The following is a 52,927-nucleotide window of genomic DNA, read 5'->3' as shown; positions in this document are numbered from 1 at the left end:
TGGGGCCGTTGGGTTAAAAGAAGTAACGGGCCTCCATCCATTACAGGAATGGGGAGTTTGGTTTGTTTGAAATAAAGCTCCGTTAATGCTTGGTTGGCGTCACCATAGATTCACGCATTTTTATTCAAATGGCTCATGACGATGAAATTCCTTGATCAAGAAGTAATTTTGACCAAGGAAAGACTTTAAAAATTCTGATTGTCGGCACTTGGACCGTAACTTACAGGGATAGGAATGTCCAATAGTCTTAAATAAATACCAAGTTGTGCCCTGTGGTGGGCGGTTTGGCTAAAGGAATGGCGAATCGTTTCATATTTCGTATAATCTGCTAAAATCTTTTCGTCATTACGCAATATCCATTTACCTTCTAAGTCTTTATCGGTTGCTTTTTCTAGCGCTTCTTTCCCGTCTTCATAACTCTTTTGCAAAAGCTTTACCAAGTCATCTGCGTTATTTACATGGACTGGTTGGTAAGGGGTGGTTGCAAAATCTAGCCCATCAGTAGTTAACGCTATACTTACCCAACTTGGCAATTCAGCAATGTGGGTGGCAAGTGCTTTCATTTTCATGCTTTTTTGGTGCGGTGCCCAATCAAATTTATCAACGGGTACAATTGCCATAAATTTTTTAGTGGTCTTAAATTCGGCCTCTAATTCTTTTAGTAATAATTTGATGATGTCCATATTTTTTCGTTTTAATGTTTCTTTTAAGCTTAATTCAAATAGTATTAACCCAGCTAAACCCATAGGTTTTAGGTGTTGTTTACACAAAGTAAACAGCAATGAGTGACAACCTTATGGCAGTGTAAAAAAAATAAAATTATTTTATTAAAAAAAAATTCTGGACAGCTCTTATCTATTATAACTGTTTGAGTGTGATACACCCGGGGTTGAACGTCCATTCTTTAAGGCCTTAAAGGCATGGACTGAAATTGCCTTAATCTAAAGGTAGCAAATCTCGAAGAAAAAAAATTAGAAATTAACAGGTAGCAAGTTCATATAGTCGCTCATAGGCATGTGACTCGGTTTTTCGAAGGGTTTGTTAAGGGGTCTTAAATAGATAATTCTTGTCAGGTTGAAATCTCGGTATTGAATACGGAGGTGACACCATGCGATTAAGTGCCAACTAAAAGCATAAAATATTAAGCCAATAGGTTCAACGGTACGTTTACTAATTTCGTCTTTTGCATTTTTATACTCCAATTCAACTATAGTTTTTTCCGATATCGAGTTTTGAAGGAGGGAAAGGTATTCAAAATTGAAATTTAACCGCTGTGGAATTTGAAGTTTTATATGTTGATTTAAGGTTTGTAACTTTTCTTTCTGTGGTGCCCTTAAAACTGCTTTAACTTTTGTAAGCGCTGTTGAATAATGTGAACGGATAGAATTATCAGCGAAACCCTTTACTAAACTTTCGACAAGTAAAAGGGCGTTTGCCTCATCCATACTAAAGGAAACAGGTGGAAGAAAAAATCCCTGAACCAAAAAATAGCCTTTATGTTGTTCGAAACTTAGGGGGATTCCTTGCTCTTGTAAAGCTTTAACATCTCTATAAACGGTTCTGGTGCTGATATTAAATTGCTCGGAGATGTTTTCCGCAGAAATATATTTGCGCGATTGCATTAAGGTTATGATTCCGAAAAGACGATCGATGCGATTCATAGTCAAATATCAGGTTAAAATTAAGAAACATCTATTGTTTTGTGCATCTAGATAGCGTTTTTTACAAAGAGGAATAGATAGTTTTAATGGAGAGAAGAAAATCCTATTCAGATCAATGGTTGGCTTTGCTGGTAAAGTTGTCTTTTCATCTTATACCAGCGGTTATGTATTTATGAAAAAACGCGCTTGGTACGTTATTTGTCAAACTGGGCACACATGTTTTTTTCTAATAAAATTCGTGAGGTTTAAAGCGGTAATATGAGTTTAATGAGTAGAGGTCTTCAAAGAAAAATTTTTAAATCGGTAAAGGGAAAAGTTATTTTAGGTTTCATCTGTGCATTTTTTGCACTCTTGTTGGCCGGGTATGTCAGTAAATTTGCATTTGGTAAGATGTTATCTGTGGTAGAAGAAATTTCTCAGCCAAACGCAAGATTGAGGATTGTTAACGATTTAACCCATAAAATAGCTCGATTAGACCAATTACAGAGAAAGGAAGCCTTTGATAACGATGGCAACGATAATTTCTTAACCGAATCAAAAAGATTAAGGTTGAGCTTGGATACGCTTAGAAGTTTGTACGCTAATGATTCTGCACAACTGGAAAGAATTAAATCTTTGAAAAAGCTACTTAGAGACCGGGATAAGCAATTTTTGGCTTATCTAAAGGTTAGAGAGAATCTGGTAAATACCAAGTCGTTTTCAGAAGATGTTAGTAAAATTAGTGGGTTGGTAAGTAAGCAATCGAGGCAAGCAGATAGTGCAGTATTAATTACGCAGACCACTACTAGCACTACCACCGTTGGGCCAGACGATGAAAAGAAATCTAGAGGATTTTTAAGCAAGTTGTTCGGTAAGAAAAAAGCCGATGCTTACAAAATTATTAACGAAGAGTTTAAGGTAAAGAGAGATACGGTAAACCCGAAAGCTGAAGATAGCCTTCTTAATAGCATGGAAAGTGCATTAAGAAGTATCGCCAAAACACAACGGTTAAAAGGGCAGAAATTTTTGCAACAAGAATCTGAACTTGCTGTAGCTAGCAATACATTAACCAGGCAAATGCTCAAAATTTTAAAGGAAGTTGAGGCGCAAGCTGTGCAGCAAATGGATTTAAACGGGCGGCAGGCTAAACAAGTGGTAAATGCTAGTGTTGCTCAAATAACAGCCATTCTGGTGGTCTTCTTTTTTTTAACTATTGTGTTGATGTACCTCATTTTGTCTGACATTACTAAAAGTAACCGTTACAGGAAGGCTTTGGAACTGGCAAGGGACGAGGCCGAATATCATGGCAAGGCTAAGCAGCGCTTTCTTTCGAACATGAGCCATGAAATTAGAACCCCTTTACAGGCTATTTTAGGTTATTCAGAATTAATCTCGCTCCAAGATATTCCACGAAAGAAAGATATTAATGCCATTTACCAATCCTCAGTACATCTTTTGCAAATTGTGAACGAAATTTTAGATTACAACAGAATAATTTCTGGGGAGTTTACCTTTAATAACCACATTTTTAGAATGCAAGATCTTCTTGATGAAGTGGTTTCGGTTATTCTTCCACTTGCAGAGCAGAAATCGTTAAAGCTTAGCACGCATGTAGATACTCCTGGAGTTGAATTTGTAAAAGGTGATGCATTTCGTTTAAAGCAGGTATTGTATAACATTATTGGAAATGCTGTTAAATTTACCTTTGATGGAGAAATAAAGCTCTCTGTTTCCGCAAAAAAGCAGAACGAACACGTACATCTCAATTTCATTATAGAAGATACGGGTATTGGATTTGCAGAAACTGAAATTGATACAATATTTAATGAGTTTGAGCAAGTCGAATCGCCAGAGAAGTATGTCGTTAATCAAACAGGTACGGGATTGGGATTAAGTATTGTAAAATCGCTTGTAGAAAATCAAGGTGGAAGAATCCATGTTAAGAGTAAGCCTGGGATTGGCACTATTTTTAGTGTTTTTCTGAAGTTTGAAAGTGCCGAGGAGGAGATACCCGACTCTTTGGAATTAAAGAACTATAAGATTTCTACCAAACAAACTGTCTGGGTAATAGACGACGACAAGTTGATACTGGATCTTTGTGGTTTAATTTTCGAAAGGAACAAAATTCCGTACAAATGTTTTAATGAAATAACTGAAATTCTTAACGAACAACCTGTAGATAGTTTGGCATTTGTTCTTGTAGATATGCGCTTACCAGAAATGACAGGCTTAGAACTTTGCAAAATTCTTAAGAAAAAACTGCCTCCTCACGTCCGGTTCTATGCAATAACCGCCCAAGTGTTACCAGATGAAAGGGATTTGGTTTTGAAAGAAGGCTTTGAAGGATTGATAATGAAGCCCTTTAGAGCGGTCGATCTGCTTTCCATATTCGATAATGTAGATATGGATGATTTGAAACCTGAGCTTGATTTTTCTAACATTGAAAAGATGACTTTTGGCGACCAGCAAATGTTAAAAAAAATTCTTACAACTTGTAGGTTGGATTCTCTAGCAGATGCTAAGCAACTAACAATATTTTTAGAAGAGAACAATCAAGCCGATGCCCGACTAATTGTGCACAGGCTAGCAGGGAGGATGGCTCAGATTGGGTCTAAAACTTTGGCGACTTCTTTTAGATTATTGGAAATTGATATAGCCGAGATAGGCCTTACTATCTCGATAAAGAATGAAGTGGTAAATCAGTTGGCAAAGTTAGATGAAGTGTTGGCCCTTTTGGACGGCATGGAACGTGCGCCAGCAGATGAATGATGCCTTGGAAATAAAGTCCCAATAACACCTTTTTTCATCAAACATTATGGCCAATCCTGCAAGAAAGTAAGTAAGTTGCTATCAGGGTCGAGCACCGAGAATTCTTTTTGTCCCCAAGGTTTAATTTGGAGACTTCCGTTTGGATGTATTTCAGTTCCTGCTTGTTGAAGTGTTCGATATAAACCATCTATATCGTCTGTTCTGATGTAAACCTGTCCGTAATTCTCTTTTGGGTCTAAATCTTTAAATTCAAAAAAATGAATTTGAACACGGTCTTTTTCCACCATAAGGTAACCATCAAAATCGGCTGTGCCAACGGCTTCAAAACCTAATTTTTTCAAATAAAAATCTTTGGTAACTGTTTTATTGCGCATGGGCAATTTTGGGTGGATGGCTGTTAGCATTTCATTTAATTTCTGAGTTCAATTATCCTAATTATTGCAGTATATAGGGCTGATTCACAACTTCTAAAAAGATGTTAATCAATACCATACCGTTCCATTTTGGTGTAGAGTGTTTTCCTATCTATGTTTAACATTTTAGCAGCTTTAGATTTATTGTGTTTTGCCTTAATAAGCGTTTCAGAGATTAACATTTTCTCGTTTTGCTCATTTGTCGCCTTTAAATCAGAAGAATAATTAGGACTGTGCTGGTGTTTTACCGCAATGGTCATTTCATCTGGCAAAGCAGTTATTTCAGCAACATCGCCAGGGGTTAACAATACCATCCGTTTAATAACATTGCTCAATTCCCGTAAATTTCCAGGCCAATCATAGTTCAATAAGAGTGTTTTCGCTTCTTTTGAGATGCTCTTCACATTCCTGTCTAAATCTCTATTTGATAATTTGACGAAATGATTTATAAACAAGTCTAAATCACCGTCTCTATCTCTTAATGCAGGTATTTGGATTTTAAATTCATTTAGTCTGTGGTATAAATCTTCTCTAAAATCGGCCTGCTGAATCATGCTCGTCAAATCCTCGTTTGTTGCAGTAATTATGCGAACATCCACAGGTACCTGTTTTATGCTGCCAAGCGGCTGAATGGTTTTTTCTTGTACCGCCCTGAGTAATTTAACTTGAACCTCATAACTTAGGTTTCCAACTTCATCTAGAAATAGGGTTCCCCCATCTGCAAATTCAAACTGACCTTTTTTGTCATTTAACGCACCCGTAAATGCACCTTTTATATGCCCGAATAATTCGCTTGCGGCCAGATTTTTAGAAAGCGCGCCACAATCTATGGCCACAAAAGGCTTATTTGCTCGTTTGCTTTGTTGGTGAAGGGTTCTGGCTGCAAACTCTTTTCCCGTGCCACTTTCACCTTGAATAATGACCGACATTTCTGTAGGAGCAACCAACGCAATAAAGCCGTAGAGTTTGTTTGCAACAGCACTTTCTCCTTTTATAAAATCACCGTCAGTTGGGTTTACAACATCAATTATAAGGCTTTTCTTCTCCAATGAGTTTTTAATAACCATTAAAAGCTCATCTGGATTTACAGGTTTTGTGATGTAATCAAAAGCACCTAATTGCATAGACTTTACCGCTGTGCGAACATCGTTAAAGCTAGTCATTACAATAATTGGGGTAGATAAGCCTAAGTTTCTAGAGTGCGTAATTACTTCTAATCCAATTCCATCGGGAAGTCTGTAATCAACTAAAAATAAATCAAATTCTTGCTTATCGATTAATTTAATGGCCTGTTTAATCTGCGTTACAAGCGTAACTTCATGCTTGTGTCTGGTAAGAAAACCATCAAGGAGTTGGGCAAATGTAGTATCGTCTTCTAAAATAAGTATTTTCGCCATGCAGCAAAAATAAGAAAAGCCAGACAAAGTCTGGCCTTTCTATATAAATGTTAATTATGGGTGTTTATTCTACAGGTTTTCCGTCTTTGTCAATTTTTAAAGCACCTGTTTGCTCTTCTTTTTTAACATTGATAAGGAAATACTCTTTTTCGCCATCTTTAACTGCCCAAGCTTCCGTTGGCGTCCAATCTTTGTAAGCGTCTGTTTTTAACGTTGCCGTTACAGCCGCCGGTAGCGAGTCTAATTTAACAGGTGTTTTTACAACACTATCTTGAACCATCACAATTGTATTTGTATTGGTCTTTACTGTATTTATTTCGTTTGCGTTTACTACTGTTAATCCTCCGATAGCTAAAAATGCAGCTGATAAAATTAATTTTTTCATGGTTCTAAATCTTTAATGTATTAATTATTCTAATTACTTATTGTTGTTATGCCAAGTAGTGTAACACAATGATGCCAATTAATTATTAATTTTTAAATTGTTGATTATCAGTTACTTAATTTTTTTCTAAAACTTTTAAGTGTGGAAAAACTCCACACTCTGTAGTTAAATGGGTCAAGTATTGACGGTGAAAAATCTTGAATTAAAAAATGGCGGTATAGTTTAGCTAAATGGTGGCCTGTTTAATCTGCGTTACAAGTGTAACTTCATGTGTCTGGTAAGAAAACCATCAAGCAGTTGGGCAAATGGTATCGTCTTCTAAAATAACCATTTTCGCTATACAGCAAAAACAAGAAAAGCCAGATAAAATCTGGCTTTTCTATATAGATGTTAATTTTGGGTGTTTATTCTACAGGTTTTCCGTCTTTGTCAATTTTTAAAGCACCTGTTTGCTCTTCTTTCTTAACATTGATAAGGAAATACTCTTTTTCGCCATCTTTAACTGCCCAAGCTTCCGTTGGCGTCCAATGTTTATAAGCATCTGTTTTTAACGTTGCCGTTACAGCCGCCGGTAGCGAGTCTAATTTAACAGGTGTTTTTACAACACTATCTTGAACCATCACAATTGTATTTGGATTGGTCTTTACTGTATTTATTTCGTTTGCGTTTACTACTGTTAATCCTCCGATAGCTAAAAATGCAGCTGATAAAATTAATTTTTTCATGGTTCTAAATTTTTAATGTATTAATTATTCTAATTATTTGTTCTTGTTATGCCAAGTAGTGTAACACAATGATGCCAACTAATTATTTATTTTTAAATTATTGATTACTAGGTGCTTAATTTTTTTATTAAAACTTTTAAGTGTAGAATTTTTCCACACTCTGTGGTTATATGGGTCAGGTGTTGGCGTTAAAAAATCTTGAATTAAAAAATGGCGGTAAGGTTTAGCTAAATGATGGCCTTAATTAGCAATTTTCTAATTCATCAAAATAGACTTCGTTATTCTAATTCGTAGATAAGAGCATCTCAAAGGACTTGTTACCCGGTCGAAATGTTTTTTGGATTGTTACATAAAATATACTTTGCCATAAAATTTGGTTATATTTGTTTTTAAAAAATTATAGAAATAACAGATGAGTTTTTTTGCAGATAAGAGACGGGAAGTAATGGTGCATGTAGAGAAATATATGCTAGAGATGATGGACACATACTTAAAGCCCATAGATACCAATTGGCAGCCTTCCGATTTTTTGCCAGATTCTACCGGAGAAAGTTTTTATGAAGATGTGAGGGCATTAAGAGAAACAGCAAAAGATTTATCTTATGATCTAGTTGCGGTGCTTATTGGCGATACCATAACAGAAGAAGCTTTGCCAACGTACGAATCTTGGTTAACGATGGTTGATGGGCAAAGTAAAGATGAAGAAGGTGGTTGGATGAAATGGGTGCGGTTCTGGACTGCAGAAGAAAATAGGCATGGCGATGTGCTGAATAAATACCTATACCTATCTGGGCGCGTAGATATGCGCCAAATGGAAATTTCTACCCAATATTTAATTGCCGATGGTTTTGACATTGGTACCGGCCACGATCCTTATAGAAACTTTATTTATACGAGTTTTCAAGAAATGGCCACAAACGTATCGCACAGGCGCGTAGCTTCCATGGCAAAAAAAGAGGGCGACACACTGCTTTCTAAAATGTGTGGCGTAATCGCATCCGATGAGGCCAGACACGCAAAAGCCTACAAAGATTTTATGAACAAGATTTTTGAAGTAGATCCGAACGAAGCCATACTTGCATTCGAAGATATGATGCGGAAAAAGATTGTAATGCCAGCTCACTTTCTTCGCGAAGTTGGATTGAAAATTGGCCAAACTTTTGGTCATTTTACAGATGCTGCACAACGCTTAGGCGTTTATACTGGTGTAGATTATGTAGAAATTATGCAACAGCTTCTAGAAGATTGGCAAATAGAAAGCCTGAGAGATTTAGATGCCGCCGGAGAGAAAGCCAGAGATTATTTATTGGCCTTACCAGATCGCCTGTTACGCGTAGCGGATCGAATGAAAAATCCAACAATGGATTATAAGTTTAGCTGGATAGTTGGGTAAATCCTATTAAAAATATAAAATTAAAAAGCCTGCTTCTTTTATAAAGAGCAGGCTTTTTTAATATAGCAATTGTTTTAGAGTCACTCAAATTAGAATAATTTGGGCGCTTTACAACGTTCGTTAGCGCAGAACACCCGCTAAATATTCAGCGCTTTTTTTCAAATTCAACTACCTTACATATTTCTTCTATATTGTCCACCAACCTCATAAAGTGCATTACTAATTTGCCCTAAAGAGCATGTTTTGCATACTTCCATCAATTCTGTGAAAATATTTTCACCGGCAGTTGCTGCAGCCCTAAGTTTTAGCAATTTATCCCCAGCAACTTTCTTGTTTCTAACCTGAAATACTTTTAGAGAAGCAATCTGATCTTGTTTTTCTTTTTCTGTTGCTCTAATTACTTCTGTAGGTACAATAGTTGGCGAACCGTTCTTATTTAGAAACGTATTTACCCCAACAATTGGAAACTCTCCACTGTGTTTTAACGTTTCATAATAAAGGCTTTCTTCCTGTATTTTGCCGCGTTGATACATCGTTTCCATTGCACCCAACACGCCGCCACGATCATTTATTCGTTTAAATTCTGTTAACACCGCTTGTTCAACCAAATCCGTTAATTCTTCAATAATGAATGCACCTTGCAAGGGGTTTTCATTTTTTGCCAGCCCCAGTTCTCTATTAATAATCAATTGAATGGCCATCGCCCGACGAACAGATTCTTCTGTGGGCGTGGTAATCGCTTCGTCATAAGCGTTGGTATGTAGTGAGTTACAGTTATCGTAAATGGCATAAAGCGCTTGGAGTGTGGTTCTTATGTCGTTAAAATCAATCTCTTGAGCGTGTAAAGATCTTCCCGAGGTTTGAATGTGGTATTTTAGCTTTTGCGACCTTTCATTGCCTTTGTATTTGTTTTTAATTGCTTTTGCCCAAATTCTACGGGCAACTCTTCCAATAACTGCATATTCTGGGTCTATTCCGTTAGAGAAAAAGAAAGATAGATTGGGTGCAAAATCATCAATATGCATGCCACGGTTTAGGTAATATTCTACGAATGTAAAACCATTGCTTAAAGTGAATGCGAGTTGAGAGATTGGATTTGCTCCTGCTTCTGCAATGTGGTAGCCAGAAACAGAAACTGAATAAAAGTTTTTAATGTTCTCGTCGATAAAATATTTCTGAATGTCGCCCATCATCCGCAAGGCAAACTCGGTAGAAAATATACACGTATTCTGCGCTTGATCTTCTTTTAAAATATCTGCTTGCACTGTACCTCTAACCGCGCTTAGCGCACCTGCTTTTATGCTTTCATAAACATCTATTGGAAGCACCTCATCGCCTGTTACGCCCAAAAGCATTAAGCCAAGCCCGTTATTTCCCTCTGGTAATTTTCCATTATAAACGGGGCGGCTTTGTTTTTTTGAGCTATAAATTTTGTTTATTTTTTCCTCTACTTCTGTTTGAATATTGTTTTCGACGATGTATTTCTCACACTGTTGATCTATGGCAACATTCATAAAAAAACCAAGCAGCATGGGTGCTGGGCCATTAATCGTCAAAGAAACCGACGTGCTTGGCGCGCAAAGGTCAAAACCCGAATAGAGTTTTTTGGCATCATCTAGCGTGGCAATGCTCACCCCAGAATTTCCAATTTTTCCGTAAATGTCTGGCCTAATGTGCGGATCTTCTCCATAGAGCGTCACCGAATCGAATGCCGTAGATAGGCGGTTAAATTTTTGTCCGAGAGATACATAATGAAAGCGCTTGTTTGTCCGCTCTGGGCCGCCTTCTCCCGCAAACATTCTAGTTGGGTCTTCTCCCTCTCGCTTTAAAGGAAAAACCCCAGCGGCATAAGGAAATTCGCCCGGGAGGTTTTCTGTGAGTAGCCATTTTAGTAAATCGCCCCAATCGTTATACCTTGGCAAAGCAACCTTTGGAATTTTTAACTGAGATAACGATGTATAAAACAGCGGTAATTTAATCTCTTTATTTCTAACCTTGTAGACAAAATTCGCCTGAGTATATGTGTCTTTTACGGCGGGCCAATTGCGTAAAAGTTTTTTTGCCTGCCCGTCTATCATTTCTTCAAATTCGGCCAAAACTCCTTTTAAATCGGCTATCGTTTCCTCTTGTGCAGGTTTTTTTTCTTTCATTTGATCCAGTAAAGAAATAACGCCATCTAGCTGATACATTTTTCTTGCAATGGCCGATTGCGCTTCTACCCACTGATTATAATGATTGCTTGCTTCGGTAATTTCTGCTAGATATCTAATCCTATCTGGAGGAATGATGTATGCTTTCTCTGTGTTAGTGGCTATTTCTGTTGCATCTATTGCAAAATCGACACTGGTTTTTTCTTTAATCTGATTGAACAGTGCTAAAAAAAGTTCGTTCATTCCCGGGTCGTTAAATTGCGATGCCATGGTGCCATATACCGGAATTTCGTCATCAGGCACATCAAATTTTAGGTGGTTTCGCTTATACTGTTTCCGCACATCGCGAACAGCATCTAATGCGCCGCGCTTATCGAATTTGTTAATAGCCACCAGATCTGCAAAATCGAGCATGTCTATTTTTTCCAATTGGGTGGCTGCGCCAAATTCTGGGGTCATCACATATAATGAAACATCGCAATGATCTGTTATCTCTGTGTCTGATTGACCAATACCAGAAGTCTCAACAATGATCAAATCGTATCCAGCTGCTTTGCAAATGTCTAAGCTTTCTTGCACATTTTTCGATAATGCAAGGTTTGCCTGCCGCGTAGCTAAAGAGCGCATATAGACCCGCGGATTGTTTATGGCATTCATTCTAATTCTATCGCCTAAAAGTGCGCCTCCGGTTTTTCTTTTTGATGGATCTACCGAGATAATTGCAATCGTTTTTTCTTTTGTATAAAGCAAAAACCGTCGCAACAACTCATCAACCAAAGAAGATTTACCCGCACCACCCGTGCCAGTAATTCCAAGCACTATACTTTTTTGTGTTTTCGGCAATTTTGCTTTTGCCATCTCCACATAAAACTTGTCTGGATTGTTTTCTGCAAAAGATATAAGCCGGGCAATGTTATTGGTATTTTTTTGGGTAATGTTTTTAAACTCGTCTTTTATTTCGTTTATGGTCACAAAATCGGTTTTTCGCAGCATGTCGTTTATCATGCCTTGTAAACCCATCTTTCTGCCGTCATCTGGCGAGTAGATTTTTGTTATGCCGTACAGTTGTAGTTCATCAATTTCTGTAGGTAAAAACACACCACCACCACCGGCAAAAATTTTAATGTGGCTAGCTCCTTTCTCCAACAACAGATTAAACATGTATTTAAAATATTCTATATGTCCGCCTTGGTAGGAGGTCATGGCAATGCCCTGCACGTCTTCTTGTATGGCACAGTTTACCACTTCATCTACCGATCTGTTATGCCCTAAATGTATTACCTCTGCGCCCGATGATTGTAAAATCCTACGCATAATGTTAATGGTTGCATCGTGGCCATCAAAAAGTGATGCGGCTGTAACAAACCGAATTTTATTTTTAGGAATATATTTTTCTTCTGCTTGCATGATAAAAAATAGAATAATCTCAATAGATTCAACAGAAATATCTGGTTATTCCAAAGATAAGAAATCTGAGCGAGGGGTTTCTCATATTTCCCCAAACGGTTTAGAAATAAAAAAAGCCGACATTTCTGCCGGCTTAATACCTATTACTGCTTTGATTTATTTCGAAAGTAGTTCTACTATCGGTCTGCCAATACATCCATTTGGCATTTGAATGTGTAAAAGACCAGCTAAAGTTGCAGAAATATCCGTCATATTTACTTCGGTATTTGTTGCGCCTTGCTTAATTCCCCAGCCGTACCAAACCAATGGAATGTGGGTGTCATAAGGACTCCAAGTGCCGTGCGTTGTTCCGGTTTGACCGCTACCTTCAAAATCGCCGCTCTGTAAAATAATTTGGATTTGTCCACTTCTTTTAAAATTATAGCCATTCGTAACCATAGTTTTAATGGGCTCTGGAACGGGTAAAGCGCCAATTTTCTCTATATCTATGGCGTAGGTTACATTCGGTTGCACTCTTATATAATCACAGGTCATTTTTTTAATTGCATCGAAGTCTAGTTGTTCGCTGCTAATTTTAGCCAAATCGAAATTTACTTGGTAATTTTTAATGTCGCGGATTAAATTTCCTTTCCCATATTTATCGGCCAATATCTTATTTAAATCTTTTTCTAATTGATTGGAATTCCATCCGCTGGCAGGCAAATTATGCGCTTTCATAAAATTGATGGAATGTGCCGCGCCATGATCGGCTGTCAAGAATATGGTGTAATTTCCTGCGCCAACATTTGCGTCGAGCATGTTAAAAAAAGTTGCTAAATCTTTATCTAACCGTAAATAGGTGTCTTCAACCTCTATAGAATTTGGTCCAAATTGATGGCCAACATAATCTGTAGAAGCACAGTTAACTGTTAAAAAATCTGTTGCTGCTCCCTTGCCCATGCCATTTGCTTTTACTGCTTCTGTTGCCAAAGCCAACGTAAGGGTGTTTCCAAAAGGCGAACTGCGAATTACACCCTTGCTTTTTGAATATACAGTTTTTAAATCATGTGGAAAAGTAGGCGTTTTTTCTCCTGAATATTTTCCCTCCCAAGGCACGTCATCTGCCGTACTCTCTGTATAGGTATTTATAGGATATAAGGTGTTCCATCCATTTTCTAGTAGCTTTTCTGCATTTTTTTGATCGTTAAATTTGCTTACCCAGCTAGGAAGCTCTTTGCTATAATAACTGCTGGTAATAAAGTTTCCACTGGCATCATCTAACCAAAAGGCAGCACCTAAATGCCCTGCTGGTAAAATAGAAGCCCGGTCTTTTAAAGACACGCCAATTACTTTAGATTTAAAGTTTGTTGCCAAACGGAGTTCATCTGTAATGGTAGAAACTAGTAGATTCCGGGGTGACATTTCGCCATCTCTAGAATCGGCACCGACAGTTGTAACAGTACTGTCTGAAGTACAGTATATGTTTTTTCCAGTAAGTTGGTCTATCCAATCGTTGCCAGAAATGCCATCGATGCTAGGCACCGAACCTGTAAAAATGGTAGAATGGCCAACCGCAGTATAACTCGGTAAATAATTTATCATCGTATTTTCGCAGCTAAAGCCTTTGTCAAGTAATCTTTTAAATCCTCCCTCGCCATATCTGGCATAATACCTGTAAAGATAATCCCAACGCATTTGGTCTACTACAATGCCGACAACAAATTTTGGACGAGCAACTTCTTTAGAATTATTGGGAGAAGATATGGACGGTTTCTTTTTCTGCGCAAATGTTGGCTGAAAACACAACGAGATGAGAAGGAAAGCTAAGAAGAAAAGTTTTTTCATGTTTTTTTCTTTCAAAAATAGCCTTTTTTCCTATAATGGATTTAAAGATGATGTTAACTTAAGGTAAAGCCTCTGCTACAACAAAAGTACTTCCGCCAATAAATATAAAATCTTGGTTTTGCGCTGCCAATAAAGCGGCAGCCTTAGCGTCTGCAACAGAAGGGTAAGCTTTTCCTGTCAACTCAAACTGCGATGCCTGTTTCATAAGAGCGCACGCATCCAAACCCCTTTCTATATTTGGGCTACAAAAATAATAGCATGCAGTTTTTGGTAATAAAGCTAAAATTTCGTCGATAGACTTATCTTTCACCATGCCGAAAACGATGTGAAGTTTTTCAAATTTTGTTTGGTTGATGTTCTTCAACACCTCTTGGATACCTGCAAGATTATGCCCGGTATCGCAAATTACTAGTGGATTTTTTTGGAGGATTTGCCACCTGCCTTGCAAATGGGTAAGTTTCTTTACGTTTGCAAGGCCAGTATAAATTGCCTTCGGCTCTACCAGAAAAATATTTTGGCTATTTAAAATGCTAATGGCTTTTATCACCGTTAGGATATTTTTTTCCTGATAACTGCCTGTTAGATCACAACTTAAATTTCCGAACAGCAATTTATCCTCCTCATAAACCGAAAACTGTAACTTGCCTCTGATGAGTTTTTTGTTCTTTAAAAACAGTTTTTCATCGGCAAAGAAAATGGGCGCGTTAAGCGTCTTGGCTTTTTCCTCAAAAATATCTTTTATGCTTTTTTGAGTTTCCCCAATAACCACAGGAATGCGCTGTTTTATAATCCCTGCTTTTTCTGGTGCAATTTCTTGCACCGTACTGCCCAGTAAATTGGTGTGATCTAGGCTAATGTTTGTAATGACAGAAACTTCTGGCGTAATTACATTGGTAGAATCTAATCTGCCGCCTAGGCCAACTTCGATAATGGCAATATCCACCTGCTCATTTGCAAAATAATCGAAAGCCATGGCTACCGTAACTTCAAAAAAAGAAGGTTCTAATTGTTCTATGAGCAATTTTTGCTCATTTACAAATTTTGTAACCTGTTGTTTGCCTATTTTTTTTCCGTTGATGAGTATACGCTCTCTAAAATCTTTTAAGTGCGGAGAGGTATATAAGCCAGTTTTGTAGCCTTGGGCTTGCAGTACTGCGGCTAATATATGGCTTGTGGAACCTTTGCCATTTGTGCCTGCAACGTGTATGCTCTTAAATTTTTGCTCTGGGTTGTCAAGCGCCGCGCAAAGTTCTATGGTATTTGATAAATCTGCTTTTAAGGCAGCTGCACCAATTCTAGTAAACATTGGGAGTTTAGTGTATAGAAAATCTAGGGTTTGCTGGTAGTTCAATGGCAAAAAATGTTAGTTTTTCTAAATATTTTCGACTAATCGGGACGCTATTTCACCTTAAAATTAAAGACAACAACACCAGTCTGTACATCTGGTGCAGACTCTAATTTGTTCAGGCTTGCACCTAACACGGCGGCTTCGCACTTTTTCCACAAGCCTAAATCAGATAGGGTAGTGCCCCTGGCACCGCCCCGGGCATAGATTACCTTTCCATTTTTATCTACCTTGATTTCCACGGCTATTTTTCCATGTGCTTGCCCATCGTCTTGAATTCGCGGAATGTTTACAAATCTTCTGCTTGCCAAAGAGAGTGCTACGTTTCCATTTCCAGAACCACCTTCGCCGTAGTCGTTGGAAAGTGGATCGCCATTTACAGATCCTTGGTTTCCTGCGGTGGTGCCAGTTCCATCTCCTTGCCCTTGACCCGTATTTTTCTTGCCTTTATAAAGTGCATTTTGGTTTATAACCGGTTTTGCAGGCTTCTCTTCGGTAGCGGTGGTAGGAGCGGTGGTTGTGGTTTTAACTTTTTTGGTGTTTATGGCAACCGCATCTTCGGTATTTTGCGTTTGTATTTCTTTCTCGTTTACTTGAGAACTGGTGTTTGGGGTAACTTTATCTTCTGGAGTAATTTTGTCTGGCGCTTTTTGGTTGGCATTTGGATCAGCAGATGGTTCTTCAATACTAGTATAATCATCGCCCATGCCTTCTACAGATGTGCCATAGTTTACCACCATACCGCCCATTCCTACATTTTCTGGTGGTTGAAACCGACCGATAACGATAAAAAAGCTTATCGCAAGGAGAAAAATCATAATCCCCGCGGAAATGGCAAATGCTTTTGGATAGTTATTTTCCTCGTGTTCTATCATTTCTTTTTGGGCTCTACAGCCAAAACTACTTTCAATTTCAATTTGTTTGCAATATCAAAAATTTCCATGGTATTTTCAATGGAAACACCTCTAGCCACATACAAAATAATGGTAAGGTCTGGTTCTAGCGCTTGGTATTTTTCTATAGCTGGCTGAAGCTCATCTAAAGTCATCGGTTTTTTGTCCAAAGAATATTTTAAATTCTCATCTATGGTAACCGTTACAGCTTTTTTCGCGGTAGATTGTTGTCCACTTTCTGATCGCGGCAGCAGCAGTTTAACTACATTTGGATTAACCACGGCCGAGGCCAATAAAAAAAACAAGAGCAAGAAAAACATAATATCGTTTAATGCCGATGTATGAACCTCTACATGAGGTTTATTCTTCTTTCTTAAATTCATTATTTGCTAGGTTCTTCTAATAAATCAATAAAATCTATGGAATCTGTTTCCATTCTTAACACAATACGCTCTACCATTGCATTTAAAATGTGGTAAAGTACATAGGCAATAATACCGATAATTAAACCAGTCGCTGATGAAATCATCTTAATGTACAAACCACCAGAAATAGTTCCAATTTCAATTGCGCCTTTAATGGATACATCATGAAAGATAGTAATTACCCCAATAATTGTTCCCACAAACCCAAGCATTGGGGCAATGCCGGCAATAATTCCTAAAATACTAATATTTTTTTCTAGTTTAGAAACTTCTAATTTTCCTACGTTTTCTATTGCCGCTTCAATATCTTTTATTGGTCTGCCAATGCGCTTTAACCCTTTCTGCAACATCCGCGAAAGCGGAGACTGGTTGTTACGCAACATGGCTAGTGCGCCATCTAAGTTACCAGATAAGATATATTGTTTTACCTGACCGGTTAAGTTTACCTCTTCTTTTGTAGATTTTTTTATGGTGATGTATCTCTCCACAAAAATTACTAAACCTAAGAAGGCTAAAAGCCCTAAAGGCAACATTACCCAGCCGCCTTTAAATAACAAATCTATAAAATGCAATTCGGGAGCCGGCTGACTTAGGTTTGAATTAACCGCATTGAGAGAATCTTGTAATACTCTTGCGGTGTCTTGGATGATTAATAAAGTTGTCATTTATGGTGTTTTAATTTTTTGTACGTAAAAGCCTTTTCCTCGTAATTTTTTCTGTAAGATAACTAGTTGTTTTTTTGCCTCCTGTTCTGATGGGAAAGAAGCGATGCTAATTTTTTTTCTAGTGCCGGTCATGTGTGCTATTTTGGCATCATAGCCTTTACTTTTCATGATAGAAATGTATCGCCCTGCAGCTTTTTCTGTTTTATAAGAGGCCACAATCACATCGAACGTGATGATAGGTTCGTTGTTTGCAATGTTTTGTCCGTTAATGCTATCCCTACCTGGCGATTGTACCATATTAGCCCTTAGCACACTATCTGCTTTATTTATAGAATCTTGTTTGCCCTGCGCGGTGTCTATTGGTGTAACCTGTATTTTTGTAGAATCGGTAGGTTTTACCACTTTCGCAATAGGATCCGAGCTACGGTTTAATAAGTTTGGTTGGAAAAAATACACCAGTCCACCAATAACTAGCAGGATGATGAAGGTAACCAGCACTTTTGGCCAGATGCTTTTTTCTGTAGGATGTTCCATCGTATCCGCTCCAAATCTTTCTGGGTGTTCCTCGTGTTGTTCTTTAATAAACACTGGAGCCTGGGTTACTTGTTCTTTGGTATAGTCTACATCAGCCTTGCTTTCTTCGATTGGCGGAACAATTGACGTAGTTAAATCCTTATTTTCTTCATCAAGTATTTGGTTGCCCAAAATAGTTTTCCTCTCCTCTTCGGATAGCGGGGGTTCTAAAATCGGAGTTTTAAGTTCTTCAACCGGAGGATTTACTTGTTGTGCTTCTATTTCTGTCGGTTCAACTTTTGTCGGAGTCTCGGCAAATTCTTCAGGTTTATTTTCTTCGCGATGCTGTATAGGTTCCTTTATTTCCGAATTGATTTTATCGGTCTCTAAATGGGCTAAGGTGTTCGCTAGATCGGTTTTTACTTCGTCTAATTCTATGTTTTCCACAATAGGTGGACTCGTTTGTTGATTGTCGGCCGCTGCGTCGTTCGTTTTTTCACTAGATGATGCAACGGATGCTCCATCGTTCACGGTTGGCATTCCGAAATAGCTAGGGTCTAAAATTAAGTCTTGATCCGCCTCAAAATGGATGTTGCTTTCCTCATTTAGCGAAAATTTGCCTAACCCGTTAATGGATGCTTCTCGATTTTGATCTAAGGAAGCTTTAATGCCAGAAGTAAAAGATGCTATTGCTTGCTTGCTTTCCTCAACAGACAGTTTGTTTTCTTTTGAAACGAAATCTGCAAACGCTACGTTTTCAGCTAGGTTTTCTGCATCAAAATTTAATTTAAAACTTGGCGGTGCAAAGGTTTTTTCTGCTTTGTTAAAGTGCCCCGGTACGCGAGTTTTTGTAAATACACCAAATCTACCCAGCGTAGCATCGGTATGTGTTTGTAGAAACGCTAATAAATTTGATGTAATGTCCATTCGGCCAAAATTAAGTGTTTTTTCTAAACCTTTCTAATTTTTGGATGTTCGACTCTTTTTAGAAAGAATAGGTTAAGCCTCCAAAAATGTTAAATCCATTTACTTGGTAATATAAATACTTGCTATAGTTAGTGTTAAGAAGGTTGTTTGCTTTTGCAAAAACAGAGAATTTATTGTTTATGCGATAATCTGCGCCAACGCCTAAATCTACAAAACCTTTTACATCTACAATATGCTCTATTGATGTATTTGGGGAGGTGTAACTTAGCGCATCCACAGGTTGATCAACATACACTTTGGCCTTCATGTCGTCTTGTATCGCTACAGCTGCGTTTAAGGTAATCTTTTTTGTGATGGCGTATAGTAAGTTAGAGCTTACCTTTAAACCTGGTTTAAACCAGCTGTAGGTTTCTGATGCAGACTTGTAGTCCTCTATATTTAATTTTCCGGTCCATTTTAACGCATCGCTAACCTGCACCGAAATCTCTCCTTCTAATCCCGTAATCTTGCTTTTCCCTAAATCGTAGATTACGTCAAACTTGTTAAATGCATTAAAGTTGTTTACAAAAAGTGGCATACCTTCTATTTGCTTAATGTAAAAGCGTGCTTTGTAGCCAAACCCTGGGCCACCAGTTCCTTTTATACCTCCACTAATATTTAATTTTTCTACAGAATTTTTAATGTTGATGTTGTTGTTTAACCAAGGATTTTCACCGGTAAGTTCTTTAAGCGAAGTGCGATTTACATCGCCAGTAACTTGTGCAAAAACTTGCAGGTAATCAGGAATTAACGTAAAATCTGCAGTAATGGCAGGGAAAATTCTAGAACTGTTAGCTGCACCAAATTCTTGCACAAAATTTATACCCGCGGTAACCGTTGCGCCACGCACCAATAAACGTATGTATGGGTTTAAACGTAACAGGTTGTTGCCAATGCTTGTTAAATCATCTTTGGTTTTACCAAACTCTGTAGAGGCAGCTAAACCCAAATTTAAAGTGCTTATCTTTTGGTTAACATATCCGTTCAACGTAAAATAGCTTTCGCGTGCATTAAATTTATCGCCCCACAAAGATCCGTTTGCCTTTAATGCATAACTTAAATTCGCGTTGTTTTCATCATAATTTTTTACCAACTCACCTTCAGCTTCTATAAAAGTTAATGCCTGTTTTTGTGGGTTTTGATTTAGGGAAGCGCTATCTGGATTGATGCCATAGAAATTCAGTCCGTTGCGTTGATAAGTTAAACGTCCGCTAACCGTATTTTCTTCTAAAATGCTCCTACCGAAAATACTTAGTGTGGTATTGCTACTTTTTTGGTCGTTTAAATTTCCGCTTTGACCAAAGTGCTTAAAATAACCACCAACTTGTAATCCTTCATCTTTGCCATTATTTACATAAACTTCGCCCAAAAAGGTAGATAACGAGCCAATTGCACCTTTAACATAATTGTTTACCAAAATACTAGATCTCTCTTCGGCAACCTGCTGCGCTTGTAGTTTTTGGATGTCGCTGTTCAACTCTAACTTTCTATCGGTAAGGCTATAATTTAATTTAGCCTGATAGGTTTTAACATCATCCAAGTTAGGGCTTCGCCGAAGTTTTACTGCTTCGGCCAGGATAGGTTTATAAGGCCTAACCACCTCAATTTCTTCGTTAAGGGCGTTGTTGTTTGTGGTGTCGGGCTTTTTATCTTGCGCGGAAACGCTTAATCCAATTCCGCAAAACAACAACAAGCCACCTATATTTTTCAATAACCTCATCTTTCTTACTTCTTCTTGTTTAGTTTTTCTAATTTTTCTTTTGCCGCCGGGATAATGTCGTCCTTGGTTTCGTAGTTGTCTATAATACTTAACAAGGTGCTTTTTGCCTGTAAGTCATCGCCTTGGGCTGCGTAATTATCAGATAATAAAATAAAAGATTTTGCCACCCAATAATCGTAAGATGCCATATCGTTAATTACCTTAAAACAGCTTTTTGTAGATGTTTTGTATTGGCCTTTACTATATTCTAACAGCGCCAAATTATATTGAGATTCTGCAGCAGCAATTGTTTTGGTGCTGTCTACCACACTTTTAAATTCTGTTATAGCGTTTGTGGTGTCTCCCTTTAAAAGGTAAGCTTTACCTGCATATAAACCTGCACTATGTTTTTCTTCTTCTGATGCTTTTTCTGATTCTCTAACCAGTTTTGCGTATTTGAGCATATCATCTGGCATGTTTAGCGCAGTATAGGCTTTTAACAAATTGTTTATCGCAAAACCATAACGTGCTTTATAGTCGGTGGTGGTTTCTAGCCTTTTTAAATATACAATTGCCTCGTTATACTTTTTCTGGTCTAAGAATAATTGAGAGATACTTACCAAACTTTGCTCCGTATAATCGCTTGTCCAGTCGTTCAGAATATATTCATAATCTGGAATTGCCTCATCTGGCCTGTCCATTTTTACCAAACTTTCTGCACGGATAAATTTTGCTTGTTTTTCATGTATAGACTTCGGAAACTTATCAAAGTAGGCGTTTACGGCAAGAAACGCTGCCGGAAACTTGCCTTGTAGGTATAAGTTATTTACTGCGCTAAATACAATGTTATCTTGCTCTGAGTTGCTGTAATTACCTAAAGGAGTGGTTTCTGCGTAAGCAATAAATCCGTTCGCATCGCCTTTATCTAAATAAATGTTTTTAATAGATTCCATGGCCTGTTTTGCCTCGTCTGCACTTGGGTAATCGGCAATTACCTTTTTAAAAGTAGTTGCCGCAGCATCGTCTTCTTTTTGGTTGTACTGCACCAAGCCAATAGTTACCAGTGCTTTAGCCACATAACTGCTCCGCGGATATTTTGCAATTAAATCTGTAAGGTCCCTTTTTGATTTATCGAAATCGCCTTTGTTAAAATAGGTGTAGGCAGTTTCAAAGCCTGCGTCATCAGCATAATTAGAATTTGGAAACTGGCTAAGTAAACTTTGCAGGGTCGCAATTTTTGCATCGTATTGCGTCTCCAAACCTTGAATCATTCCTTTTTGAAAAAGTGCATAGTCTGCTGCATCTGTTTTTCTATTGATGATGGTATTGTAATCTGCCATAGCGGCATCATACTTCTTTTCTACGAAATAAGAATCTGCAAGCCTAATGGTTGCATCATCAACCGTTTTTTGGTCTTTATCATTGCCAGCCAAAAACTTTTCGAAGTAATTGGCTGCTGTTCCATATTTCTCGCCCTCAAAAGCGGCATAAGCCAAAGCATAATTTGCAAAATTGTACACACCCGTTTTATCTGCATCGGGCATTTTTAGAAACGTCTGGAATGTTTGTACAGATTCGCCGTATTTACGTAATTCGTACATAGATTCTGCTTTCCAATAGGTAGCTAAGGCAGAAATTTCATTGTCTTTTTGGTATTTTTCAGACCGTAAGAACATAGATAATGCATTTGGAAATGCACGTTCGTTATAAAATTCTAAGCCTCTAAAATAAGTTACTTTTTGATAGGCACTTTCTGCCTCTGGTGTTTTTTCTACAATCGGTTGTAAAATGTCTACTGCTGCTTGATAGTTTTTGGTTGTTAAAAGAACCTCACCCAACAATGTTTTCGCTTCGTTTATTTTTCGAGAATTTGGAAATTGCTTTAAAAAGCTTTGAGTGGCGTCTAGCGCTTGTTGCGAATAATTTAACTCGTAGCTTAGTTTAGCGTATGCCAGCCAAGCTTCTTCTTTAATGTTCTTATCAAAATCTAACCTAGACGACCTGAAAAAAGCACTTTGAGATTTTGCTTTGTTGCCTAACTCTAAGTAGACTCTACCTAAAGTGTACATTCCATTTTGAAGGTAAATATCATCGGCGGTTAGTTTTTCTAGTACCGCAACGGCTTCTTTCGATTTTTTATTTTGATAAAGCGAATAACCATATTGATAGATAAAAAGGTTGTTTTTACTGTCTTCGGTATCTTTCGCATAAAACTCTCTAAAATATTTTTCTGCGTTTTTAAAATCGTTCTTTGCAAAATAAGAGGCCGCAACCAAGCTGAACATTTCTGGCTCAAATTTCTGTTTGGTCTTATTTATAGAAGAAAGGCCGTAATCAATTACATCATCATAACGTTCATCTAAATAATACATCGAAGTGATGTAATATGGATAGCTGGCTTCGTAGGTTGGCGAGCCTTTTAGCTTTTCGAAATTAGCAAGGGCTGTTTTATATTCTTTATTTAAATAGTTGATGTACGCAAAATAATAGGTGGCGCCTTCTTGATAGTCGCCTTTTTCCTTCTTAACACTTTCGAAAAGCGGTTCTGCTTTCTCGTAATTTTTTTGCTCGAAATAAGCATAGCCCTCTTTAAATTGGTATTCTAAACGTTGGCTGCCCGAAAGGGTAGAAGGGTCTGCTTTTTCAAACCATTCTAGTGCCTTGGTATAATTCTTTTGGTCGAAATAAGATTTTCCGACAAAGAAGTAGGCAAGCTTGGTGTTTGGGTTTAGCGGATAGTCTCTAATAAAATCCCTAAAAAGATCTTCGGCATCGCTATTTGTAAGTTCTAGTGCGCAAACAGCTGCATAAAACTTCGAATTTTCCTTTATTAGCGAAAGCTCTGCGCTATTCTCTAACTGCGTAGATGGCCTGAACGTTTTCTGCTGCACCAACTTAAACTGTTGGGACGCAGCCGTATATTTTTCTTTCTGTAATAACTCTAAGCCATCTTGGTAGTTCTTATTTAAAGTTTGCACGGCGCTAACCTGTGCGTATGTAGTAAAACTCCCTGCCAAAAATAGCGGGATGAGTAAGTGTTTTTTCTGCATCAGTCTCAAATATGGTGGCTACTAAATTATAAATAGTAAGCAAGCTTATCAACAGAAGTAACTAACAACTGTTAACAACAGGCCATTTGCCCATCTTAACGGACTAATTTTAAAAATGTTGTAACATTTGATTTGAGGATGAATTAATTTAGTTTTAGAAGAAATAGGGGAAAGAGTAGCGGCTTGAGCCACCTGTTTGCCAAATATAGGGTTAAACAAAAATTAAAGCCAAACGGTATGAAAATCTTTATTTGCGCTCGAACCAAATTATGGATTAGTTGTATCTGCCTGCTATTGTGTGGTTATGCATCCGCTTAGACTACAGAATTTAGCGTTGCCTTTACCTTTGAGGTTATTTGCTTTTTTGGGATTTAGAGCAGAAGATACTCTAACCGCTGTGTGAATCATCATCATCTCTGAAACAAAATCATTGAAAATCCAATCAGTAAGCTCTAACTTTTGAGTTTAATAGAATAATCTAAGTAAAAATGACAAGATACAGTCAGATTTTGGTAAAATAGAAAAGGATTAGTTAGCTACATTTGTTTTATACCATATTTGACCAATTACTTCTAGCCTAATTAAATTGTTGGAAATAGGTATTTGTTAAATACTAAAACTATAAATGGCATAGAAAAACGAATAGAGTGCCTATCGTTATTTCTAATTTAAAGCCATATTTACCTACAAGGAAATATGTAGTAAGTATTTAACAAATTCTAAGTAATATGTCGGGTAGCTGTAAGAAGTGCGGATATGAGCAAACACGTCCGTCTTACCTAAACAGATATAATTATTGCTTTAACAGGCACAAAATAAAAGAAGGGGTTTCGGAAATCTTAAGCAGAATGTTCGAAAAGCCGCCAAATACCTATAGAATAATCATCAGTTAAAAGCCTATTTCAAAAATTTTGTTTTCATGAAAAAATACATCGTTTTAACAGTAATTTGTTTAGTGGCCCTTATTAGTTTTAAAGGCACATATAATAAAGCTGAACCGCCACGCAGACTAGAAATTTTATTTTTGGGGCATACCGCCACGCACCACGAGTCTGGTAAGCTGGCAGAGATAGTTCAGCAGTCTTTCTTTAAGGATGGAATAAACATTACGTATACCACCAATCCCGATGACTTGAACGATAGCACGCTATCTAGGTATGACGGCCTGATGCTGTACGCCAATTACGATTCCATATCTAAATCGCAGGAGAAAGCCTTATTACAATTTGTAAAAAGCGGCAAAGGATTTATTCCGGTGCACTGCGCATCTTACTGTTTTCGCAATTCAGACGAAGTTGTAAAAGTGATTGGCGGGCAATTTAGTTCCCATGACACGGGCACTTTTAAAATGGTTATTGTTGATAAAAAGCATCCAATTATGAAGGGTGTTGAGCCTTTTACCACTTGGGACGAAACTTATGTGCATACCAAAATCAACAAAAACATCCATGTGTTGACAGAACGCTTAGAAGGCGACCATCACGAACCCTACTCCTGGACCAATACTTATGGAAAAGGGCGTGTTTTTTACACCGCTTACGGTCATGATGAGCGTACTTGGAAACAACCTGGGTTTTTAAAGCTGTTAGAAAATGGTGTGATATGGGCTGTCGGTAAAAAAGCAGAAAGAAATTTAGACAAGTTAAAAAAGCCCAATCCTGCTTATACCGCAGCAGACATTCCGAATTATGAGAAACGCGACCCTGCGCCGAAGTTGCAAGCACCTTTATCACCGGCCGAGTCGCAATTGTTAACGCAAATTCCTGTCGGGTTTAAAATGCAGCTTTTTGCTTCCGAACCTGATATTGAAAAGCCTATTGCCATGGCCTGGGATGAGCGAGGCCGGTTATGGATACTGGAAACCATAGATTATCCAAACACGGTTAGAGAAACTACCGGAGAGGGAAATGACCGCATAAAGATTTGCGAAGACACCAATGGCGACGGCAAAGCCGATAAGTTTACCATTTTTGCCGATAAGCTGAACATTCCTACCAGCATTGTATTTGCGCGGGGCGGTGTAATTATAGCACAAGCGCCAGACTTTTTGTTTTTGAAGGATACCAATGGCGATGACAAAGCAGATGTACGCGAGAAGCTGATTTCTGGCTGGGGTAAAAGTGATACCCATGCTGGTCCATCAAATCTAAAATATGGTTTAGACAATAAAATATGGGGAACAGTTGGCTATTCTGGTTTTGATGGTTCAGTAGGTGGGCAGAAATTCAACTTTAGCCAAGCCGTTTATCGGTTTACGCCCGATGGTAAAAAGCTAGAACACTTAGGCTCGACAAGTAACAATACCTGGGGGCTAGGTTTTTCTGAGAATTTTGATGTTTTTGTTTCAACAGCCAATAACTCGCATAGCGATTACTTAGGAATTCCATTACCTTATTTACAAAGACTGGCGATGCCAGGCATGGAGTCTGTTAAAAAAATAGAAGGACATTACGGCATGCACGTAGTTACAAAGAACTTGCGCCAAGTTGATGTATTTAACGGGTTTACAGCTGCAGCTGGACATAATTTATACACCGCCCGAAACTTCCCCAAGGAATATTGGAACAGAATAGGTTTTGTGAATGAACCAACAGGTCGTGTTATTCACCGCGCCATTTTAGAACCTGATGGCGCTGGTTTTAAAGAGAAAGATGGTTGGAATTTTTTAGCGAGCGCAGATGAATGGATGGCGCCCGTGCAATCTGAAGTTGGCCCCGACGGTGCAGTTTGGGTAAGCGATTGGTATAATTTTATCATTCAGCATAACCCTACGCCTAAAGGGTTCGAAAACGGAAAAGGCAATGCCTATATCAATCCGCTGCGCGATCGTACCCATGGCCGTATTTACCGCATTGTTTATGATGGCGCAAAACCATCGCCGATAACAAAACTGGATAAAAACAAACCCGAAGAACTCTTAGCAGGCCTAAAAAGTGATAATATGTTTTGGCGTATAACAGCCCAACGCTTAATAGTTGAAGGAGGATATAAACAAATGGCGCCGCAGTTATTTGATTTAATTCGCAATAAAACAGTTGATGCTATCGGTATTAATGCACCAGCCATACATGCCTTATGGACTTTAAATGGCTTAGGTTTATTAAACGGATCAAACGCAGAGGCATTGGCTGTTGCCGAAGAAGCATTAACTCACCCAGCTGCTGGCGTGCGCAAAGCTGCCTTGCAGGTTTTACCACTTACTACACGATCAATGGCAGCAATTCAAAAGGCTGGGTTGTTAAATGATACTAACTTAAATACAAGACTGGCTGCGTTTTTAACAATTGCAGATATGCCGGCATCTAAAGAAATGGGTGTGTTTTTACTGGCGGCCCAAAAAGTTCCGCAAAATGCCAACGATTACTGGCTTAGTCGAGCCATACCAATTGCCATGGCCACTCACGTAAAAGGTTACGGAGATAAGACTAAAGCTGCTAATTTGGCCGGAATAGATAGCGCTAATACTTCACGCGCTAATGTTGACCAAACGGTTAAACTTGCTGTGGTACAAAATGCAATGAAGTATGATTTAAAAACATTTACCGTAAAAGCAGGCAGCATGGTAGAAGTTGTTTTTTCCAATCCCGATTTTATGCAACATAATTTACTAATACTACAAAAAGGCAGTATGGACAAAGTGGGTGCAGCAGCCGATAAGTTGGCTCAGGACCCAAAAGGTATTGATCAAAACTATGTACCAAAAATGCCCGAAGTATTGTTTTCTACCAAGCTCATCAATCCGCAGGAAACTTATAAACTGAAGTTTAGAGTGCCAGCTGATGCAGGCGATTATCCCTTCATTTGTTCGTTTCCGGGCCATTGGCGTATTATGAACGGGATTATGAAAGTTGTAAAATAATCTCAAAGAAATTATACATGACCGAAGAAATTAAAGAGAATTCGGCCGCTGCCTCATCGACACTGGATATGAAATTGATCTGTGCATTATGCTAATAAGATTTAACCTACTTATACTTTATTTCAGATCAAAAGGCGGGTATAATTAGCATTACTAAATAAAGCAGAGGAGCCGGAATCTACACCCTTTTAACAAAAAAAAAGATGTCGTTATCAATAAAATTTGGTGTAAGCACCTGGCTATTCACGTCGCCATTTCAAACATCATCTATAGAAGAACTATTTCCTAAAATTGCCGCCATGGGCTTTGATGTGGTCGAAATTGCAGTCGAAGATCCGGCGTTAATAGATGGGCAAGCGGTAAAGGAAGCATTAGCCAAATATAAATTAAAGGCCATAATATGCGGTGCATTTGGGCCGACCCGCGACCTTACTAGCGAAGATCCAAGCATTCACGAGGTATGTTTTAAATATATAGCCGACTGTTTGGACCTGTGCGTTTTATGGAATATCAAATTCTTCGCTGGGCCAATGTACTCGGCGGTTGGCAAAGCACGAATGCTACTGCCAGAGCAACGCAAGGAGGAGTGGAATCTAGCCGTGCGGAACTTAAAAAAGGTTTGCGAAATGGCCGAAGAACGCGGATTGCAAATCGCTTTAGAGCCTCTTAATAGATTTGAATCGGATTTGGTAAATACCGCATCGGATGTGGTAAGGATGATTGATGATATTGATCATCCGGCGGCCAAAATTATTCTGGATGGTTTCCACATGAATATCGAAGAACCTAACATCGAAGAAGCTATAAAACTGGCCGGTGATAAATTGATACATGTGCAAGTTGCTGAGAATTATCGAGGTACACCTGGTACCGGGCAAACCAATTGGGCAGCTTATCGACGTGGTTTAGAGGCAATCAATTACACTGGAACCGTATCAATAGAAAGTTTTACACCCGATAATAAAGAATTGGCGCAAGCTGTGTGTATTTGGCGTCCTTTGGCCCAGAGCCAAGACAAATTTGCATCAGAAGGTTTAGCATTTTTAAAAAAATGGGCGCAATAGTCCACAAAAAATATAACGAATATGGAAAGTAAGAAGCTTAATATCGCAATTGTAGGTTTAGGTTTTGGGGCCGAGTTTATCCCTATTTATCAACATCACCCAAATGCAAATATGTATGCCATTTGCCAGCGCGACCATACAAAATTACACCAAGTTGGCGATGCGTTCGGGATAGAAAAACGCTATACAGATTATGACGAATTGCTGCGTGACCCAGAAGTAGACGCGGTCCACATCAACACACCCATAAAAAGCCATGCCGAGCAATCTATAAAAGCATTACGTGCCGGCAAACACGTTGCCTGTACTGTGCCTATGGCTACAACGGTAGAAGAATGCCGTTTGATAGTTGAGGCAGTTAAAGAAACCGGCCTTACGTATATGATGATGGAAACCGTGATATATAGCAGGGAGTTTCTATTTGTAAAAGAACTATACGAAAGTGGCGAATTGGGCAAACTACAATTTCTACGTGCATCACATCAACAGGAAATGGCAGGTTGGCCCGGCTATTGGGAAGGCCTCCCGCCAATGCATTATGCAACGCATTGCGTGGGCCCGGTATTGGCTTTAGCTAAGGCTGATGCTGAATATGTCTCGTGTTTTGGTTCAGGCAGGATTGATGAGCCTTTAATAGAAAAATACGGCTCGCCATTTGCAGTAGAGAGCTGTCACATCAAATTTGCTAATTCCGACTTATCAGCAGAGGTTACCCGTTCCTTATTTAATACCGCTCGCCAATATCGGGAGAGTTTTGATGTATATGGTTCAGAGAAGACGTTCGAATGGACATTGGTGGAGGGTGAGCAATCTGTTATCCATACAGGCGAAGTGCCCGAAAAGGTAACTATTCCAGATTTTGCACATTTATTGCCTACCGAAATTCAGGCGTTTACCACGGGTGGCGTGTACGATGCAAATAGTAATCAGCATCTATCCTTTATTCAAGGCTCGGGCCACGGTGGATCGCATCCGCATTTGGTAAATGAATTTGTATCGGCATTGATTAACAATCGCCAGCCATTTCCAAATGCAAGGCAATCGGCTAATATAACTTGCGTAGGTATTTTGGCGCACGAATCGGCAATGGATGGCGGCAAGAAAATAAATCTTCCTGATTTTACATTAACAGATTGATGGCTTTTATAAACCCAAAAATTCTCTTTTGTACTCCGACGGCTTCTTTTTCATCTCGTCCTTAAATTGCTTATTAAAGTTAGATAATGTTTTAAACCCCGATCGCTCGGATACCATTGTAATGCTCATATCGGTTTCTGTAAGCAATTTACAAGCATGCTTTACTCGTAGTTCACTGATGAATTTGGCGAAACCTTTATTGTTGCTCAACGTAAAATAGCGGCTAAAGGAAGTTGGTGTCATGCATACCAGATCAGCCAATTCATTCAAGTGAATTTTGTTTCGATAGTTTTTTAAGATGTACTCGTACACGCTGCTCATGCGGTCGGTTTCACCTTTTTTAGGGGGATGAATGTATTCGTTATGCGATATGAAATGATACTCTTTGGTAGTTGTAAGCAACAGTAATATTTTTAAAAAATGTATAAAGGCCTCTAATCCGCTAAGTTCTACCAACTCATGCATCAACCCAATTACCTTCTGCTTTACATCGCCATAAAACTCTAGGCCGCGCTGCGATCTTTTAAAAAGTTTGCGTAATTGTACAAACTCCTCCTTATTCATCAAATGCTCGCCTAATAAACTCTCTTGTAAATAAATAACGATGCCGCGAATCTTTAATTTGCTATTCTTCTCAAAATAAGCTTCGTAGCTACGCCAAAGATGTGGTAGGTTAGACCCGGTTAATATGAGTTCGTTTGGCTCGAAAGATTTGATGCTGTCGCCGATAAACCTGGTGCCTGTACCTTCTAACGGAACAAACAACTGATATTCTGAATGTGAGTGCCAAACTGGGTCGAAATAGTTATCCTCCAAATATTTAATCATAAATGTTTGAGATTCGGGGACGGATGATTTGTGAATGGCAGCTTTCATTAAGTGTTATTTTGCATCAAAAACGATAAAGCTAATCGTTTGTATCCGTTACAGAGTTATCGTTTTGAAAGTTTAAGTTGTGCTCGAATTATTGCAAATCTTTCCGCTCAAGTACAAACATTATTAATTCGTTGAACTGGCAAATGGCGCACTTCGCTCGGACATAATTTAAATTTGTTGTTAGTTGAAGTCTTTTTTATTTTTTCAATAAGAATAATGTATTTCTTTGTGACGTTCCTTGATATTCGGCAATGTAATCATAACTGTCGTTGGTAGTACTTGTAATTCTTACCTTAATTAGTGCGCCATTTTTTTCAAGTACTTCCTTTTTGTTAGACCAAATTTGAGTTAGCTCGTATTCACAATCTGAAACCCAATTGATTTTATAGTTTATTTTCAAACCTGTTTTAGAATCATATTCCTTTTGAATCTTTTTTGTTCGTTCAATTACTACATTTTTAAGTAGAGCTTCTTTATAAACAAAAGTTCCTGTTTTAAACTTTAAACAATTTGATTTTTTAGTTTGACAAGACCAAAAACTAGTTACGCTAAGGAAAAATAGGAATGATATAATTTTCATCTTCGATGCAATTGATTTTTTAGGAATTTTGCAGGTCTTAATATTGCGCCTAACTAAAAGATTAATCGCGCAATCACTACCTCTGGCTTGCCAAAAGATACAGCACCGCCATTCTAATCGCAACTCCGTTTTCTACCTGCTCTAAAATGATAGATTGTTTGCTGTCTGCAACATCGCTGGTAATTTCAACCCCACGATTTATTGGCCCAGGATGCATTACCACAATCTCTTTATTAAGGCTGTCTAAGATTTTTTTGTTAAGGCCGTACATCATGGCATATTCTCGCAAAGATGGAAAATATTTAATGTCTTGGCGCTCTAATTGTATGCGCAACATGTTGGCTACATCGCACCAATTCAGGGCTTTAATAAGGTTGTGTTCTACTTTTACTCCAAGTTGTTCTATGTGTTTTGGAATTAGCGTTGTTGGGCCGCAGACCATCACTTCGGCACCCAAGCGTTGCAAGCAAAGAATGTTGGAAACCGCTACGCGCGAATGCAAAATGTCGCCTACAATTACCACTTTTTTTCCTGCTACTGTACCCAATTTCTGACGGATGGAAAAGGCATCTAATAAAGCTTGTGTTGGATGCTCATGTGCGCCATCTCCGGCATTTACAATTTGGGCATTTACATGTTTACTTAAAAACTGTCCGGCGCCAGCATACGGATGTCGCATTACCACCATATCTACTTTCATAGATAAAATATTGTTTACGGTATCTATCAAGGTTTCGCCCTTGCTTACCGAAGAAGAAGATGCCGCAAAATTAATTACATCTGCAGACAGTCTTTTCTCTGCAAGCTCGAAAGATAGTTTGGTGCGTGTAGAGTTTTCGAAAAATATGTTGGCAATCGTTATGTCTCTCAGCGAAGGAACTTTTTTAATCGGCCGGTTAATTACCTCTTTAAAATTATCTGCCGTTTCGAAAATCAATTCAATGTCATCGCGGTTGATGTCTTTGATTCCTAATAGGTGCCTGGTAGATAATTTTTCTATTGCCATTGTTATTTCTTATCAGATAATAGTAACACTTTGTCCTCGCCATCTTGCTCTGCCCAGCTTACTTTAACGTGTTGAGAGTCTAGGCTATCTACTTGATGCCCAATGTAATCGGCCTCTATAGGTAAATGTCTGCTAAACCTTCTATCAATCAACACCAAGAGTTCTACTTTTTCTGGTCGGCCGTAGGCAAGTAGCGCATCTAATGCCGCGCGGATGGTTCTTCCTGTCCAAAGCACATCATCTACAAGCACCACTTTTTTGCCTTCCATTAAAAAGTCTATCGAATTGCTGCTTGCGTTCAAAGGCGAATCCTTTCGCCTAAAATCATCTCGGTAAAAAGTAATGTCTAAATTTCCTTTTAAGATTTTTTTATCGCCCAGAATCTGTTCTAATTCTCTTTGAATGCGGTTGGCCAAGAAAATACCACGGGGTTGAATGCCAATCAACACACTGTTTGTAAAATCATCATGATTTTCTATCAATTGACGGCACAAACGTTTGATCGTAATGTCTATTTTCCGGTCGTCTAAAAGTGTTTTTTGCTGCATTGGACAAGGATTGCGCAAATATAGGCCAAAATAATTAAACCTCAAATTCTTGTCTTTTTCTAGTTTGGGCAGTCACAAGATTATTTGCTGTTTGTAAGAAGATGTTCTTAGAGTCGGTTTAAAATTTGATTCAATCAACTCGCTATAGCCAGCTCGGTGGGATAGGCCTAGCAAATGTTTGGAGGAAAAAACGCCTAAAGCTGCTTGCAGAGAACTGCCGGATTAATCGTGCGAAGATGATTCGCAGACGCGCGCGGGGAGAAAGCAAGGGTAAGGCCTCGAATTATCGATATTAAACAGCTTGGCGAATTTTTACCCAAAGAGGTGCCGGCCTTGAGTTTTGTTTCTTTTTATCAAGAAAAAGAAAGACTCCCGTCCGGATAGGACAGTGTTGGATAAAGTGGACGGCGTTTTTGGTCAATAAAATAAAAAGTATAAAATTTAAACAGTTTCTTATTCCAAATTTTATTTTTTGCTGTTTCTATTTTCGCTTATCTTCGAAGCAATGCATCAAGTAAACGGCGGAGAAAGCCAAGTTCATCCATTCGACTTTGTAATTGATGATTTCAATTTGAGAGATTTAACCGACGTGGTAATTTTGAAATACATAAATTATCCCCTTTACGTTGATGAAAGGAACTTTTTAAATCTAGCTGTTGCACAAATCGAAGTAGATTTTGCCGCTTTCGCGGATGGAAATGAAACTCAACCACCAGTTCTCGTTGTACAATCTAAAAACCAGGTTACGCTTTCTTGCAGGTGCGGTCAAACCAAAAAATGGCTTTGCACGCATCAATCTAAAGCTTTGTACAACATTTTAAAACGAGAAGAGCTTCGTATATTTTTTGATGATCAATTTAGAAAGCAGAAAATAAAAACGATCGCTTTTTCTTACGGATTGGAAAATGAGCTTAGGTTGGATGATTTTTTTGAAGTGCAGCTAGCGCAATCAAGTTACCATATTAAGCCAAAAGCCGAACAACTTATCGCCTTTGGCACAGAAGAACAAGAGCAACTAAAAGCCAAATTATTGCCACTTAACAGGCAGCAGCATTTAAATGTGGCAGCATTGCCAGAGCATTTGGTACTGGTATTTGCAGCGCATAAGCATTTTAAAAGCTTAACCATCTCTATTTTTGAGGCACAGCACTCAAAGAGTGGGAAGTTGAAAAACCCAATCAAAGTTGTTTCTGCTGCTGCTTTAGCCATGTCTGCCGACGAAAAAGAACATGTTAAGTTCTACAGCGCTGCTGCGAGTTTTGAGCAAAATTTTGATGCGGTAGAGAATGAACAAAGACTTGGAGCGCTTAAAATAGTGGTAAAAAATCCGCTCGGAATTCGAACCTATCTGCAAGATGATCTGGCGTCTGGAAATTCTCAAAAAGATTTACAACCGTTAACTGTTAAGTCCGAGCCTTTGGAAATAAGCCTGTTGGTGGAGCAAAAAGGAGATTTTTTTGAAATTACGGGCAGTTTAATCGTTAATGGAAAAGCACATGATTTTGATAAAGTAGAGCTTAAATTACAGTATTTTGTTAGCGTTGCGAAAGTTCTATACCTCATACCGCGGTTAGATTTTTTACGGGTAATAGATTATTTTAGGAAACAGGGCAATCGCTTGGCTTTGCACAAATCTAGATATCCAGAATTTCAGAAAAGCATTTTAATTCCGTTAGAAACAAGTATTAAGGTAGATTATGCCTATTTAAAACCTGCTACCAAAACTCAGATAGAAGAAAAAGGATTTGATTTGGAAGAAGAATGCTGCGTCTATTTATCAGAATCTGAAGATTTCGTGTTGATTACGCCAGTGATGGTTTACGGCAATATTGATGTTCCAGTATTATCGCGCAAGCAAATACAAGCGACTGATAAATTAGGTAAAATTTTTACGCTCGGAAGAAATGAGAAGAAGGAACTTCAATTGATAGCCGACGTGTTAAAGCAGCATCCATATTTTTATGAACAAGAACCCGAAGATTCATTTTACCTTCATAAAAAACGGTTTTTAGAAATCGATTGGTTTTTAGATGCGTTTGAAGCATGGCGAAGCAAAGGCATACAAATATTTGGTTTTAATCAATTAAAAAACAATAAGTTAAACTCCTTTAAAGCAGATATTAACATAGAGGTTTTAAGTGGAACCGATTGGTTTGAAACTAAAATGCAGGTTAAGTTTGGCAAGCAACAGGTGGCACTGAAACATTTGCACAAGTCTATTCGAAACAAAAGTAAATTCGTTTCGCTAGATGATGGTACGCAGGGCATAATTCCAGAAGCTTGGATAGATAAATTTGCCGACTATTTTGCCGCTGGCGACGTTGTTGACGATGTACTGCTGATTCCTAAAATTAGGTATAACGCCATTGAAGAACTTTACGAAGGTTTTTTATTGGACGAAGCTTTGCGCGATGAGGTTAATTATTACAAGAAAAAAATTAATGCTTTCGACAAAATAGTACCGGTAGAAATACCCAAAATGCTAACTGCAACGCTGAGGGGCTACCAGCATGAAGGTTTAAATTGGTTAAATTTTTTAGACAATTTAAATTTTGGCGGTTGCTTGGCAGATGATATGGGCCTTGGCAAGACCATCCAAATTTTGGCTTTTTTCTTAGCGCAAAGAGAAAAACTTGGACAAGTATGCAATTTAGTGGTTGTTCCGGCATCGCTCATTTTTAACTGGAAAGAAGAAATTGAAAAATTTGCGCCTTCGCTCATCGTAAAAGTATTGCATGGCAACGAGCGGAAAATAGAGGTGGAGCAGTTGAGCAATTACGAAGTCGTGCTTACCTCGTACGGAACATTGCTGTCTGATATTAATTTGCTTAAAAATTTTAAATTTAATTATGTGGTGTTGGATGAATCTCAAAACATCAAAAATCCATCATCACAACGCTACAAAGCTGTTAAGTTATTGCAAGCCCGGAATAGAATTGTGTTGAGCGGAACGCCGATAGAGAACAACACCTTCGATTTGTATGGCCAATTGTCTTTCGCCTGTCCGGGGTTATTTGGCAGTAAACAGCATTTTGCTGATCTATATTCTACGCCGATAGATCAGTTTAGCGACGGAAAACGCACTGCAGAACTACAAAAGCTCATTAAGCCTTTTATCTTACGAAGAACAAAAGAACAGGTTGCCAAAGAATTGCCAGAGAAAACCGAAATTGTGTTGTACTGCGAAATGGGAGCGGAGCAGCGGGAAGTTTATGAGGCAAACAAAAAAGAGATACAAGACTATTTGCTTGGCAAAGATGATGAAAGCTTGCAGCGGAGTACCATCCATGTTTTAAAGAGCATAACTAAATTAAGGCAAATTTGCAATTCTGCTGAGCTGTTAGGTGAAGGGAAAAGTTATGTACAAGCTTCCTCTAAAATTGAAGTATTACTAGAGCAAATCGAAGCCAAAGCCGGACAGCATAAAATTTTAGTGTTCTCGCAATTTGTGGGTATGCTAAATTTGATAAAGAAGCAATTAGAAATGCGGAACATCGGCTTTGAAATGCTAACCGGACAGACAAGAAATAGGGCAGAGGTAGTTAACGCTTTTCAAAGCAACAAAAAAAAGTCTGTTTTTTTAATTAGTTTAAAAGCTGGTGGCACAGGACTAAATTTAACGGAAGCAGATTATGTGTATTTGGTAGATCCATGGTGGAATCCGGCGGTAGAAAACCAAGCGATTGATCGTGCTCACCGAATTGGGCAGCAGAAAAATGTAATGGCTGTGCGACTGATCTGCCCCAATACGATTGAAGAAAAAATTAGAATATTGCAAACCAAGAAAAAAGATCTGGTGAACAATTTATTTCAGACTGATGGTGGCTTCTTTAAAAATCTGAGCAAAACGGAGTTGTTGGGTTTGTTGGAGTAGTTTTTTTGGAGTTTATTTCCTGTCCCATTTAACCAACGAAATCTAAATTATAAAACTGAGTTTGATAAATTTGTGTATCATCTTAATTTAGCCGATAAAGAAATTATCCAAATTACAATTAATAAAAAAACTATTGGCTCTATAATACAGGAAATCCAACTATTTATCTCCTTATAGTCATGCCAAACTTGCTGCGCAGATTTGTAAAACTTTACGAACCGGTAAAATATTAGTTAAAATCCAAACTATTCAGTTAAATATGTTTGTTGTCGCTTGTAAAACCCAGAGATAAAATTCTCATTTATCGCTGAAAGATTGGCTTACTAAATACATCTATTTTATGGCGATCGTAAAATATTCGAAACCCTAAACGAACAAAATTTAGATAAAAGGACGAAATACATCAATCTAGTTTTAAAGCCATTATTTGAAAAAATAAAACTTTGTTTTGTGCATAATGTTAGCAAACTGGGTACAATTACAGCCAAAGCCGACTGGCTTTTTTTACTCGCTCATTGACAAATAAGCATCTCAGTCCAAAAATTTAGATAAAAATGGAAGATAAACGAATAGTAATTATAGGAGGTGGTTTCGCCGGAATAAATTTAGCGAGAGAGTTGGGCGGTAAAAAGGGTCTTGAGGTTACACTTGTAGATCGAAATAACTATAATTTTTTTCCGCCTTTGCTTTATCAGGTCGCCACAGGTGTGTTAAGCACGTCTAGTATTTGTATTCCGTTTCGTACTTTGTTTGATGGAAAGGAAAATCTGCGTTTTAGATTGGGAGAATTTGAAAAGGTCATCCCACAGCAAAATAAAGTTATTTTATCCACAGGAGAAATATATTACGATTATCTAGTTATTTCGACGGGAACGGAGAACAATTATTTTGGGATGGAAAACATCAAAAAAAATGCGTTACCGATGAAAACCGTTGAAGATGCAATTGCGTTGCGCAATTATTTAATTAATGAAGCTGAGCGATACATTACTGTTACCGATGAAACTGAAAAACGCAAAATGCGGAATATTGTGGTTTCTGGTGCAGGGCCTTCTGGCGTTGAAATTGCCGGAATGATTGCCGATATGAGCAACAGGGTTTTAAAAACATTGTATCCAGAATTCGATCAAAGCCAAATGAATCTTTATCTGGTAGATGGAGCATCGGCTGTGCTGCCGCCCATGCGAGAAGAATCTCAGAAATATTCTAAAGAAAGTTTAGAAAAAATTGGGGTAATTGTAAAACTAAATAAAATGGTTGCTGATTATAAGGATGGCGTTGTATATTTTAAAGACGGAGAACAGATAGAAACCAATACATTAATTTGGACAGCGGGTGTAATTGCACCCAAGTTTGATGGCTTTCCTGCTGATTGTTACGAAAAGGGTAATCGATTAAAGGTTGATGAATTTAACAAAATTGATGGCCTGACTAATGTTTATGCCATTGGCGATTCCTGTTTGCAAACAAACGATCTAAAATTTCCAAAGGGTTATCCTCAACTTGGGAGCGTAGCTACGCAACAAGGAAAGGCACTTGCAAAGAACTTTATTGCCATGGTAAAAAACCAAAGTACAAAACCATTTAGCTACCTAGACAAAGGAACGATGGCTATTATTGGCAGAAATAAAGCTGTAGCCGATTTAACGTTCCCGAAAACTACGCTTACCGGTTGGCTTGCATGGATGGCATGGCTTTTTGTTCACTTATTTTTGCTAATCAACTATCGAAATCAATTTAGAACCATGGCAAACTGGGCAAATGCTTACTTTACCAAAGGGCGAGCACAGGGAATTATGGTTAGAGAACCTAAATATCAACAGAAGAATTAAAGCAGCGTCGTAAAGTTGTAATTCAAATAATTTGGAACATTTTTACTTTCTACAATTTTAAAAGCTATTTTCTCTAGAATAAAAGTAGGTGGTTGAAGTCCAGATTTTAAAGCAGCATCTCTGTAAAAATCTATTTTTGTGGGATGGTTTGGGGCACAAGCGTTGTAGATTTTTCCAAAAGCATCTTTTTCGATGATTGCGCAAGCAACCCCAATAGCGTCATTTTGATGAATCATGTTTACTGGCGCCAACCCGTTCGGCACATCGGTTTTTCCTGCGAAGAAGCGGCCCGGATTTCTTTCTGGTCCAATTAATCCCGCAAAGCGGATGATGGTAGACTTATTTGGACACAAAGATTTTAAGATATTCTCTGCTTCTAAAACCATCTTGCCCGATTCGGTTTCTGGATTCGGTTCGCTGTCTTCATCTACCGTAATGTTGTGGTCGCCATAAATACTTGTAGAACTTATCAGCACAATTTTGACAGCCTCTTTTGTAGATTGGATAATGGATTCTATTTTTTTTGGATAATCTCCCAACTCTAATGATTTTCGTTTTGGTGGGATGCAAATGAATAAAACATCAGCTTCAAAGAATCTTTGATTATTATGCTGGCTTCCACCTGAAAAATCAATCAAAAAAGGCGCTATTCCGACCGCCGCCAATGTGGCAAGTTTTTCTTCTGATGTGGTTGATCCTTTAACCGAATAACCTCTTTTGATCAGTTCTTTGGCAAAGGCAAAACCAAACCATCCACAGCCTAAAATAGATATTGGTGGTTTTTTAAAAGTCTTTGTTGGTTGAAGGACTGACATACGAGCAAATGTATCAGTTTAAACTTCGCTACGCTGTAAATACTTCTTTAAAATTATATTTTTTTAATCAAGGTTGCAGAAACATTCCTTATTCCATCGATATAGCTGGTGGGTTTAAAGTTAAAGTGCTTTTCAAACTTGCTAGAATCAAAATGGTAATCATGATCATATTGATAGTACATTTCTACAGTGCCCGCAACCACTTTGCTAAATAAGCCACCTATTTGAAGCATCAATTTGTTAACGGTCGAGAATTTTGGCGCTACACCATAAATTTCCGCTGCCAAATCAATAACTTCTTTTCCGGTAATGGGCGCAGCTGTTGGTAAATGCCAAATCTGATTAGCTGTTTCCGGGTGTTGACCTAGAAGATACAGCGCTTTGCCAATATCGGGAATATAAGTAAAACTATGAAGTTTGCTCGGTTTGCCAATCCATTGTGCCTTTTGTTTTTTGGCGAATTTGTTTAACACCATGCTATCAAAGAAACTATTTAAAGAATCTGTCCCATAAAAATCAGCACTTCTGGCAATAGTTACATTCAGGTTTCCTGCTTTCGCTTCTTGCATCAACGTATTAGCGATTTCTGCACGTACCTCGCCTTTTACACTATTTGGATGATATGGCGTAGTTTCCTTCATCGACCCACTTACTAATCCATACATGTAAACGTTATCGACGAAAATTAATCGTGCTCCTAATTTTTTGGCAACGTTTATTATGTTCTGCATAAGTATCGGCCACTGCACCTTCCAAACTTGACTATCGTAAACTAATCCTGCACATAAATACAGTATTTCAGAACCCTTTGCGGCATTAAAAATCTCATCTTCCTTTAGTAAATCGGCCTTTGCCCAGCTAAGGTTTTTGTTATTTGTAGTTATTGGCGTTCTGCTTACCAAACGAACTTGATGATGGTTGTTCAGCAATTCTTCTGTTAATGCGTTGGCGGTCGGCCCGCCTGCTCCAAGTATGGTGTACATAGTTTCCTTTTTTAGAAAATCAAAATTAAGAAACTATTATCGCACAGAACGTTAACAAAAGATAACGTTTTTGGATTTATGATTTGACGGTTAAAATCCGTTTTCTAATTCTGGAGAGAGAAACCGGCGTAATGCCCAAAAAATTGGCAACATAGCGTTGAGGAATTCGCTGTAGAACTTTCCCGGCGGTTTTCTCCACATCTAAATATCGTTCTTGCGGCGTTTTTGTAACAAAAGAACTCACCCTATCTTCATAACAACAAATATAGAACTCTGCAATCTTTCTGCCCAGGCGCTCCATTTTAAAACTTAGAACTGGGTTTTCTGCCATCTTTTGTAAGTTTTCACTCAAAATAAGAATTAAATCAGTTTTTTCTAAAGCTTGAATATAACCCTGTGCAGGCGTTTTCGTTAGAAAACTTTTATAGGCGCTTGCCAACTCATTTTCGAAACTAAAATAATTTGTAATTTCTACACCATCTTTTAAATGATAGTAGCGTAAGGCGCCTTCAACGATAAAGCCCCAACAATTGCAAATTTCTCCTTCTTTAATAAAATACTCTTTTTTATTTAGGGATTTGAACGCTAAATGATTTTGAAATATTTCCCATTCCACATCATCAAACTCTATAAATTGCTCAAGTGCCTTTCTAAATTTTATCAGTTTTATAGATTGTTCCATAAATTTTGCTTTAGCGATTGATACAAAGCCTTAGCTTGCTCCACAATTATTACCTACATGATAACACGCCCTGCAGCGCGGCTCGTAACTTTCTTTTTCACCAACTAAAATCATGCTGTCATTTAAAACGGTTCGATAGCTGTACAAAGCCGGATTTCCACAGCATACACAAACAGCTTGCACCTTGGTTACATGCTCTGCAACGGCCATTACAGCCGGTATTGGCCCAAAAGGTTTGCCTGCAAAATCCATATCTAAGCCAGCCACAATAACGCGTACACCTTTCACCGCCAATTTATTGCAAACCTCAGGCAGCTGATCATCAAAAAACTGTGCCTCATCAATACCCACCACCTGCGTATTGGCGCCCAACAGCAAAATGGCCGATGAACTTTCTACGGGTGTGGAGACAATCGAGTTGGCATCGTGCGAAACAATATTGGTTTCGTGGTAACGATTGTCTGTTCTCGGCTTAAATATTTCTACATTAAGTTTTGCTATCTGTGCTCTTTTTAGCCTTCTTATCAGCTCTTCTGTCTTGCCAGAAAACATCGACCCGCAGATTACTTCTATGCTGCCAGAAAATTCGCCTCTTCTCCTAAAATTTTGCTCGCTAAATAACATACCAATATGGCTTCCCTAATATTTATACCTCAAACCATTTTAAACTTGCGTAAAAAGACTATTACACCGCGTGTACTTTCTGTCACACACTAGAAACAAAATGCTTTAAGCCAACAAATATCATTATTAAGTGTTATTTTTGACGAGATACTTATCAACATAAATCATCAAAATATATTAGCTATTAGCATGATGAAGCAAGAAGAGATTTTTAATAAGGTTGGCAATATTTTGGCAGAATTAAACCAACAATATGAATATTTGGCCAAAAATACTAGCGAGTTGAACGATTTAGAGGTGGAGCTTTTTTTGGCTAACGCCGATTTTCTTGCCGATCATGTAAAAATCATTCAGAAATTAAACAATACAAATCTATCAAAGTCAAAAGAGGTTAAGCACGACTTTGTTGCCGAGGTTGCCGAACATGAACCAGAATCGTTTTCGCCAGAAAGCGATAACACTGCTGAAAGCGAGGCGCTAGAAGAGATTGTGGCTGCCGAACAAGATGAAGCACGGGTAGATGTGAAGCCAGAAGTAGAGGTTAAAGAAGAAGAGCATATTCGCCAAGAAATTACAGAAGAAAGAAACAACGATTTTTTTAAACCAGATTTGGACGATCGTTCTTTTGAATTTGAGTTGGAGAGAATGGTTGAGGCGAGGGGAGATGTTGAAGAACACGAAACGGCTGAAAACCAAGAAGAAACAGAAGTGCAAGATGATGAAGACCTTGGACAATTAGAAAAAGCCGATGAACCAACTGTTGATGAGGATGAAATTGGCCCAGAGCCATTTTTGATTCATGACGCAGAAGACGAGAAATACGAAATAGAAGAGACGAAAGATAGTATTTCTGGCGACGCGGAACCAGAAGATGAGGAAACCGCACCAGCATCGTCTTACTCTGTCCCAACAACTGCAGAGCGTAATGAGCGAAACGGCATCGATTTGCAGAGTGGCTCATTAGCCTCATCGGGTGTAGGCAGTATTCCAAGTTTTAGTCCGGAGGTGGTAAGTACAGAACCTCTTCCAAACATTTTCGAGAAGAAAGAAGGAACTACTCTTAATGATTTGCTGGCCAAAAAGAATGTTAAACCAGAACTAAGTTTAAAGGCGCCTATTTCAGATTTGAAAAACGCCATTAACCTGAATGAAAAAATGCTCTTTATAAAAGATCTTTTTAGCGGCTACAACATGGCTTACAGCGAGGCGATAGATTTGGTAAATAAAATGACCACTTTTGATAACGCAGAAAAGTTCCTCAGAAACAATTATGCGGCAAAAAATAACTGGGCAAATAAGCAGAACACGGTAGATAAGTTCTACGAACTTTTGCACCGAAGGTTTGATAAATAGCCGTTGCCTTTAGTCTAATTTCGATGGTCTTTTTAAACAAGCTGTATAAAGAATGACCGAAACATTTAAAATCCATCTAAAGAAATTTATCAAAATAACGGATGATGAATATGCTGAAGTTTTAAGGTTTTTCGAGGTTCGTAAACTAGAAAAAAAAGAAAATCTGTTAGCGCATGGACAAATCTGTTCAGCTAATATTTTTGTTTTAAGCGGCTGTTTGCGCAAGTTCTTTATAAAAGAAAGTGGTATAGAACAAACCACAGAGTTTGCCATAGAAACTTGGTGGATAACAGATAACATAGCGTATGAACGCGGCTTGACCTCAGAATTTTTTATCCAAGCGGTAGAAAAGTCGCATGTGCTAACCATTAATCGAGAGACTCAGGAAAGGTTATTGGTGGCATTTCCAAAAATGGAAAGGTATTTTAGGTTTGTTTATCAGCGCGCTTACGCCGCATCGCAAATGAGAATAAAGTTTCTTTACGATTTTTCTAAAGAAGAAATTTATGAGCACATGCGTAAAACTCATCCCCAATTTGTTCAGCGTATTCCGCAATACCTGCTCGCATCATTTCTTGGTTTCACGCCAGAATACCTAAGCGAAATAAGAAAAAGACGTTCTTAAACCAGGTTAAGTTTTTTCCACTATTTCTTCTCGATATTTGTCTTAACAAATAAAAACAAATAACATGGAAAAGAGAATAGACATTAACGAAGTAGAGCCCAAAGCATACAAAGCCATGTACGGTTTGGTAGGCTATATAGGCAGCAGCCAATTAACCAAAACACATATTGGCTTGTTAGAAATCCGCGCATCGCAAATAAATGGCTGCGCCTATTGCATAAACATGCACACCAAAGATGCCGTTAAAAATGGAGAGACCGATCAGCGAATTTTTGTGGTAAGCGCTTGGCGAGAAACAGATTTGTTTACAGAAGAAGAACAGGTAATTTTAGAAATGACAGAAGAAATTACGCTCGTTCACCAAAAAGATTTGTCTTCTCAAACCTATAAAAAAGCCGAAGCATTGTTCGATAAAAATTACATTGCGCAACTTATTATGGCCATTATAACCATAAACGCCTGGAATAGAATCGCGATAAGCACACATTTGGCAATTGAGCAGTAATTTTTTGAGTTGCTTAAGGCGTCCATATTTTTTGGGCGCTTTTTCGTGCTATCCGCTGTATCTTTTATTTGGCTAAAAAGCCAAAAAAAGGATGTCGCTTCTATCACGAGCCCTAGCGAGACGGCTATAAGGACTAAAGCTGAAAGACTAAAGAGCAAGGAAAGCCCAAAGCTTAAAGCTAAAAGATTAAAGAGCAAGGAGCAAGGAACAAGGAAGGGGCGACTTTAAATTTCTCATATCTCATATCTCACGTCTCACACCTCACACCTCACACCTCACATCTCATTTCTAAATATATCCCATTCTATTAGAATCTAACTTTAAAAAGATAAACAGCAAAATGGTAAAACTCCATAAAGAGGAACCGCCGTAACTGATTAGTGGCAGCGGAATGCCAATTACCGGGATAATTCCAATGGTCATCCCAATATTTATAAAAACGTGAAAAAATAAAATGCTTGCCACGCAATAGCCGTAAACCCTAGAGAACACCGAACGCTGTCGTTCGGCCAAGTTTATGAGCCGCAAGAGCAAAAATAGATACAGCCCAATTACCACCGAACAGCCCACAAAGCCCCATTCTTCACCAATGGTAGAAAAGATAAAATCGGTGCTTTGCTCTGGTACGTAGCCATATTTTGTTTGCGTTCCCTCTAAAAACCCACGGCCGGTGACCTGGCCAGAGCCAATAGCAATTTGAGATTGTATAACATTGTATCCCGCCCCTCTATTATCGGTTTTTAGGCCTAACATTAATTCTATTCTGCTTCGTTGATGTGGCTCTAATACAGTGGTGTAAGCAAACTTTACCAAGAAAAGATAACCGATGGCCAGCAAACCAACCAACACGGTAACTACAAGTGTTTGTCGGCGGCGTTTATTGGCATAAATAAAAAGGGCTGCAACAATACAAATTATCGCAATCAAAATTCCTATCGGCACCAAAAAGTCGGCGATAAAAAGTACAATCATCCCCAAAAAAATAAGCAGGAAATAACCAGAAAGCCCTTCGCGATACAGCGGAAACATAAACGCTAAAAATACAAGCGCAGAACCTGTATCTGGCTGCAATTGAATTAACAACAGCGGAATAAATACAATAAGTGCTGCAAAGAAAATGGTTTTAAAGTTGTTAAATTTCGGGTTAAACGAGGCCACATATCTGGCAAGCAACAGTGCCGTGCCAAATTTTGCAAATTCAGAGGGTTGTAACCTAAAAGAACCTAATGGTATCCAAGCCTGATTGCCACCAACATTTCGCCCGACAAACAATACGGCAATCAACAACAAAATTGTTACGCCATAAATAACCGGCGCAAACACGCTAAAAACTCTAGCATCGAACAGTAAAATGGCAAGACCCAGAATTAAGCCTGTAATAATGTAGATAAGTTGTTTGCCATATAAGGTGCCAAACTCAAAGGCAGAAGCTTTATCTGGATTGTATATAGAGGCAAAAATGTTGGTAAAACCTATGGTGCAAAGCGCCAAATAAATCAATACGGTAATCCAGTCTACATTTAAAAAAAATCGGCTTTTTGGCTGCTCCATGTTAACGCTCTCCAAATTTAAAGACGTTCGACGCGCGGTGCATGGCAGAATCTACTGCTGCATTTGCAATAACTATTTTAAGGCTATCTTTCGCACGTTTAAGCGCTTTGGTTTCTTTTAGAGCTAAACTATCAACTTTACTTAATTTCTTAATTTTTAAATCGGGTAGTAAATTTTGGTTTTTCATCCATTCCACTTGCTGTTTTCTCGCCCCGCTCACCTCGCCAGTTAAATATTTTTCTACCAAATAGCTTGCAATAGGTGCTGCATAAGTACTGCCGTAACCTGCGTTTTCTACAATAACCGCAATGGCAATTTTTGGATTTTTTTCTGGCGCAAAGCCAATAAAAACCGAGTGGTTTTTGCCATGAGGATTTTGTACTGTACCTGTTTTACCACACATTAAAATATTTGGTATCCGCGATAGTGTAGCAGTTCCCCAAGAACTATTCACAGCATCTTGCATTCCTTGAATTACTGGAGAAAAGTATTTTTCGTCAACGCCAACGTAATGTTTTGTTATGTATTTTTTTGGCACGAGGTTGTTATCGCCAATGGCTTTAATAAAATGCGGTGTAATGTAATAACCTTTGTTGGCAATGGCTGCCATTACATTTGCCATTTGTATGGGAGTGGAAGTAATTTCTCCTTGCCCAATGGCTTGCGAAATGAGCGTACTGTATCCCCAATAGTTTCCATAAATCTTATCGTAATGCGAAGCATTATAAAAATACCCTGGTCTTTCGAACGGAACATCAACACCCAATTCTTCGCCAAAGCCAAATTTTGCAACCTTATCGTGCCAATCTTGGTAAGTTTGACGTTGCTTTTTCATTCCATTTTTGGTGATCAATTTTTGGAAAACATGACAAAAATAGGTATTACAACTGCGGGCAATTCCTCGTTCTAAGCCAATAGTTCCATCCACATGTTCGCATTTTACCCGATGATTTCCTGCTTGGAAATAGCCAGGGCAATAGAATTGGGTGTTGTCGTCTATCACGCCTTCTTGCAGGGCAATCAATGCGTCAACAGGTTTAAAAGAAGAACCAGGGGGATAATATCCCATAATTGGCCTTATGACAGATGGACGATAAGGATTTCTTAAAAGATCCATATAGTTATTTCCCCAGTCTTTTCCCACCAATTTGTTGGGGTCATAGCTCGGGCTGCTTATGTAAGCTAAAATTTCTCCTGTGGCGGGTTCTATCGCGACCACGGCACCAACCTTATTTTGCATTAACTCTTCTCCCAAACGTTGGATACGCATATCAAGTCCGGTAATTAGCCTTTCGCCAGACGCTGCTTTAATGTCGTACTTTCCATTCGAATAACTGCCCTGAGGCGTGTTGTGGGCATCGTAAACCATCTGTGTTACTCCTTTTTCGCCACGCAACTTATCTTCGTAAGATCTTTCTAACCCGCTTTTTCCTATAAAGTCGCCTAGACTGTAATAACTATCCGAATTTGCAATATCGGCGGAATCCACTTCCTTTACATAGCCAAACAATTGGCCGGCAATGCTATCAGGATATTGCCTAACGGTTCGATCTTGGGTACTAAATCCCGGAAAACGATAGATGATTTCTTGCAACTTTGCGTAGCTCTGGATACTTATCTGCCTTTCGAATGGCGTATATCTATAATTCGACTGAATTTTGGCCTTTCTTAACCTAGATTTAATGCCAGCAACATTTATATCTAACGCTTTTGCCAGTGCAAGCGTATCAAATGCCTTTACGTCGTTTGGCAAAACCATCAAATCATATACTGGCTCATTTTGTACAATAACTTTCAGGTGGCGATCTAAAATTGCGCCACGAGCTGGGTATTTGTAAATCTTCCGCAACACATTGCTCTCTGCAGAAAGAAAATATTTGTCGGTTGCTATCTGGATGTAAAATAGCTTAGCCAACAATGCAATTACCACTACAATAAACAGGCCCTGAACTACATATTTTCGATTAAATAACTGTTCCATTAGCGTACCTTCCTTCTATAGAAAATAAATTCGACCAGTAGGATAAGCACCATTGTAAAAACAACGCTAAGTCCAGCTCTAACCAGCGTGTAGCCAATTTCTGTTAGCCTAAAGCTTTCTAATAAAAATAATACGATATGATGGGTTACAACACAAAGAAATGCATACAGCGAGAACCATTGTAGCCCCATATATTTTAGCGAAGGCTCTGGTTCGTCTAATGTATCTTTATTTAAGCTTACGTTGATAAAAGAAATGCGCACAAATGCCAACACTACGCAGGCAGTGGCATGCACGCCCATGGTATCATAAAAAGAATCTAAGGTAAGGCCGGTACCAAAGGCGAGTAGATAGAGTAATAGATTTGGAATTTTAAAAGGTAAAAGCAACAAGAAAAGAACGTATATAAAAGGGGTAGAGAGGTCGTAAAAACCCATGTTTTTGAGTAAAAATATTTGCACGCCCAGCAATACTAGCCACCTTAAAATATTTACGATTAATATTCTATTGTTCATTTATTTTTTACTTCAATTCTAAGCTTTTTTGTTCTTGTGCGAGCTTATCTTTTATTACATAAACATATTGCAGGGTACTAAAATCATTAACCAACGTAATTTCTGCTGATAAAAAATTATCATTTGTAGAAACATTTGTTCTGCTTATTCTCCCAACAAGTATACTGGCAGGAAAAGAACCAAAACCAGAGGTTACCACCGAATCTCCAACTTTCATTTTTATGTGGTTTGGTATCTCTTTAATATACGCTTTTTTTACGTCGAAGTTGCCATCACCCCAAACAAGAGAACCTAATGCATCGTTTTTTTGGAGCATCACGCTAATTCGCGTGTCTTTGTGCAACAAAGACTGTATGGTTGCAAGGTGTGTAGATACATCTCTAATAAAACCCACCACACCCGCACCTGGCGAAATGACAGACATTCCAATAGCGATACCGTCATCAGTACCCTTGTTAATCGTCATGATGTTGTTGCGCAACGTTACCGAGTTTTTTACCACCTTGGCGGCTAGATAGGTATATTGTTGATGGGTAACGGTATCTACAACCTTGGTATTTTTTGCGCTATCGATGGAATTAAGAGCAAGTAAGGTTGTTTTTAGCTTTGCATTTTCTGCCGCCAAGCTATCGTTTACTTTGCCAAGATTGATGTAGCGTTTTAACACATTAAATTTTTCGTATGCGTTACCAACCACTTCATTTGTAGAATTAAAGGTAACTGTACGCTGATAGGCGTTGTTTTTTACCGTACAAAAAATCCCCAAACTAAAGAAAAAGAGAAACAAGAAAAATGCGTTGTACTTACTAACAAAAATCCAGAGGTTACGCATTTAAGTGATAAGTTATAAGTGGTACGTTGTAAGTTACAAGACGTAGAACTTATAACTTACAACATATAACTTTGATTATTGCATTAAAAATTTATAGCCGCCAATATTTTTTAGCGCTATACCAGTACCGCGCACTACAGCACGCAATGGATCTTCGGCTACGTGGACTGGCAATTTAGTTTTTGAGGCTACCCGTTTATCCAATCCGCGGAGTAAAGCACCGCCACCCGTTAAATAAATACCTGTTTGGTAAATATCTGCCGAAAGCTCTGGAGGAGTAATCTCTAGTGCTTTTAAAATGGCTTCTTCTATTTTTGAGATAGATTTATCTAAACAATGCGCAATTTCTGTGTATGAAACGGTAATTTGTTTCGGCACGCCAGTCATTAAATCTCTTCCTTGCACGGCAAAATCTGCAGGAGGGTCTTGCAGTTCTGGCAAGGCAGCGCCAACCTCAATTTTAATTTTTTCTGCTGTACGATCGCCAATCATAATGTTGTGTTGTCGGCGAATGTAATTTACAATATCAGAGTCGAAGTTGTCTCCCGCAACGCGGATAGATTGATCGCAAACAATACCAGACAATGCGATTACGGCAATCTCGGTAGTTCCGCCACCTATGTCGATGATCATATTTCCCATCGGTTCCTCTACATCAATACCGATACCCACAGCAGCTGCCATTGGCTCATGGATCAAATAAACTTCTTTGGCTCCTGCAATTTCTGCCGAATCTCGAACAGCGCGTTTTTCTACTTCTGTAATTCCAGAGGGGATACAAATAACCATCCGCAACGAAGGGAACATCCAGCCTTTACCACCGTTCAACATACGGATCATGCCTTTTATCATCGCCTCTGCGGCGTTAAAATCGGCAATAACACCATCTTTTAGTGGCCTTACGGTTTTTATATTGTCGTGTGTCTTGCCCTCCATCTGCATGGCTTGCCTACCAATGGCAATAACCTTATTGGTTGTCCGGTCAAAAGCAACAATAGATGGTTCGTCTACCACCACTTTGTCGTTATGTATAATTAAGGTATTCGCCGTTCCCAAATCAATGGCAACTTCTTGCGTAAACCAATTAAATAATCCCATGTTTTATAATTTTATATAAAAGCTAATGTAAAATTAGACTTTTTATTGTGTACAATGTTATTATATGTAAGTTACTGCCTCTCGTTTGGGCAAATAGACAGTAGTCTTTTTTACTAAATAAAGCTGCTTTATCGTTGCTTAGTGTTTAAAATGTCTAACTCCAGTGGTCACCATCGCAATTCCTTTTTCGTTTGCCATGGCGATAGAATCTGCATCTTTAATGGATCCTCCAGGTTGTACAACAGCAGTAATGCCTGCATCTGCGGCAATCTCTACACAATCTGGAAATGGAAAGAATGCATCAGAAGCCATTGCGGCACCTTTAACGCTAAAGCCAAACGAAGCAGCTTTTTCTATCGCTTGCCTCAAGGCATCTACCCGAGAAGTTTGGCCAACTCCGCTAGCAATCAACACATTGTCTTTAACCAGAACAATGGTGTTTGATTTTGTATGCTTTACCAGTTTGTTCGCAAAAAACAAATCTTTTAATTCTTGCGCAGTTGGCTTCTTATCGGTTACCGATGTCATTTGGTTTTCGGCCTCAATTACCAAATCTTTATCTTGTTCTATAACGCCGTTTAAAAGTGTTTTAAATTGCTTTTTGCTCAACTGAACCTCGTTTCGCTTTAAAATTACCCTATTTTTTTTCTTCGCGAACACATCTATCGCCTCCGCCTGATAATCTGGTGCTATTAATACTTCGAAGAAAAGTTTGTTAATTTCTTCGGCTGTAGCCAAATCTACGGTTTGATTGGTGATGATTACACCGCCAAAAGCCGAAACAGGATCGCAAGCCAAGGCATCTTTCCAAGCTTCGAGCAATGAGCCCCTAGAAGCCACACCGCAAGCGTTTGTATGTTTTAAGATAACTACCGTCGGCTCGTTAAACTCATCCATTAAAGCAACGGCTGCATCTACGTCTACCAAATTATTGTAAGAAAGTTCTTTGCCGTTCAATTTGGTAAACATGGCATCTAAATTTCCATAGAAATAACCCTGTTGATGTGGGTTTTCTCCATATCGCAAGGTTTTAGCTTCAGATAAACTCTGTTTGAAAACGTTTAGCGGCTCTTCTGTATTGAAATAATTAAAGATTGCGGTATCATAATGAGAGGAAATGTGAAAAGCCTTTTTTGCAAAATGTTTACGTTGGGCAACAGTAGTGGCACAATCTTGTTCCTCTAATTGCGAAAGCAAAACGCCGTAATCGTCTTTTGATGCAAGTACAATTACATCGTTAAAGTTTTTTGCTGCTGCACGAATTAAAGAAATGCCACCAATATCAATCTTCTCTATCACATCTGCGTCAGCACCGCCATTTGCAACGGTTTCTTCGAATGGATATAAATCTACGATAACCAAGTCGATCTCTGGAATTTCGTATTCGGCAATTTGTTTCTGGTCATCAGCTAAAGCACGACGGTTTAAAATGCCACCAAAAACCTTTGGATGCAAAGTCTTAACGCGGCCGCCTAAAATAGATGGGTAACCGGTTAAATCTTCTACCGCAGTTACTGGTAAATTTAAATCTTTTATAAATTGCTCTGTTCCTCCGGTCGAGAATAATTGCACCCCATTCTTAGCCAAAAATTCGACCAAAGGAGCTAGTCCATCTTTGTAATATACTGAAATTAAAGCGTTTTTAACTTTGATTGTTTTACTCATTGTGCGGCAGAATTTTGAGCCGCAAAGTTAGTAAATCAGATTGTTTTTATGGCGACTTTCCAGAACAAAAATAAAAAACTCGACAGATTTTTAATAGATAAATTTTGCCATCCATTTAATGTTGTTACAAAGGTCTATTAAAGGCAGCTGTGCTCTGTCCCATTTCGAACCTTCGGTTTTAAATGTTTTGCAGCGCAATGTAGAACTATTGATAAACACGAGTTTTCAACGCTTAGTGAAATAGTTTATCACAAGTTGATGGAGTTCGGTTTTCAATTTATTTTTTTTCCCGTATAGTAATCAAATTTATTTCCCAATTTGTCTCTAAACATAAAAATACCGGTATCCTTAGAATTAGTCGCTTTAAAACTTTTGCTGTCAACTCCTTCTAAAATTTTATTCTCGTAATAGGCATTCTTAGTATCTTTTCCAAAGCCAAAACCCAATGGAGCATACGTATTCACATCTGCGTTTTTAATTATTTCTCCATTGTAGTAAACATTATTCTTGTCTTTTGAATATCTGTCGTCTACGGCCCGTTGTTCTTTGGGAGGAAATAGTTGAAATGAATTTACATCAACTTTTGGATATTTAAATGCTTTACCGTACGATATTACTTTATCGTTTACGCAAATAATGTCTTTATCTAGGATTCGGATTTTATCGATACCATTAAAGGAGTTTAGCAAAAGCTTAGGGTCTGGATGATAAAAAATGTAATAGATATTATCTCGTATTTGTATTGTCCTTCGGTATTTTATTTTCTATATAAAAAGTGTTGCGATCTGTATTTTTTTGGGGAGAATTTTGTTTAAAAACAAAATTTTTGTCTTCTGCTATTTCTGACGATAGAACTTTAAAAGACTTTGCGTCTGCATCCATTTTTGTGCTGCCCAATTCGAACCAGTTCCCGCCCGGGCAAAACGTTATTTGTCCATCTGAATTGATAAAATAAGAATCCGACTTCTCTTTATCAACCAGTTTGCCAAGATTTGGGCCAAAATTTGAGCAAGAGGCAAATGCTATTAAAATTAAAAGCGCATATTTCATTTAAATTTTTTTCTTGTACACAAAATTTGTCCCATTGAATTGATAAACGAAATGATGTAAAACATAAATTGCATGTTGGTCATCGTCGCTTCTTTTCCAATTGTTTAAAATAATCGGGTTTAGTACATGACAAAAATTACAACCACTTGAAAATGAGGGAAATAGTTCTATAATTATTTGTATAATAGACTGATATTCAGTATATTAAAGAAT

The 52,927-nt window shown here is 38.3% G+C and carries 41 protein-coding genes; 10 read left to right on the top strand and 31 right to left on the bottom strand.

All coding sequences use genetic code 11. The features are described 5' to 3' along the window. Positions 1–185 precede the first annotated feature (185 nt). Positions 186–683: a DinB family protein gene (locus tag ABIB40_RS18075; protein ID WP_354360851.1), complete on the bottom strand. Its 498-nt coding sequence runs from the start codon at positions 681–683 to the stop codon at positions 186–188. 288 nt (positions 684–971) lie between these two features. After that, positions 972–1,661, bottom strand: a complete 690-nt coding sequence (locus ABIB40_RS18070; RefSeq protein WP_354360849.1) for a helix-turn-helix transcriptional regulator — start codon at positions 1,659–1,661, stop codon at positions 972–974. Positions 1,662–1,919: 258 nt separating this feature from the next. Here ABIB40_RS18070 and ABIB40_RS18065 point away from each other — a divergent pair, with 258 nt between their 5' ends. After that, entirely contained in the window at positions 1,920–4,409 is a 2,490-nt protein-coding gene (locus ABIB40_RS18065; RefSeq protein ID WP_354360847.1) for an ATP-binding protein, read from the top strand. A 44-nt stretch (positions 4,410–4,453) separates the two neighbouring features. Here the strand turns inward: ABIB40_RS18065 and ABIB40_RS18060 are convergent, their stop codons facing one another. The 4 genes from ABIB40_RS18060 to ABIB40_RS18045 form a co-directional block, all read right to left on the bottom strand. Continuing rightward, on the bottom strand, positions 4,454–4,813 hold the full coding sequence (locus ABIB40_RS18060) for a bleomycin resistance protein (protein WP_354360845.1): 360 nt from the start codon (positions 4,811–4,813) through the stop codon (positions 4,454–4,456). 74 nt (positions 4,814–4,887) lie between these two features. Continuing rightward, positions 4,888–6,219, bottom strand: a complete 1,332-nt coding sequence (locus ABIB40_RS18055; protein WP_354360843.1) for a sigma-54-dependent transcriptional regulator — start codon at positions 6,217–6,219, stop codon at positions 4,888–4,890. A 64-nt stretch (positions 6,220–6,283) separates the two neighbouring features. Continuing rightward, positions 6,284–6,604, bottom strand: coding sequence for a hypothetical protein (locus ABIB40_RS18050; protein WP_354360842.1), 321 nt, complete (start codon positions 6,602–6,604; stop codon positions 6,284–6,286). A 404-nt stretch (positions 6,605–7,008) separates the two neighbouring features. After that, positions 7,009–7,329 carry a hypothetical protein gene (locus ABIB40_RS18045; protein WP_354360840.1) on the bottom strand — a complete coding sequence of 107 codons (321 nt, stop codon included), beginning with the start codon at positions 7,327–7,329 and terminating at the stop codon, positions 7,009–7,011. 412 nt (positions 7,330–7,741) lie between these two features. On the opposite strand from ABIB40_RS18045, the gene ABIB40_RS18040 reads away from it, so the two are divergent. After that, complete coding sequence (locus tag ABIB40_RS18040; RefSeq protein WP_354360838.1) at positions 7,742–8,722, top strand: acyl-ACP desaturase; 981 nt, start codon at positions 7,742–7,744, stop codon at positions 8,720–8,722. 173 nt (positions 8,723–8,895) lie between these two features. Here the strand turns inward: ABIB40_RS18040 and ABIB40_RS18035 are convergent, their stop codons facing one another. From ABIB40_RS18035 to ABIB40_RS17995, 9 genes are all read right to left on the bottom strand, one after another. Then, positions 8,896–12,279: a methylmalonyl-CoA mutase family protein gene (locus tag ABIB40_RS18035; RefSeq protein ID WP_354360836.1), complete on the bottom strand. Its 3,384-nt coding sequence runs from the start codon at positions 12,277–12,279 to the stop codon at positions 8,896–8,898. A gap of 156 nt (positions 12,280–12,435) precedes the next feature. Beyond that, on the bottom strand, positions 12,436–14,103 hold the full coding sequence (pafA, locus tag ABIB40_RS18030) for an alkaline phosphatase PafA (RefSeq protein ID WP_354360834.1): 1,668 nt from the start codon (positions 14,101–14,103) through the stop codon (positions 12,436–12,438). Positions 14,104–14,161: 58 nt separating this feature from the next. Next, on the bottom strand, positions 14,162–15,409 hold the full coding sequence (locus ABIB40_RS18025) for a bifunctional folylpolyglutamate synthase/dihydrofolate synthase (RefSeq protein ID WP_354360832.1): 1,248 nt from the start codon (positions 15,407–15,409) through the stop codon (positions 14,162–14,164). A gap of 92 nt (positions 15,410–15,501) precedes the next feature. Further along, entirely contained in the window at positions 15,502–16,323 is an 822-nt protein-coding gene (locus tag ABIB40_RS18020; protein ID WP_354360830.1) for an energy transducer TonB, read from the bottom strand. Then, positions 16,320–16,724, bottom strand: coding sequence for an ExbD/TolR family protein (locus tag ABIB40_RS18015; RefSeq protein WP_354360828.1), 405 nt, complete (start codon positions 16,722–16,724; stop codon positions 16,320–16,322). Before ABIB40_RS18015 ends, ABIB40_RS18020 begins: the two co-directional genes overlap by 4 nt. Further along, on the bottom strand, positions 16,724–17,431 hold the full coding sequence (locus ABIB40_RS18010; protein ID WP_354360826.1) for a MotA/TolQ/ExbB proton channel family protein: 708 nt from the start codon (positions 17,429–17,431) through the stop codon (positions 16,724–16,726). The genes ABIB40_RS18015 and ABIB40_RS18010 overlap by 1 nt, the downstream gene beginning before the upstream one ends. Beyond that, a complete protein-coding gene (locus ABIB40_RS18005) occupies positions 17,432–18,871 on the bottom strand; it encodes an SPOR domain-containing protein (protein ID WP_354360824.1) in 1,440 nt (479 codons plus the stop codon). 58 nt (positions 18,872–18,929) lie between these two features. Further along, positions 18,930–20,630: a TonB-dependent receptor gene (locus tag ABIB40_RS18000; RefSeq protein ID WP_354360822.1), complete on the bottom strand. Its 1,701-nt coding sequence runs from the start codon at positions 20,628–20,630 to the stop codon at positions 18,930–18,932. A 5-nt stretch (positions 20,631–20,635) separates the two neighbouring features. Beyond that, the gene (locus ABIB40_RS17995) at positions 20,636–23,659 is read right to left on the bottom strand and encodes a tetratricopeptide repeat protein (protein WP_354360820.1); all 3,024 of its coding nucleotides are present in this window, start codon (positions 23,657–23,659) and stop codon (positions 20,636–20,638) included. A gap of 919 nt (positions 23,660–24,578) precedes the next feature. Between ABIB40_RS17995 and ABIB40_RS17990 the strand changes: the two genes are divergently transcribed. The 3 genes from ABIB40_RS17990 (at position 24,579) to ABIB40_RS17980 (ending at position 29,719) form a co-directional block, all read left to right on the top strand. Then, positions 24,579–27,518, top strand: a complete 2,940-nt coding sequence (locus tag ABIB40_RS17990; RefSeq protein WP_354360818.1) for a PVC-type heme-binding CxxCH protein — start codon at positions 24,579–24,581, stop codon at positions 27,516–27,518. A gap of 203 nt (positions 27,519–27,721) precedes the next feature. After that, on the top strand, positions 27,722–28,582 hold the full coding sequence (locus ABIB40_RS17985) for a sugar phosphate isomerase/epimerase family protein (protein ID WP_354360816.1): 861 nt from the start codon (positions 27,722–27,724) through the stop codon (positions 28,580–28,582). Positions 28,583–28,603: 21 nt separating this feature from the next. Further along, positions 28,604–29,719: a Gfo/Idh/MocA family protein gene (locus ABIB40_RS17980; protein ID WP_354360814.1), complete on the top strand. Its 1,116-nt coding sequence runs from the start codon at positions 28,604–28,606 to the stop codon at positions 29,717–29,719. Between the two features lie 6 nt (positions 29,720–29,725). Here the strand turns inward: ABIB40_RS17980 and ABIB40_RS17975 are convergent, their stop codons facing one another. The 4 genes from ABIB40_RS17975 to pyrR all read right to left on the bottom strand — a co-directional run bounded on the left by ABIB40_RS17975 (position 29,726) and on the right by pyrR (position 32,729). Beyond that, the gene (locus ABIB40_RS17975) at positions 29,726–30,595 is read right to left on the bottom strand and encodes an AraC family transcriptional regulator (RefSeq protein WP_354360812.1); all 870 of its coding nucleotides are present in this window, start codon (positions 30,593–30,595) and stop codon (positions 29,726–29,728) included. Between the two features lie 196 nt (positions 30,596–30,791). Next, the gene (locus tag ABIB40_RS17970; protein WP_354360810.1) at positions 30,792–31,175 is read right to left on the bottom strand and encodes a hypothetical protein; all 384 of its coding nucleotides are present in this window, start codon (positions 31,173–31,175) and stop codon (positions 30,792–30,794) included. A gap of 76 nt (positions 31,176–31,251) precedes the next feature. Next, on the bottom strand, positions 31,252–32,181 hold the full coding sequence (locus tag ABIB40_RS17965) for an aspartate carbamoyltransferase catalytic subunit (protein WP_354360808.1): 930 nt from the start codon (positions 32,179–32,181) through the stop codon (positions 31,252–31,254). 2 nt (positions 32,182–32,183) lie between these two features. Then, entirely contained in the window at positions 32,184–32,729 is a 546-nt protein-coding gene (pyrR, locus tag ABIB40_RS17960) for a bifunctional pyr operon transcriptional regulator/uracil phosphoribosyltransferase PyrR (RefSeq protein ID WP_354360806.1), read from the bottom strand. 505 nt (positions 32,730–33,234) lie between these two features. Here pyrR and ABIB40_RS17955 point away from each other — a divergent pair. Both ABIB40_RS17955 and ABIB40_RS17950 read left to right on the top strand, forming a co-directional pair. Continuing rightward, positions 33,235–36,603, top strand: coding sequence for a DEAD/DEAH box helicase (locus tag ABIB40_RS17955; RefSeq protein WP_354360804.1), 3,369 nt, complete (start codon positions 33,235–33,237; stop codon positions 36,601–36,603). A gap of 554 nt (positions 36,604–37,157) precedes the next feature. Beyond that, positions 37,158–38,435 carry an NAD(P)/FAD-dependent oxidoreductase gene (locus ABIB40_RS17950; protein WP_354360803.1) on the top strand — a complete coding sequence of 426 codons (1,278 nt, stop codon included), beginning with the start codon at positions 37,158–37,160 and terminating at the stop codon, positions 38,433–38,435. On the opposite strand, the gene ABIB40_RS17945 is transcribed toward ABIB40_RS17950, so the two are convergent. From ABIB40_RS17945 to ABIB40_RS17930, 4 genes are all read right to left on the bottom strand, one after another. After that, entirely contained in the window at positions 38,432–39,250 is an 819-nt protein-coding gene (locus ABIB40_RS17945; protein WP_354360801.1) for an SDR family oxidoreductase, read from the bottom strand. The two genes, ABIB40_RS17950 and ABIB40_RS17945, sit on opposite strands and share 4 nt — an antisense overlap. A gap of 53 nt (positions 39,251–39,303) precedes the next feature. Continuing rightward, positions 39,304–40,233 carry an NAD-dependent epimerase/dehydratase family protein gene (locus tag ABIB40_RS17940; protein ID WP_354360799.1) on the bottom strand — a complete coding sequence of 310 codons (930 nt, stop codon included), beginning with the start codon at positions 40,231–40,233 and terminating at the stop codon, positions 39,304–39,306. Positions 40,234–40,309: 76 nt separating this feature from the next. Further along, positions 40,310–40,915 carry a Crp/Fnr family transcriptional regulator gene (locus ABIB40_RS17935; RefSeq protein ID WP_354360797.1) on the bottom strand — a complete coding sequence of 202 codons (606 nt, stop codon included), beginning with the start codon at positions 40,913–40,915 and terminating at the stop codon, positions 40,310–40,312. A 30-nt stretch (positions 40,916–40,945) separates the two neighbouring features. Beyond that, positions 40,946–41,539 (bottom strand): thymidine kinase, encoded by a 594-nt coding sequence (locus ABIB40_RS17930; RefSeq protein WP_354360795.1) that lies wholly within the window; start codon positions 41,537–41,539, stop codon positions 40,946–40,948. Positions 41,540–41,728: 189 nt separating this feature from the next. On the opposite strand from ABIB40_RS17930, the gene ABIB40_RS17925 reads away from it, so the two are divergent. The 3 genes from ABIB40_RS17925 to ABIB40_RS17915 all read left to right on the top strand — a co-directional run bounded on the left by ABIB40_RS17925 (position 41,729) and on the right by ABIB40_RS17915 (position 44,022). Then, complete coding sequence (locus ABIB40_RS17925) at positions 41,729–42,892, top strand: DUF8457 domain-containing protein (protein WP_354360793.1); 1,164 nt, start codon at positions 41,729–41,731, stop codon at positions 42,890–42,892. Between the two features lie 52 nt (positions 42,893–42,944). Further along, positions 42,945–43,517 carry a Crp/Fnr family transcriptional regulator gene (locus ABIB40_RS17920; RefSeq protein WP_354360791.1) on the top strand — a complete coding sequence of 191 codons (573 nt, stop codon included), beginning with the start codon at positions 42,945–42,947 and terminating at the stop codon, positions 43,515–43,517. Positions 43,518–43,581: 64 nt separating this feature from the next. After that, the gene (locus ABIB40_RS17915) at positions 43,582–44,022 is read left to right on the top strand and encodes a carboxymuconolactone decarboxylase family protein (RefSeq protein WP_354360789.1); all 441 of its coding nucleotides are present in this window, start codon (positions 43,582–43,584) and stop codon (positions 44,020–44,022) included. Positions 44,023–44,310: 288 nt separating this feature from the next. Here the strand turns inward: ABIB40_RS17915 and rodA are convergent, their stop codons facing one another. The 8 genes from rodA to ABIB40_RS17875 all read right to left on the bottom strand — a co-directional run bounded on the left by rodA (position 44,311) and on the right by ABIB40_RS17875 (position 52,714). Next, positions 44,311–45,573 (bottom strand): rod shape-determining protein RodA, encoded by a 1,263-nt coding sequence (gene rodA, locus ABIB40_RS17910; RefSeq protein WP_354360787.1) that lies wholly within the window; start codon positions 45,571–45,573, stop codon positions 44,311–44,313. Position 45,574: 1 nt separating this feature from the next. Continuing rightward, entirely contained in the window at positions 45,575–47,554 is a 1,980-nt protein-coding gene (gene mrdA, locus ABIB40_RS17905) for a penicillin-binding protein 2 (protein WP_354360785.1), read from the bottom strand. Continuing rightward, positions 47,554–48,069 (bottom strand): rod shape-determining protein MreD, encoded by a 516-nt coding sequence (locus tag ABIB40_RS17900; protein WP_354360783.1) that lies wholly within the window; start codon positions 48,067–48,069, stop codon positions 47,554–47,556. The genes mrdA and ABIB40_RS17900 overlap by 1 nt, the downstream gene beginning before the upstream one ends. 7 nt (positions 48,070–48,076) lie before the next feature. After that, entirely contained in the window at positions 48,077–48,901 is an 825-nt protein-coding gene (gene mreC, locus ABIB40_RS17895; RefSeq protein WP_354360781.1) for a rod shape-determining protein MreC, read from the bottom strand. 75 nt (positions 48,902–48,976) lie between these two features. Continuing rightward, on the bottom strand, positions 48,977–49,999 hold the full coding sequence (locus tag ABIB40_RS17890) for a rod shape-determining protein (protein ID WP_354360779.1): 1,023 nt from the start codon (positions 49,997–49,999) through the stop codon (positions 48,977–48,979). 138 nt (positions 50,000–50,137) lie between these two features. Next, positions 50,138–51,664 carry a bifunctional phosphoribosylaminoimidazolecarboxamide formyltransferase/IMP cyclohydrolase gene (gene purH, locus ABIB40_RS17885; RefSeq protein WP_354360777.1) on the bottom strand — a complete coding sequence of 509 codons (1,527 nt, stop codon included), beginning with the start codon at positions 51,662–51,664 and terminating at the stop codon, positions 50,138–50,140. Positions 51,665–51,936: 272 nt separating this feature from the next. Next, positions 51,937–52,353 carry a DKNYY domain-containing protein gene (locus ABIB40_RS17880; RefSeq protein WP_354360775.1) on the bottom strand — a complete coding sequence of 139 codons (417 nt, stop codon included), beginning with the start codon at positions 52,351–52,353 and terminating at the stop codon, positions 51,937–51,939. A gap of 37 nt (positions 52,354–52,390) precedes the next feature. After that, positions 52,391–52,714, bottom strand: coding sequence for a hypothetical protein (locus ABIB40_RS17875; RefSeq protein WP_354360773.1), 324 nt, complete (start codon positions 52,712–52,714; stop codon positions 52,391–52,393). Positions 52,715–52,927 lie beyond the last annotated feature (213 nt).

This window comes from Pedobacter sp. UYP30 (assembly GCF_040547165.1).
In the GTDB taxonomy this organism is placed as follows: Bacteria; Bacteroidota; Bacteroidia; order Sphingobacteriales; family Sphingobacteriaceae; genus Pedobacter.
The sequence above is the reverse complement of the archived record's forward strand: the minus strand, read 5'-3'. Positions and strand labels throughout refer to the sequence as shown.

What these genes read in the sequence shown, in the direction of transcription:
- ABIB40_RS18075 (WP_354360851.1), bottom strand. Translation starts at nt 683, where the DNA reads ATGGACATCATCAAATTATTACTAAAAGAATTAGAGGCCGAATTTAAG.
- ABIB40_RS18070 (WP_354360849.1), bottom strand. Translation starts at nt 1,661, where the DNA reads ATGAATCGCATCGATCGTCTTTTCGGAATCATAACCTTAATGCAATCG.
- ABIB40_RS18065 (WP_354360847.1), top strand. Translation starts at nt 1,920, where the DNA reads ATGAGTTTAATGAGTAGAGGTCTTCAAAGAAAAATTTTTAAATCGGTA.
- ABIB40_RS18060 (WP_354360845.1), bottom strand. Translation starts at nt 4,813, where the DNA reads ATGCTAACAGCCATCCACCCAAAATTGCCCATGCGCAATAAAACAGTT.
- ABIB40_RS18055 (WP_354360843.1), bottom strand. Translation starts at nt 6,219, where the DNA reads ATGGCGAAAATACTTATTTTAGAAGACGATACTACATTTGCCCAACTC.
- ABIB40_RS18050 (WP_354360842.1), bottom strand. Translation starts at nt 6,604, where the DNA reads ATGAAAAAATTAATTTTATCAGCTGCATTTTTAGCTATCGGAGGATTA.
- ABIB40_RS18045 (WP_354360840.1), bottom strand. Translation starts at nt 7,329, where the DNA reads ATGAAAAAATTAATTTTATCAGCTGCATTTTTAGCTATCGGAGGATTA.
- ABIB40_RS18040 (WP_354360838.1), top strand. Translation starts at nt 7,742, where the DNA reads ATGAGTTTTTTTGCAGATAAGAGACGGGAAGTAATGGTGCATGTAGAG.
- ABIB40_RS18035 (WP_354360836.1), bottom strand. Translation starts at nt 12,279, where the DNA reads ATGCAAGCAGAAGAAAAATATATTCCTAAAAATAAAATTCGGTTTGTT.
- pafA (WP_354360834.1), bottom strand. Translation starts at nt 14,103, where the DNA reads ATGAAAAAACTTTTCTTCTTAGCTTTCCTTCTCATCTCGTTGTGTTTT.
- ABIB40_RS18025 (WP_354360832.1), bottom strand. Translation starts at nt 15,409, where the DNA reads ATGTTTACTAGAATTGGTGCAGCTGCCTTAAAAGCAGATTTATCAAAT.
- ABIB40_RS18020 (WP_354360830.1), bottom strand. Translation starts at nt 16,323, where the DNA reads ATGATAGAACACGAGGAAAATAACTATCCAAAAGCATTTGCCATTTCC.
- ABIB40_RS18015 (WP_354360828.1), bottom strand. Translation starts at nt 16,724, where the DNA reads ATGAATTTAAGAAAGAAGAATAAACCTCATGTAGAGGTTCATACATCG.
- ABIB40_RS18010 (WP_354360826.1), bottom strand. Translation starts at nt 17,431, where the DNA reads ATGACAACTTTATTAATCATCCAAGACACCGCAAGAGTATTACAAGAT.
- ABIB40_RS18005 (WP_354360824.1), bottom strand. Translation starts at nt 18,871, where the DNA reads ATGGACATTACATCAAATTTATTAGCGTTTCTACAAACACATACCGAT.
- ABIB40_RS18000 (WP_354360822.1), bottom strand. Translation starts at nt 20,630, where the DNA reads ATGAGGTTATTGAAAAATATAGGTGGCTTGTTGTTGTTTTGCGGAATT.
- ABIB40_RS17995 (WP_354360820.1), bottom strand. Translation starts at nt 23,659, where the DNA reads ATGCAGAAAAAACACTTACTCATCCCGCTATTTTTGGCAGGGAGTTTT.
- ABIB40_RS17990 (WP_354360818.1), top strand. Translation starts at nt 24,579, where the DNA reads ATGAAAAAATACATCGTTTTAACAGTAATTTGTTTAGTGGCCCTTATT.
- ABIB40_RS17985 (WP_354360816.1), top strand. Translation starts at nt 27,722, where the DNA reads ATGTCGTTATCAATAAAATTTGGTGTAAGCACCTGGCTATTCACGTCG.
- ABIB40_RS17980 (WP_354360814.1), top strand. Translation starts at nt 28,604, where the DNA reads ATGGAAAGTAAGAAGCTTAATATCGCAATTGTAGGTTTAGGTTTTGGG.
- ABIB40_RS17975 (WP_354360812.1), bottom strand. Translation starts at nt 30,595, where the DNA reads ATGAAAGCTGCCATTCACAAATCATCCGTCCCCGAATCTCAAACATTT.
- ABIB40_RS17970 (WP_354360810.1), bottom strand. Translation starts at nt 31,175, where the DNA reads ATGAAAATTATATCATTCCTATTTTTCCTTAGCGTAACTAGTTTTTGG.
- ABIB40_RS17965 (WP_354360808.1), bottom strand. Translation starts at nt 32,181, where the DNA reads ATGGCAATAGAAAAATTATCTACCAGGCACCTATTAGGAATCAAAGAC.
- pyrR (WP_354360806.1), bottom strand. Translation starts at nt 32,729, where the DNA reads ATGCAGCAAAAAACACTTTTAGACGACCGGAAAATAGACATTACGATC.
- ABIB40_RS17955 (WP_354360804.1), top strand. Translation starts at nt 33,235, where the DNA reads ATGCATCAAGTAAACGGCGGAGAAAGCCAAGTTCATCCATTCGACTTT.
- ABIB40_RS17950 (WP_354360803.1), top strand. Translation starts at nt 37,158, where the DNA reads ATGGAAGATAAACGAATAGTAATTATAGGAGGTGGTTTCGCCGGAATA.
- ABIB40_RS17945 (WP_354360801.1), bottom strand. Translation starts at nt 39,250, where the DNA reads ATGTCAGTCCTTCAACCAACAAAGACTTTTAAAAAACCACCAATATCT.
- ABIB40_RS17940 (WP_354360799.1), bottom strand. Translation starts at nt 40,233, where the DNA reads ATGTACACCATACTTGGAGCAGGCGGGCCGACCGCCAACGCATTAACA.
- ABIB40_RS17935 (WP_354360797.1), bottom strand. Translation starts at nt 40,915, where the DNA reads ATGGAACAATCTATAAAACTGATAAAATTTAGAAAGGCACTTGAGCAA.
- ABIB40_RS17930 (WP_354360795.1), bottom strand. Translation starts at nt 41,539, where the DNA reads ATGTTATTTAGCGAGCAAAATTTTAGGAGAAGAGGCGAATTTTCTGGC.
- ABIB40_RS17925 (WP_354360793.1), top strand. Translation starts at nt 41,729, where the DNA reads ATGATGAAGCAAGAAGAGATTTTTAATAAGGTTGGCAATATTTTGGCA.
- ABIB40_RS17920 (WP_354360791.1), top strand. Translation starts at nt 42,945, where the DNA reads ATGACCGAAACATTTAAAATCCATCTAAAGAAATTTATCAAAATAACG.
- ABIB40_RS17915 (WP_354360789.1), top strand. Translation starts at nt 43,582, where the DNA reads ATGGAAAAGAGAATAGACATTAACGAAGTAGAGCCCAAAGCATACAAA.
- rodA (WP_354360787.1), bottom strand. Translation starts at nt 45,573, where the DNA reads ATGGAGCAGCCAAAAAGCCGATTTTTTTTAAATGTAGACTGGATTACC.
- mrdA (WP_354360785.1), bottom strand. Translation starts at nt 47,554, where the DNA reads ATGGAACAGTTATTTAATCGAAAATATGTAGTTCAGGGCCTGTTTATT.
- ABIB40_RS17900 (WP_354360783.1), bottom strand. Translation starts at nt 48,069, where the DNA reads ATGAACAATAGAATATTAATCGTAAATATTTTAAGGTGGCTAGTATTG.
- mreC (WP_354360781.1), bottom strand. Translation starts at nt 48,901, where the DNA reads ATGCGTAACCTCTGGATTTTTGTTAGTAAGTACAACGCATTTTTCTTG.
- ABIB40_RS17890 (WP_354360779.1), bottom strand. Translation starts at nt 49,999, where the DNA reads ATGGGATTATTTAATTGGTTTACGCAAGAAGTTGCCATTGATTTGGGA.
- purH (WP_354360777.1), bottom strand. Translation starts at nt 51,664, where the DNA reads ATGAGTAAAACAATCAAAGTTAAAAACGCTTTAATTTCAGTATATTAC.
- ABIB40_RS17875 (WP_354360773.1), bottom strand. Translation starts at nt 52,714, where the DNA reads ATGAAATATGCGCTTTTAATTTTAATAGCATTTGCCTCTTGCTCAAAT.